Genomic DNA, 57,671 nt, shown 5'->3' with positions numbered 1-57,671 from the left:
CGAGCGAAAGGTACGATTGTCGATTTTGTCGTGAAGTACGTTAAGGGCATGGTGCCTAAGTACGATTTACCTGGTGCTATCTCAATGCGTCAGGCTCTACGTAAAGGTCGTCGTCTACAATACGTTAAACCGTTTATGTCTGGGGATGACATTGCATTCCTGCAATATACGGGGGGGACGACAGGTGTCGCGAAAGGTGCGATTCTGACTCACCGCAACATGATTGCGAACGTTCTACAGGCAAAAGGCGCGTACGGACCGGTTTTATCTCCGGGGCGTGAATTAGTCGTAACAGCGTTACCGCTGTATCACGTATTTGCTCTTACCGTAAACTGTCTGCTGTTTGTCGAAATGGGTGGTCGTAACTTACTTATTACCAACCCTAGAGATATTCCAGGGTTCGTGAAAGAGCTACAAAAGCATCCGTTTACTGCGATTACGGGCGTGAATACCTTATTTAATGCATTGGTCAATAATGAAGATTTCCACGAGTTGGATTTCAGTAATCTACGTTTAGCCGTTGGCGGCGGCATGGCAGTGCAGCGCTCAGTGGCAGAAAGATGGCAAAAGACCACGGGTTGCTATTTGCTCGAAGGTTACGGTCTAACCGAGTGTTCTCCGTTGGTGGCGGCATATCCGCATGATCTTGTTGAATACAATGGCTCTATTGGTCTGCCGGTACCATCAACAGAAGTTCGTATCGTGGACGAAGAAGGCAACGCTCTTGCGAATACTGAAACTGGTGAACTTCAAGTTCGTGGCCCTCAGGTTATGCAAGGTTACTGGCAACGACCTGAAGCAACGAAAGATACGATTAACGAAGACGGCTGGCTATCAACTGGCGACATCGTTAAGTTCGATGACGAAGGCTTCCTGCATATCGTTGACCGTAAGAAAGACATGATCTTAGTATCAGGCTTTAATGTTTACCCGAACGAAATCGAAGACGTTGTAGCACTACACGGCAAAGTACTTGAAGTTGCTGCTATTGGCCAGCCGCATGAAGTGTCTGGTGAATTAGTGAAGATTTATGTCGTGAAACGTGATCCGAGCTTGACCAAAGACGAGGTGATCGCGCATTGTCGAGAACACTTAACTGGCTATAAAGTACCGAAGTTGGTTGAGTTCCGCGAAGACTTACCTAAAACCAATGTCGGTAAGATCTTGCGTCGTGTTTTACGCGAAGAGAATGACGCTGAACTTGCGAAGAAAAGCGCATAAGCCGATTTCGTCGAGTCGAGAGATTTAAAAAATGATAGAATGCCAGCGTTTTGCTGGCATTTTTTATAGCGAGAAGTATGTGAACTATCAAATTATTACTAAAAACAAAGACCTAGAAGAGGTTTGCACTCATGCCCGAGAGGCAGACGTAGTGATGCTGGATACCGAATTCGTTCGTATTCGCACTTTCTACCCGCAGTTAGGTCTGATTCAGCTTTTCGATGGTAATCGCCTCTCGCTGATTGATCCGACTGAATTAACGGATATGACGCCGTTTGTAGCGCTATTAAAAGATACTTCTGTGCTAAAAGTGCTACACGCATGTGGTGAAGATTTAGAAGTTTTCCAAAACGCTTTTGGTTGTACACCATTCCCTATGGTGGATACGCAGCTGATGGCCGCTTTTCTCGGTCACGGCCTATCGACAGGCTTCGCATCGCTGGTGGAAGAATATTTAGGCGTAGAGCTCGACAAAAGTGAATCACGTACCGACTGGATGGCTCGTCCACTGACACAAAAGCAATTAGATTATGCTGCCGCAGATGTTCATTACTTGTTACCGTTATACGAAAAGCTGTTCGATAAGGTGACGCAAGCAGGTTGGTGGGAAGCTGTACAGCAAGAAAGTGATTTACTCGTTTCGAAACGTATTCGCGTAACCAATGAAGAGAATGCCTACCTTGATATTAAGGGCGCTTGGCAATTAAAACCTTCTGAGCTGGCGATTTTAAAGCCATTGGCGACGTGGCGTTATCGTGAAGCAATCAAACGAGATTTAGCGCTGAACTTTATCTTCAAAGAAGGTGATCTATTAACGGTCGCTCGTCTTGGCTTAACGAACTTTAAGAAGATGGAAGCAGAAGATATTGATATCCGAGCGATTAACCGCCATGGCGCGAAGATTGCCGCGATTGTTAAACAAGCGAAGCAAACACCTTCTGAAGAGTATCCTGCGAAAATTGAGCGTTTAATGGACTATCCGGGTTACAAGCAGGTCTTCAAAAATATGAAAGACTTGGTGAAATCGGCTTCGCAGAAGTCAGGTTTAGCCACGGAGTTCCTTGCCTCTAAAAAGCAGATCAATCAGTTGATCAGTTGGGTTTGGAAAAAAGATCGTGACCCAGAAGTATTGCCTGATTTGATGCAAGGGTGGCGTTTGGATTTACTCGGCGACAAGATGAACAAAGCATTAAAGTAATGAAAGATGAAAAAGGTTGGCCTCTATGCCAACCTTTTTCGTTCTAATTAGAGCATTCGTCTGGTGAGAGAAACTGATTACTTTTCTTCGTCTGGTAGCTTCACATTCAGCTCAAGAACTGAGATATCGTCGTCTTTGTGCTCAAATGTTAAGTCAACCATATTTGGATCAATTGCCACGTACTTGCTGATCACCTTCAAGATGTCTTCTTTTAATTGAGGCAAGTAAGACGGCGCAGGATCATTTTGGCTGCGGCGCTCTGCGACAATGATTTGCAAACGCTCTTTAGCTAGATTCGCAGAAGTTTTCTTCTGTGGACGGAAAAATTCTAATAATGACATGTCTAGCCTCCAAAGAGTCGTTTAAAGAGTCCTTTCTTCTCCTCAGTAAGGAAACGAAATTCAACCTGATTGCCTAATAAGCGATCAACGGTGTCAGAATAAGCCATACCCGCATCGGTGTTATCGTCAAAAGTGACTGGCACACCTTTGTTTGACGCGTTAAGCACGGCTTGGCTTTCTGGAATCACGCCCAGTAGTGGAATATGTAAGATCTCCTCTACGTCTTCAACGCTTAGCATTTCGCCTTGAGTGACGCGAGATGGGTTGTAGCGAGTCAGTAGCAGGTGCTGTTTTACTGGCTCTAGCCCTTGTTCTGCACGCAGTGACTTAGAATCTAAAATACCGAGAATGCGGTCAGAGTCACGCACAGAAGAGACTTCTGGGTTCGTTGTGACAATGGCTTCATCGGCATAGTACAAGGCCATTAACGCGCCTTGCTCGATACCTGCTGGTGAATCACAAATAATGAAATCAAAGCCCATTTCATCAAGTTCGCCGAATACGCGCTGAACACCATCTTTTGTCAGTGCGTCTTTATCACGAGTTTGAGAAGCAGGAAGAATAAATAGGTTGTCCGTGCGCTTATCTTTGATCAGCGCTTGGTTTAATGTCGCTTCACCGTTAATGACGTTTACAAAGTCATACACGACGCGGCGCTCACAGCCCATGATTAGATCGAGGTTACGCAAACCGATGTCAAAATCGATCACCGCGGTCTTTTTTCCCTTAAGAGCTAGACCAGAGGCGATGGCTGCGCTTGAAGTGGTTTTACCAACGCCACCTTTACCAGACGTTACTACAATAATGCGTGCCATTTTTTTTCCTTTTTAGATTAAATCGCGAGAACTTCTAAATGTAATGATTCATCGGCTTTACTGATCATTACTTTCTTTTGCCAGTACTCGCTTTCAATTTGATCGCTTAACCAGTAGTCACCTGCAATGGATACCAGTTCTGCTTGTAAATCGTGGCAAATAATACGCGCTTCCTGCTGACCACTTGCTCCTGCAATCGCACGACCTCGAAGTGTGCCATGGATATGAATAGAGCCGTCAGCAATGACTTCAGCACCTGCACTTACGTGCGCTAGCACCACCAAATCACCATCTTTTGCGTAGATCTGTTGTCCTGAGCGGACAGGCGTACGAACTACTTTCGTTGGTGCCATTTTGGCAGGTGCTTGGCTTGGCGATTTGCTCGCCGACATAATGGCGAAGCCAGCTTCGGAAGCAAGGTTTTGTACACGCTTGTCTTTACAGCCCGTTACACCGACCGGAATAAAACCAGCATCTGAGATGCCTTGTTTAAGCTTAGGGAAATCAATGTCGCCTTGTACTTTTGCTATATTGATTACCAAAGGCGCGGATGCAAAAAAAGAAGGTGCTTGAGAAACTTTTTCTTGCAAAAATTCGACAGTCTTTGCGATCTCATTGTCAGAAAGGTGTAAAACTGACAATGTAAAACTGCTACCTTTAAGGTCTGGTGAATGGGTCATCGTGGACTTCTTGCCTTTATTGAAAGAGCGTTGCCTTAAACTAGGTATGTCATGTTATATTTCATCCTTTGACGCAGCAAGTTCTCTCGTGGGCAAATAGGTGAATTAATCTCAAATTTGCTATTAAGTTTGCGAGAATTTGACGTTTACAACCTAATCCGCACTCAACGCGGCTAAATCAGCATAAAAGGCGTGTCATGCTTTGTTCTATTTATAAAAGCTCGAAAAAAGAAGGTACTTATCTCTATATTCCGAAAAAGGATGATTTTTCACAGGTTCCTGACACCTTAATGCAGATGTTCGGTAAGCCTATCGCTGTCATGACGATTAAACTTGATGGCCGTAAATTGGCACAAGTTGATATCGAAAAAGTGAAGGCTTCATTACAAAATGATGGCTTCTTTCTTCAGGTTCCACCGCCGCCGGAGAACCTATTAGAAAAGTACAAAGAACAAAAAGCCCAGCAGAAAGGCGAATAACGTCATCGTTTTTCATCTGGGATTTCTGCCTTGCTCAAGGAGGGCAATATGAAAAAAATACTGGCTACCATGCTTAGCGTTGGTATGTGTACCTCGGCTTTTGCAAGTAGCGAGGGTTTTGATGAATACTTGAATAAGCTGCGTGCTGAAGCTCGTGATAAAGGTATCTCAGAGCAGGTCATTAGTGCTGCTTTTGCTAATGTTGAGTACAAGCCCCGAGCAGTAAAAGCGGACCGAAACCAACCAGAAAAGAAACTGACATTGGATGAGTACATTCCTCGCGCGGTGCCTGAATGGAAGGTGAAGCAAGCCAGACAACTCTACAAAGAGCATTACACCGAGCTAAAGCGTATAGGCGATGAGTACGGTGTCCACCCGCGCTTTATTGTGGCACTTTGGGGAGTTGAAAGTAACTTTGGTAAGTTTACCGGCAACTTTAAAGTGATTGATGCACTATCCACAATGGCATTTGAAGGCCGTCGTGAAGAGTTTTTCCGTAAAGAGACTATGTCGGCACTTCAGATCCTCGATCAAGGCCATATTGAGCTAGAGAACTTTAAAGGCTCATGGGCTGGTGCGATGGGTCAATGCCAGTTTATGCCAAGCTCTTTCCTTCGTTTTGCTGCTGACGGCAACGGTGATGGTAAAAAAGACATATGGCAATCTGAAGCGGACGTGTTTGCATCAACCGCTAACTATTTGAGCAAGTCTGGTTGGGATGATAAATATACTTGGGGTCGCCAAGTTAAGGTTCCTAAAAATATTGATCGCAGCCTGGAAGGGCGCACGGCTGAAAAAGGCAAATACCTTCAAGAGTGGAGCCAATTAGGTATCACAAAATATGACGGTAGCCCGTTGCCAAAACTGGATGAAGACATCAAAGCATGGTTGATCATGCCGGACGACGAGAATGGTCGTACGTATCTGGTTTACAATAACTACAACGTATTGATGAAGTGGAACCGCTCTTACTACTTCGCACTTGCTGTGAGCCACTTGGCTGACCGCATTAAATACTGATCTGCCACAAACAATTCGGCATCCAGTCTTCAATACAAGGGCTCTTCGGAGCCCTTTGTTTTTTCTATAACCAAATCGAGGTAAAGCGTGTTATCTGAACGTGCCGCACAAATGGTGATTTTCTCCGCTCTTCTTAAACATAAAAGCTTCACAGCTGCTGCAAAGAGCTTAGGCGTGTCGGTGTCTCATGTGAGTAAACAGTTGAGTCAGTTAGAAGCGTCTCTTGGTATCAAGCTTGTTCAACGCACTACGCGAAGCTTTACGCCGACTGAGGCAGGGAAAACCTTTTTTCATCACTGCGAGCAAGTGGTACAAGCGGTGAGCAGCGCCACATTAGAGATGGAAACCCAGCGGGATGAAGTAGCAGGTTTGGTACGTCTTGGGTTGTCGCAATCATTTGGTACCTTACACATTATTCCAGCGATTCAAGAGTTACGCGAACTGTATCCTCAACTTCAAGTGGAAGTACATCTGTTTGACTATAAGGTCGATATGTTAGCCGAAGGGCTCGATTTATGGGTAACCAACAACGAGCATTTGCCTGAAGGTTACATTGCGCAGCGTTTGACGGATTGCCAGTTTGTTGTTGCGGCATCACCAGATTACTTATTGAAACATGACACGCCAACAGAACCGGATGACCTATCTGCTCACAACTGCCTCATATACAGAAGCTGGGAGCGTGACTATACGGGGTGGGCGTTTACCAAAGATCAGCAAGAATTGAACGTAAAAGTCTCGGGTAACTATTCAGTGGATCTGGCAGAAGCCGTTCGGGATGCGGCTATTGCAGGTTGGGGTATTGCCTACCTTGCCACTTACTTGCTGGGTGATGAGTTCAGAACGGGTAAGTTAATACAGCTGTTACCTGACTGGAAAGCCAGCCAGTCGATGCCGTTTTATGCGGTATACCCAAGCCGCCAGCATATGCCAAAAAAAATATCCGCAGTGATTAACTTTATCAAACAGAAGATCGGCAACCCTTGTCATTGGGACCAACGTTTGGCGCCTTACATCTCTATTCCTAAATAACAGGATCAATGACGTTGTAGAACGACACATAAGGTGATTCACTTCACAAAAATTTTTCCTGAACCAGAAACATATTTTCCATATGGAAATAATTAAAATAAGCAAACGTTTATCTTCAATAAATTCAATTGGTTATTTTGTTGGTCAGTTATTGGTCGCTTAAACTTTTCACACTGTTAACATCCTCAACTTGCAGCATTTTGAGTCCGCTATACAATCCGGTGCCTTCCATATCCCCCTTCTGTCGGATTCATTTTATGAACTCAATTATTGGTATCGTAGCCATACTATTCCTAGCATGGCTACTTTCTACAAATAGAAAAAATATAAAGCTGAGAACGGTGTCGTTTGCGTTTGCTTTGCAGGTACTGTTTGCGTTGTTGGTTTTATATGTACCAGCAGGACGAGATGCGCTGAATTCAGTGAGCAGTGTTGTGTCGAATTTGATCAACTATGGTCAAGAGGGCATTGCGTTTTTATTCGGTAATTTGGCGACAGGGGGCTTCACCTTTGCGATCAATGTTCTGGGTATCATCGTTTTCTTCTCCTCTCTTATCTCAGGTCTTTATCACATTGGTGTGATGCCAAAAATCATTAACTTTATCGGTGGTGGTATTCAAAAGCTGCTGGGTATCGGTCGTGCTGAGTCTTTGTCTGCTACGGCGAATATCTTTGTTGGCACCATTGAAGCACCATTAATGGTAAAGCCTTACCTAAAACACATGACTGACTCGCAGTTCTTTGCAGTTATGACAGGTGGTTTAGCGTCAGTTGCTGGCGGAACGTTGGTTGGTTATGCATCACTGGGTGTCGACCTCAACTATCTTATTGCTGCTGCATTTATGTCGGCACCTGCCGGCTTGTTGATGGCAAAAATTTTAATGCCAGAAGATACGGATAAAGCAGCAGATATCGACATTAGCCAAGTTGAAATTCCACGTGCAACCAACGTAGTAGAGGCATTAGCCGATGGTGCCATGGCGGGTGTACGCATTGCTGTATCGGTCGGTGGTACGTTACTGGCGTTTATTAGTGTCATTGCAATGCTAAACGGTATGTTAGGTTGGATAGGTGATCTGATTGGGACACCATTAAGTTTTGAGCTCATCCTAGGTTTTGTGTTTGCGCCAGTCGCTTGGTTGTTGGGTATACCATGGCAAGAAGCAACCACAGCAGGCTCGCTGATTGGTAACAAGATCGTGGTGAATGAGTTCGTCGCTTTCATCCAGCTTGCAGAAGTGAAGTCTCAACTTAGTGAACACTCACAAGCAATCGTGACGTTTGCTTTGTGTGGCTTTGCAAATATCTCAAGCATGGCGATGCTGATTGGTGGGTTGGGCTCTTTGGTACCAGAAAAGCGTGCATTTGTTTCTAAGCATGGTTTCCGTGCGATTATCGCTGGTGTCATGGCGAACTTAATGAGCGCTTCTATTGCGGGCGTGATTTTAAGTCTGTAATTGAAATAGATATCAACAATTAGCAAAAAGGCTCCTTGCGGAGCCTTTTTCGTATCTGAAGTTTTACGTTATTTGTCTGTGTGGAACTGTTCGCAAGCGAGCATCGTGTTCTCAATTAAACTTGCGACGGTCATTGGGCCAACGCCACCAGGAACAGGAGTAATAAAGCTCGCACTTTCACGTGCTTTGTCGTATTCCACGTCACCAACTAGTTTGCCTGAATCAAGACGGTTAATACCGACATCGACCACCACTGCGCCTTTTTTAATCCACTCACCAGGGATGAAGTTAGGCTTACCAACCGCAACCACGACAACGTCAGCTTGACGCACATGACTCTCTAGGTCTTTGGTAAAACGGTGACATGTTGTTGTTGTGCAGCCCGCTAGCAGCAGCTCAAGTGTCATTGGACGACCAACAATGTTTGATGCACCAACCACAACCGCATGTTTACCACGTAGCTCAATGTTGTAACGGTCGAGTAGGGTAATTATGCCCTTTGGCGTGCAAGAGCGAAGCTTTGGAATACGCTGCGCAAGACGACCAACGTTGTAAGGATGGAAGCCATCCACGTCCTTCTCTGGGTGAATGCGCTCTAAAACATGTGTTGTGTCTATGCCCGCAGGAAGGGGTAATTGCACTAGAATGCCGTCAATTTCATCATCGTTGTTTAATTCATCAATCAGCGCTAGTAACTCTTCTTCTGAGCTAGACGCAGGAAGGTCAAAAGACTTAGAAACAAACCCAACTTCTTCACATGCGCGGCGTTTGCTACCGACATAAACCTGAGAAGCAGGATCTTCACCAACTAGAACCACTGCTAAACCAGGAGCACGTAGCCCAGCTTCAACACGTGCTTTAACACGTGCAGCCACTTCGGATCGAACAGTTTGGGAAATGAGAGTTCCGTCTATATTTTGAGCAGTCATGACTTTCCTTATAAATTAAGAAGGCAGATTATCTGCGGCGCATTGTCGCAGAATTTCTTATTAACATCCATACGCAAACGTTTGCTTTGTGGTGTTTTTGAACATTAAGCGTTTTAATGGACTTTTTTTAGGCATTCAGATCAGAATGTTATGAAAACCCGTTGATTTACCCGTTTGAACTCGTATAATCCTGTCCCTGTAGCGCGCCCTTAGCTCAGCTGGATAGAGCACGTCCCTTCTAAGGATGTGGTCATTGGTTCGAATCCAATAGGGCGTGCCATTTATTCAAAAGCCCCGATAACTCTTTGAGTTGTCGGGGCTTTGTCGTTTTTAGGTTTTTGGCTGTAATTGCCACTCTATCTACAACTTTTGAATGGCATTCTAGCCATTGCAATTTCTAGCAATTAATATGGACGCATATTAATTACCTTTCGTTAACCTTTATGCCTGCCACTTCTAACTTTTATGACCGACACGCCGACTCTTTCGCGAAGCAATACACATCGATCCAGTTTGAGGATGTCCACGCGAGTTGGAGAGTCTTCTGGCCCCAGGCTGGAGATCGTGTGTTAGATGTTGGCGCGGGCTCTGGTCGAGACGCGAAATGGATGGCTGAGCATGGGTGTGAAGTTGTTGCGATTGAGCCTGCTCAAGCACTTCTAAGGCTTGGTAAGTCTTACTGTGGCGATTCCGTTACTTGGCTTGAAGATGCATTACCTAAGCTTGAGAAAACCATTAATCTTGGCTTTCGCTTCGATTTAATTCTTGTCAGTGCGGTATGGATGCATCTTGCGCCTACGCACCGTGAACGTGCATTTCGCAAACTTGCAAATTTGTTAGCGCCTAATGGTCGATTGGTGATTAGCCTTCGTCACGGTGACTTTTCTGACGGTCGTAAAGCTTATCCCGTATCGGTTGAAGAGCTCGAAAAGTTTGCAAAGAATAGCGCTTTAATGGTGAGAAACGTATCTCTCGATGACGATCAGTTAAAGCGAACGGGTGTATCTTGGCAAACTGTAGTGATGTCTTTGCCTGATGATGGTTCCGGTGATCTGAATAAGGTTCGCCACATTATCGTCAATGATTCCAAATCGGCTACCTATAAGCTCGCACTACTACGTACTTTACTACGTATTGCAGACGCTCATTCTGGTGCAGTGGTTGATCGCAGCGAAGGTAAAGTTGCAATCCCATTAGGATTAGTTGGCTTATATTGGATTCGTCAATTTAAGCGTTTAATCGATAAAGAGAACATCCAGCAAAGCTCGAACTCGTCTAAAGGGCTAGGTTTTATAAAGCCCGATGGCTGGGGCAGACTTTCCCATTTAAGTCCTGATGATCTTGCTATAGGCACGACATTTTTTGGTGAAGATGCAGTGGCGCTTGATAAAGCGATAAAAGACAGCTTAAAAACCATAAAAGATGGTCCCGTCACTTTTACCTATCAAGGTGATAAATCAAACCCTTACTTTGAAATGATTCGTTCAGCTAAGAAGCCAAAACGTTCAATTGTTGTGGATAGCGAGTTCCTCGAAGGTTATGGGCTGTTTGTGTTGGATGAAAGCCTTTGGGATTGTTTTCGATTGTATAACTCTTGGATTGAGCCGCTGGTGGTCAACCAATGGATTATGGAAATGCAACGATTTCGGTCTAATCAAGAGCGGGGTATTCCACTGCAAACGTATCATGATTGTTTGGTCTGGATTGATAAAGACCATGATACGCGAGTCGTGCGAAAGAGAATTGAACAGTTGAAGCTCAGCCATTGCGACATTGTCAGTGTATGGAGTGGAAGCAAATTACGAAATGAGTATCACGTTGATCACTGTTTGCCATTTGCTTATTGGCCCAACAATGATAAGTGGAACTTACTACCAACATCTAAGGTTGAAAACCTAAACAAGCGTGATCGTATTCCTGCTAGCTATCGATTAAACGCATCCAAGCCGCGAATTTTGGATTGGTGGCAGTTAGCTTGGGGAGAGACGGATAATTTGAGTCGGACGTTTTTTACCGAGGCTTCATTGTCGCTACCTAATGTGCCTGCATCTTGTCAAGATTTTGAGCATGTCTTTGAAGCGATGGGATTACAAATTCGTGGTGTTAAAAGTCGCCTTTGTATCGCGGAATGGTAATGTCTTGTTTGCCGTTACAGCGTGATATATGAACCTGATAGGCAACCAACAAAAAAGCGCTGGTTAACCAGCGCTTTTGCATTTACTAAGGGCATTACATCTTTTTAAAGATGATGGAGGTGTTGATGCCGCCAAAGGCGAAGTTGTTACTCATCAAATATTTCACGTCCAGCTCTCGACCTTGTCCGGCGATGTAGTCTAAATCACCACATTGCTCGTCGAGGTTTTCTAGGTTGAGCGTTGGGTTAAACCAACCTGTGTGCATCATTTCTAAACCTAGCCACGCTTCAATCGCGCCACAGGCGCCTAGTGTGTGGCCAAAGTAGCTCTTGAGTGAACTGATTGGCACTTTGCCCAGAGCATTCGCTGTTGCGTTGCTTTCCGCAATATCGCCGCGGTCGGTGGCAGTGCCGTGAGCAGATACATAGTCGATCTTCTCAGAAGGAATGCCCGCGTTTTGCAAAGCCATTTCCATACAGATTTGCATGGTTTCCATCTGTGGTTGAGTGACGTGTGCGGCATCGCAGTTGCTGGCAAAACCGATGATTTCTGCATAGATTTTCGCGCCACGAGCGACGGCGTGTTCGTACTCTTCCAGAACCAGTGTTCCCGCACCTTCACCAATCACCAAACCATCGCGATCGGAGTCATAAGGTCTTGGTGTGCTTTTCGGGTCTTCATTCTTCAGACTGGTGGCAAAAAGGGTATCGAAGACAGCGGATTCCGTTGGGCACAATTCTTCAGCGCCACCAGCAACCATTACCGTTTGGTAGCCATGTTTGATCGCTTCGTAGGCGTAGCCGATTGCTTGGCTGCCAGAGGTACATGCACTGCTGGTTGGGATCACTCGGCCTTTCAAACCGAAAAATAGACCAACGTTCACTGCTGTGGTATGCGGCATCATCTGCACGTAAGTCGTTGCGGTGATCGCTTTGGTGGTTTTCTCATTCAGCATGACACCAAATGCACCGATTGCATCAGTACTGCCTGTTGATGAGCCGTATGCGATACCCGTTTGACCATTGGTGAGTACGTCGTTACCAATCAAACCTGCTTGGCTCAGTGCGTTTTCTGTTGCGACGGTCGCCAATTTGGAAACACGCCCCATGCCGCGTACTTGCTTGCGCTTGTAGTGCTTTGGCAGTTCAAAGTCTAAAATTGGTGCCGCGAGCTTGGTGTTCAAACCATCATACTGTTCGTAAGAAGGCATGTATTGCGTCGCGTTCTGGCAGTCACGCAGTTTTGGCTCGACAGATTGCCAATCGTTACCAAACGCAGTCACGCCCGACATTCCGGTTACAACGACTCGACGGTTCATACTAGGCCTCCGTTTACCGAAATGACTTGGCGAGTTACATAACCTGCGATGTCAGACATGAGGTAACTGACTAAACCAGCGACTTCTTCTGGTTCTCCCATGCGGCGTAAAGGAATTTGCGGCATCGCGTGTTCTTTTACGTGTTCGTCTACCATGCCTGTGTCGATAAGTCCCGGTGCAACGCAGTTAACGGTGATTTTGCGTTTTGCCAGTTCAAGTGCGAGTGATTTTGTCGCACCAATTACGCCCGCTTTTGCTGCGCTGTAGTTGGTTTGACCACGGTTACCCATTAGGCCAGAGACTGATGCAAGGGTAACAATTCGACCACCTTTACGCTTTTGCACCATTGGCATAACACAAGGGTGAAGAACGTTGTAGAAGCTATCTAGGTTGGTATGAATCACACCATCCCATTCTTCTTCAGTCATCGCAGGGAAAGCGGTATCTTTTGTGATGCCAGCGTTGTTCACGACGCCATAGTAAGCGCCGTGTTCGGCGATATCGGCCTCTAGTTTCTCTCGGCAATCTGCGCGGTCACTGATGTCGAATTGGATAAGACGACCGTTACCACCATGCTGTTCGATGGTGTCTAGGGTATCTTGCGCGCCTTGTTGATCACCCATGTAATGGACAATGATTTGGAAACCATCTTTGGCTAATTGAACGGCAATGGCTTTACCGATGCCTTTGCTGGCACCTGTAACGAGGACTTGTCGGGTCATTGTTGACTCCTGATTTTCATTTCTTGTAATTTTTCTTCTGATGGAACGTAAACGTTCAATTGGCAAGTCGCTACAACAGTTCCTTGTAGCTCAATACGGGCAGAAAATACCGCCATACCGTTATCTTCCATGACTTTTTCGGCATACACATCGAGCATTTGTCCGCGAGAAAACGCATCGTATTCAGACGTGTATCGACGGCTACCAAGCAAAAAGCCAATCGGTGGCGCTTGTTCTTTCATTAATGCGTGGTAACCAGACCACGCCGCGACAGATTGCGCCATAAACTCAATGCCAACGTAAGCTGGCACGGTGTGTGATACCAAGTCGAAGAACGGGTTGTGTTCTGCGATATCAACCTGGCAGTGAATCGTATCTTGTTGAACATCCAAAGCACGATCAACCAAAATCATTGGTTTGTCGTGTGGCAAAAGTTGTTCGATGGGAGGAAGTTTAGTCATGAGCGTAACCAAAAATAAGACTAATATTGTTGCCACCAAAAGCAAAAGAGTTGCTGAGAATCGCTTTGTTACCCAGTTTGGTTGGCGTCTCAACTAACGATATATGGATATCGTCTGCTTTGGTTTCGCAGTGTTGTATTGGCAAATCAAGGTTGTACTTGAGAATATGCCAAGCGATCGCGGCTTCCGTTGCACTTGCTGCGCCTAATGTGTGTCCGGTAAGTGGCTTTGTCGAGCTTACGGGAACGGAGTCTCCAAAGCAGCGATGAATGGCTTTGCTTTCCATCGCATCGTTTAACGGCGTTGCTGTGCCATGCGCGTTGATGTAACCAATGTCTTGCACTGTAAGTCCTGCATTGGCCAACGCTTTTCTCATCGCTTCTTCTGCGCCTAACCCTTCTGGATGTGGTGCGGAAATATGGTGTGCGTCTGAGCTGTCGCCAGCTCCGAGAAGAGCAACGGGCGCAGGTGTTTTGCTTAGCAACATTAATGCTGCGGCTTCACCGATATTGATGCCGTTGCGATGTTGGTCAAACGGCTTACAAAGGGTATCGGATAGAGCTTCTAAACCGTTAAAGCCGTTTAGTGTGAGGCGACAAATGGTATCCACACCACCCACAATAACCGCATCAACAATGCCAGAGCGAATCAGGCGTTGTGCGGTTAAAAAGACACGGCCACTAGAAGAACAGGCGGTTGAAACTGAGTAATGTGGGCCGCTCAAATCAAAGTAGGCGGCAATAAAATCGCTGCAGTTGCCAAGCTCTTGTTTGGTGTAATGGTAGTCGACAGGAAAATTACCCTTTGCCAGCTTTTCACCAAATGCGATTTCGCCATCTGAAATGCCAGATGTGCTGGTGCCGATCACGACTGCGATACGGTCACGACCATATTTAGCCATGGCGTCACGCACGTCGCCTTCGATTTGCAGCAAAGCCGAAAGTGCGAGGCGGTTGTTTCTCGTATCAAACTGGCTGAGTGCGGTCGGTAATTGCGGTAACGTCTGTGCAATTCGACCGATTACTGTTTGGCGGCCTGAATTTAAAATATCTTGGTCAACCACCATGTTGGATGGCTTCGCTCCCGATAAACACTGGTGGATGAGCGCGTCATCTTGTCCCATGGCAGAGTGAAAGCCACAGGCCTGAATATACAAAGGTTGAGAAGAGCGAATAGGCATATTGTTATTCTAAATTGTTCTTAGTTAATCTGATGTTGCAGTGTTTGAATAGAAATTGAAAACTGATGTTTGAGGTGATGAAAATCAATCTTACCCTCTAACTTGTTAGAAGAGCTGTATTGAATCTCAATGATCTTTTCACCGTCGCTATCAAAGATGGCGCGAGAATTATTTTTATCAATAATTCGCCACCTTACCTCATTTAACGATCCTTCCCAAGCGGAACTCGGCCAGAGCGTGATCATCAGGTTAAATAATACCTGTTCTGGCTGCGGTAGCGAACCTTGTAAACCATTGAGCACTTCGGTTTGAATTTGTTCTCCATCGTAAGACAGTGAGAGTACTCTTGTCCCCCAGGATGAGAAGCCTGCCAGCACCACTTCGTTGTTGGTCACTTGCAGTTGTACCGGAAGTTGCTCAGATGTGGTTTTACCATCTATTGCCCAAGAAGCCGTAATTAACTGACTGGCAGACAACTGATAGCCCAAGCTTGCGGGAGTGGGTAAGCTAACTTGGGTGTGCTCGGCAATGTCGACCTGAGGCGTCGATTGGTGAGGGACCAAGCTGCATGCACTTAAAAACAGGCTCAGTGCGAATAACGTCGCGCAGCGAAAGGCGTGATTGAAAATCATGACGTCGTTTCCTCTGTTTTAATTGCAATCGGAGAGAGCAGCCAAGCGACAAAAATACCACTTAACACCGTAATGCCGAAACTGTGAATCGCGTGAGTTTGGCTGAGTGACAGCAACCCAAATGACAACACAGTGGTCATTGCCGAAAGGGTGATCGCTAATAGTGTGCTCACACTGCGGGCTTTCTCGGCAAAGAACAGAGTGTAATCGATCCCGATACCAAGAATGAGCACCAAGCCAAGCAAGTTGAACAGGTTTAATGTTGTTCCCATCGCGACAGCAGTTGCAAGACCGCAGGCGCAAGCAATCAATGATGGCAGTAAAACTCGCCAACTGTGTTGCAGACCGTACCGCTTGATTAATACCAGAAAGATCACAGCACTGGCGGCTGCCAATAGCTCCATGATTTTGATTCGGTATTCACCAAATAGGGCGGATATTTCTTCAGCTTTGTTTAGGTAAACAACATCAGACTGTGATTTGGCAAATGCCTTAACAACAGCGGAGTCTTGCAATTGGTTTAACACCACAACCGTTGCCGATTTTTCATTAATTTTACCCAAATGAAGAAAACGTACAGGCGCTGATACCGGGTTTTGCAAGTACTGTTCAACCGTAACAGGGATAAAGTCGGCGTCCATTTTGGGCTTTTTACTTAAGCCCAACCCGGAAGTAAGTGGGCTGGATTGTGTCGCGTAAAGATCGCGAATCAATTGATAGTCTTGTTGCTGACGTTCCACTGAGCTCAAGTAGCGGCTCAGGCTCTGGTAGCTTTCGATGGTGCTTTCCGCTTTCCACGCTTCTAAAGTTGGTGTCAAAGACTCCAGCTTTTTCATTAGGCTTTCGTCATCGTCGGCGGTAACGACCAACATTTGCTGCGAAGATTGCATGCCACTGAGCGTCGTAATCAAGGTTTCTTGCTGCTTGAGATCTTTCGGCATCGTTTGCAGCAGACGAATGTCGTCATCGTAGTTCAATTGCAGCAAGAAAAAGCCACTCGCAACCACACATAACATCGGTAATCCGACTTTAATTCGAGGTTGATTCCAAAGCGTTAACCATTTCGCCAACAGTGATTGTCCTGGTAAGTTCGAAATGGATCGCGATGGGTTACGAGCCAGTATCGGATACCAAGCCACCACAGTGATGTAAGCAGCAATCAGACCAAGGGATGAAAACAGCGCAAGCTGCTGCAAACCTGGAAACGGTGCCACTAACATGCCCAAATAGCCGATCAAACTGGTGATTAAGCCAAGTGTGATAGCTATGAAAATATGCTTTAATCCTTGCTCGCTATCCCATTCATTTCCCGCCGCAAGACGTTCGGTTAGGTAGTGGAATGCGTAGTCGATAGACACGCCGATTAAACTTGCGCCAAACACTAAACTGAACAGATGGACTTTTCCAAAAATCCACGTCGTAACGGACAAAGCAACGAGCAAACCAATGGTGATGGAAAGCAGTGCCAGAGACAGTGGCATCACACTACGAAAGACCAACACGAGCAATGCAATGATACCGAGCAGAGAGAACACACCGATGGTACTGATCTCCGATTTGGCACTTTGCGTACCAAAGTCGGCGTAAAATAGAACGCCAGTATGTGCCACTTTAGCGCCATATTTCTGCGCGACGCTCTGTTCTAGCGCTTGAATGTCAGGGACGGCAAGCTGCCCAGTTAGGCTATAAGGCGAGTCTTTTAGCTCAGCAGTAATAAGCAAGTATTGAGCACCGTCTTTTTCGACGGACAGATAGCCGTTATCCAATCGGAAAGAGGACGATTGCTGGGTAACTTGGCTTAAATAATCACGAAATAGCAAGAAAGGATCATTTTGTAACTCTTGCCCAGTCACTCCAGAAAACGGGTTGTACAGAGACTGAATCACATGCTGCACTTGCTGTTCTGGATTTTTGCTTAAACGCTCTCGTTGTTCAGGCGTCAGCAATTGGAAACGGTGCTTAAAGTAGTAACTCGCCCAAGCTTGCTGCTCTTGAGGTGAGATTTTTCCCACCACATCGCGAAAATGATTACTTTGTCGTAACCCCTTATCAAATTCAGTGGCCGCTGCAAAAAGGGCATTTTTGTCCGGCGCTGTGATCACGAAAATGACTTTGTCGCTCATACTTGCCGAGACCGACTCAAAGGCTTGCTCAGCCACTGGGTTTTGTTGGTTCTTCGGCAACAGTTTTAAAATGTTGGTCTCAATCGGAGATTCTGCGCTCCAAACCCATTGTTTGAGTAGCAACGCGCCCGCTAAAACAACGAGATTGAGCCAAACCAGAGCAAAGGTATGAGTGCCAAGACTGAGTTTAGAAACGGAATTGAGCGTCTTCGGCATCCGTGAGTTCCTGAGGTAGAGAGGTCTGGTTCGTAAACGTGATTTCGGTCTTATCGCCACGCAGCTCTTGTAGGGTTAGGCGATCAATGTGCGTTTTACCGGAAAGAGTGATGGATTGAAACACCGCATTTAATGGCGACTGTTTTGGCACTAAAACGAGCTGCCATTGATTGTTCTCAACTGAAAAATCGAGTGTGAATTGTTCTTGCAGTGCAGAAGTATCCCCGTGGAACACGGATAAAAACACATGGCTAAAGTAGAACGCCATTGGGTTTTCTTCAGCAGAAATCGTTTTCGGAGCTTGGTCGGCAAAAGTCTGACGAAGTTTGTTTTCCGTCAATACCAAATTGACTGCGAAAGGTTCAGTTTGTTGCCACAACAAGCCATGTGTTTTGCTCAGTGTGAACTGACCTTTAGAGGTTAAAGGTTGACTAAACATTTCCAGATGACGCTGCTGCGTAAAATATCCGCGTACGATTTCATGCTGAGACAGCTGCTGTTGAAGCGATGCCAAATCCGTTACGTTTGCTGTCGGTGTGGCCAGTGCTGGAACAGAAAATATCAACAAAAAAGAGAGTAACCACTTTTGCATTAGTTCAGGCTCCCATGGTTGTGCCATTGCTCTACTTTATCTAAAAAGACTGCTGGAGAAACAAAGCACATCTCTTGCTTTTCAATGGATACGGCGACTTGCGTTGTATGCGCTTTGCACATACGTTGATTCGTTTCGGCGTCGTAAATCACGTAATCCACACGCAAGCGGTTTTCCCATTCCGTGAGTTGCGCGGTAATGCGAATGGTGTGATTAAACGGAATCGCCTTGACGTATTTAACGCGCGTGTCGATGATCGGCCACATATACCCAGAGTCTTGCATATCGCGATAGCTGTATTGGATCTTCTCCATCAGCACACGACGCGCTTCTTCAAAATATCGAAAGAAGTTGCCGTGATAAATCACGCCCATCGGGTCAGCATCTTGGAATGAGGTGACCATAGTCACCTCCGCTTCTAATGGGTAGAAAACCTGCTCTTGCATTATACCTCCGCGTAGAGTGGCCAATGACGTTGCTGAATGCGTTCAATGAAATGGCGCAAATCTTGTTCCAATGGGCGATCTTCAATCACAAATTCAAACTCGCTCAGTACTGCGTCACGAATTACTCGCAAACTCTGACTCATGTGGTGTTCGTCCAATTCGTTATGACGACGACGAATCTCAACCGCTTGAACGCTTGCTAGGAGTGAAGCCGCAGCAACTTGCTCTGTTAACTCAAGTACGCGTAGGCAATCACGAGCCGCGATGGTACCCATGCTCACTTTGTCTTGGTTGTGACACTCGGTTGAGCGAGAAAAAACGCTCGCTGGCATGGTGTTTTTCAACGCTTCGGCCGTCCAAGCTGAGATACCAATCTGAACCGCTTTAAAGCCGTGGTTGATCGGTTTACGCTCGCCTTCTGCACCGGTTAAGTTAAACGGCAGGCCGTTATTGAACTTGTAATCCATCAGTTGCGCCATCTGACGGTCCAGCAAATCAGCTAAGTTGGCAATGTTCACTTTCAACGTATCCATCGCCATTGCGATATGACCACCGTAGAAGTGACCGCCGTGCAGAACGCGCTCGTTGTCGCCATCGATGATTGGATTGTCGTTGGCACTATTTAGTTCATTCTCAATCAATTGACGTAGCCAAGGCAGTGAGTCTTGCACCATGCCAATCACGTGTGGCGCACAACGCAGCGAGTAACGATCTTGCAGTCGGTCGCTATTGCGTGGCGGACGTTCAGCATTGAGATCATCACGCAGCCAAGCCGCAACTTGCTGTTGACCAGGGTGAGGTTTTACCGCAAACAACGCTTCATCAAAGTGGAAGTCATTACCTTGCATACCCACAGAGACCATCGCGGTAATCTTGGTGCACAGCTGCGTTAGGTATTCTGCGCGTTTGTAGGCAAGACAGGCGAGGGCAGTCATCACGGATGTACCGTTCATTAACGCCAAACCTTCTTTTGGTTTTAGGCGAATTGGCTCAATGCCCAGCTCTGCAAACACTTCTTGTGTTGGTCGCACATCGCCTTTGTAAAGCACTTCACGCTCGCCAATTAAGGTCGCTGCTAGGTAAGACAGAGGCGTTAAATCGCCACTTGCGCCCACAGAGCCTTCTTGTGGAATACGCGGCGCAATATCGTGATTGATAAGCGTAACGATTTGGTTCAACAGACCGTGAGACACGCCAGATACGCCTTGCGACAATGAACATAAACGTGTCGCCAACACCGCACGAGCTTGCTCATGAGAAAGGATTTGACCTAAGCCACAGCCATGGAAGCGCGTAAGGTGCAACGGAAGTTCATCCACAAGAGCAGGTGGAATCGCCACAGTGCATGAATCGCCGTAACCCGTGGTCACGCCGTAAATAACGCCTTCTTCTTTCAGTAATCGTTCCAGAAACGCCACGCCACGATCAATTTTCGCGGTAAATTCTGGCGAGGTGTTCATGTGTGCCTTTGCACCTTGAGCAATGGCAACGACATCTTCGATGGTTAAAGATTGGGCACCAAAAGTGATGTTGTGATTATTGTTGTTTGTCATGTGGCTGATTACTTAAAGTCCAGAAGTTAAAAAAGTTGTACCACTGTAACGGCGCTTGCAGTGTGTGGTGTTCTAATCTTTGTGCGTACTGTTGAACAACGTGTTCTAGTGCCTGCTGACGTTCCTTGCGCGGTAGCGTGATTTGGTCACTAAAGTGTTCAAAGTACACATTAAAATGCGGAGTGTTTGCTTCATCGTCGCGTAGGCCGAAGAGTAGATAAACCGGCGCTTTTAATACCGAGGCCAGCATGAATGGGCCTTGCGGAAATGGCGCTGGTTTACCAAGAAAATCTGCCCAAACGACACGATTTTCTTTGCTGGTAGAAGTGCGATCGCCAACGATCACCACCCATTCGCCTTGCTCGATTTTTTGTTGAAGCAGAATCGCGGTGTCTGGTCCCATTGAGCTGACTTGAATCAAATTCAGTTCCGAGTTTGGGTTTACCGCCTTCATTACCGCATTAAATTGTTCAGCGTGTTGGGTAAATACCAAGGCATTGATTTTGACATGAGAGTGTCGACGACCAAGCGCGCGGCAGAGTTCGATATTGCCAAGGTGCGAGCCTAATATGAGCACGCCTTGTTTTTTCTGCGCCATCTCTTCGAAATGATGTTGGCCGTGAATGGTTAGGTTGTCGACATTAAAGTCACCTTGCCATGCTGCCAGTTTGTCGAGCATGGTACGCCCAAAAGAAAGCAGATGATGATAGCTGTCCAACTGTTTTGGCAGTGCGATGTTCTGCTGCGCTGCGTAGCGCTGCAAGTTTTGCAGGTAAATCTCAGACGCTTCACGGGCAGATTTACCCGTGAAGTGGTAGTAGCGCATGACTAATTTTAAAATCAGGTCAAACGCTTTTCTGCCGAACAAGCGGTAAACCGCGAGCAAGGTTTTGATGCCTAAAATCGTGCCTTGTTCTTTTCGTTTCGACCAGTGGGCATTGCTGTCGTCTGTGTGACTGCGCTTTCTGGCGAGTAGCGAAGGAATGCGCGGCAACATGCCAAAAAATAGGCGAGTGTGCATCCAGCTTATCTTGATGTTGTCCCACAATGCGTCGAAGTGGGAAATGCCACCTTCAGGGTAGATCACGCGCGTTGGAACAAAATCAATGTCGACGCCTTCCCAATACATTCGCACTAGAATTTCGATATCAAAATCCATGCGTTTGCCGATGCTGTACTTGTTCAACACGGCGACCGTTTTCGCCACTGGGTAGGCGCGAAAACCGCACATGCTGTCTTTGATAGACAGTGACAAGGTTTCTATCCACACCCAAACGTGTGTAGCGTAGCGACCATACAAACGGGATTTGGGTACGCTCTCGTCGTATATCGGTTGGCCCGAAATCAGGTTATCTGGTTTTGTTTCGCTGGCGCTGAGCAATTTCGGCAATGCTTCTAGGTCGTGCTGACCATCTGCGTCGATTTGAATGGTGTGCGTAAAACCAAGTTGGTGAGCTTGATGTAGGCCTGCCATCACCGCGCCACCTTTGCCTTGGTTTTCACTCAAACTAATCAGTTTTATCAGCCCTTGCTCACTCAACGCTGAAAGTGCTTGTTTGGTGTCTTCATTGCTGCCGTCGTCCACGACAAGCACTGGCAAATCGAAAGAGGATAACGACGCAACCACGTCTGCAATTGTGCTGCCGTGGTTGTAGCAAGGAATTAAAAAGCAGGGACGGTAATCACTCACGTGACTCACCCAGTTTCATTTTGCCTGAAGAGTGAGTCACCAAGGTTTCACCGTTTTTCGATATGTACTTAAAGGCCAATTTCTCGCGCTCATTGTCCCAAGAGAGTGAGAGACAAACGTCGGCGTTTGGCAGAATCGGCTCTTGAAACTTGATGACTTCCATTCCTTTAAATACCTTGGGAGTGTTCAAATATTGAACGGCGTAGAACAACGCCCAGTCAATTTGAGTGACGCCGGGTAAAAGAGGAAAGTCACTGAAATGACCTTGGAAATCTAAGATGTCAGCATCCACACGCAGCGAAAGCTCTGCGGTGTGGTCACTCACTTCAATATTCTGAATGGTTGGTTTTCTTTTATCCATGTTACTAGCTTTATTGGAATAGTTTTTCAATTTCAGCAACTTGGCGTTTGCCTTGGCTGTTCAATGGAATTTCGGCGACCACTCGGAATTTTCTCGGGATAGCGATCGGTTCTAGCCAATTGCGCAGTGCCTTGCGAAGCTCAAGCCAAAATTTGCCTTTACCAAGTTCATTAAGCACATCGCTGCCTTTATCGTTAAGTACGATGATCGAGACTAACGTGAGGCGACCAGATTCTTCCATTGGGATCACCACGCTTTCTTGAACCCACGGCAATTGCTCTAAACGTTTTTCCACTTCGACAAGGGAAATACGCTTTTCTTCGACTTTGACGATTCGATCAGTGCGTCCACGCAATTCAAAAGAAATACTATCATGGAAATAGCATTCATCCGCAGTTTGGTACCAAGTGTTTTCATCAATGTGTGGCGAGCGGAGCTTTAAACAATTTTCATGGTTAAGCTCGGCTTCAACACCAGGGAATAACGTCCAGGGAGTACTGGCTTCGTGCTGCTGACGGTAAGCAATGCCGCCGGTTTCTGTGCTGCCAAAAACTTCAATAGGAAGTGACCCAAACAACTGCTGGCTGTGCTGCGCCGCTTGGTTTGGCAAGGGGCCACCAGAAGAAAATACGCACCGAATCGCAACCGGATTGTGCTCTTCACTGAGTCGTTTTAGTAACGCAGGGCTGCTTACTAGCGTGGTGTCAGCATCAGCGTGATGGACAATTTGCTCTGGGAACTCTAGGTTGTGTGCTGAAAATGGACGTGCAGAGCACAAAGGCCACAATACGCGGAACAGCAAGCCGTAAATGTGTTGATGAGAAACGGTGCTTTCAACGCGTGTGTTGGCAACTGTGTCGCCCCACAGGTTATCTAGAATAGCAACTTCGATATCAAGCTGTTTCAGCGTTTTTGCAATGGCTTTTGGTGTGCCGCTTGAACCCGAAGTAAATAGCGTTACTGGTATTTCCGCCAGGTTTAATTCACGCCAAAAATAAGGTTGTTTGGCCTCTGGCTCGTTAATCACGGTGGTTTCTAGCAATGATTGAGCTTCGATCAAAAGCGAGCTCACGAGTTCTGGAGCCGAGACATCGGCATCATGCAGCAACAAATCGTAGTGCTCACTGAGCTCTTTGAGTGCTTCTGGTTGGTAATTACCAGGTAATACAATGGATTTTCCTGCATAACAACAAGCAAAAAAGCCAACGGCAAACAGGTAGCTGCTGCCAAAACACAACGCAATGTTTTGCGTTGGTTGGGTTTCTAACTGCTGAGCAAGTGTTGCGACGTGCTGCTGGAAATCACCCCACGTGATAACCGTGTCGCGATCGTAAGAGACAGGGGATTGCTCAGACCTCTCTGCGATGAACAAGGTCGCTAGGGAGGTAAAGCTCGAATACGTTGTATTCATACGATTAGTGTTCCTTTCGAACAAATTGACGCACGATCCATTCTCCAGCGAACAAGCCACCAGCAAGTAAGTAGCTGATAAGGCCGTTATAAAGCGTCCATATTTTTACTGGTAGGAAACAGGTATAGAGTGCAACGGCAGCGTTGAGCGTAAAAAAGGCGCACCAAACCACCGTCACTTTGCGAGTGTAAGCCACGCCACTAGCCGGAAGGTCGGGTTCTTGCAAGCGAGCAAGCCTCTCTATGATCGATTGCGGCTGTTTTAAGCTCAGTCCAAATACACACAGCATACATAAATTGACAACGACAGGGTAAAACTGAAGCCACCCGTGTTGTTTAAACACCATGCCAAGTGTAATTAGAACAATGCCAACAGCGCCCGTAGCGAGCGCCAAGAATTTAAACTCTTTTAGTGGGGTCTTATTTGCGACGAAAACACGCAAAAGTAACGCAGCAATTAACAAGCCCCCAACTAAGTTCAAGCCAAATTTATCTATACCGAAATAGACGGCGAAGGGGTAGGCAAGCAGTACAATTGCAGACAGACCAGTCAGCAATTGGCGCATTAACTTTCCTTCAATAACTCAGTAACAGCGTTAACCACATCGTCAACGGTTCTTACTGCACTAAACTCTGCTGGCTTGATTTTTTTGCCAGTGACATTCTGTAGGTGTACGACCAAATCAACGGCGTCAATGCTATCAAGATCGAGATCTTGGTATAAGTGCGCATCTGATTGAATGTCGGCTGCGTCAATTTCGAACAGCTCAACAAGCGCATCTTTAACTTGTTCAAATACTTGATCTTTATTTACATCAGTCATGAATATACCTACAACTTATTCATTAGTTTGAGAAGAAACGTATTTCGCTAGATTTGCTACAGACGCAAAGTGTTCGCGCGTATTTGAGTCGTCGGCATCAATAACGATGTTGTATTGTTTTTTTATTGCGAGTCCAAGCTCAAGCGCGTCGATAGAATCTAAGCCAAGTCCATCACCAAAAAGTGGTGCATCCGTTTCAATATCATCTACGGTTAAATCTTCAAGGTTTAAAGCATCAATAATAAGTTGCTTAATGTCGTTGTGTAACTGTTCCACTGGGACCTGCTTATTAATAAAAGTTTTCTGGAAAAATGTTTTCAGCTAGGTGCTGTTGTAAGCGTCGCGCCGCTATTGTCGGCGACGTAGTTTGCTTTATAAAGGGGGTAATCTCAACTTTATCCTTAACTTCAACCCTGAAAAAGGGCTTTGTTGCCGGTACTTGATACCATTTTTTCTCTTTTGTGAGGAAACTTGGTGTTACCGTAATATGGACCACCCTTAAATCTCGCTCTGTTCTTACCGCAATTTGTGCTGCACCGCGTTGTAATTTCGGCTCTACACCTGGTGTTGTTCTTGTTCCTTCAGGAAATATAAGCAACACGTTGCCTTTGTTAAATCGTTCATCACAGAGTGCTAATAAATCATCCGGTGCTTCATTGGGAATATATCCGGCTGCTTTTACGATGTGCTTCATAAAAGGATTCGACCATATTGCCGATTTTACTAAACAGTCGCAGCGATTTAATTGTGAAGCAATGAGAACGTAATCGATTAAACTAGGGTGGTTGGCAACAATTAAACAATTACGATCTTGTTGAAGAATATCGGCACCAATAATTTGATAATCGATTGCGCCACTTAGCTTCATCAATTTACAAAATGTGTTGAATGAATATCGAATCGCACCCTGAACTTTATATTCGCGTTCCGTTTGGTCTGAAACAAAAATACGAATGGTCGGAATAACAATGAAACTCAGTACTAAACCACCTAACCCAAATACTGAAAAACAAAAGCCTGTTGCTAGCACACGCCAATACTGATTTAAGCGAGTCATTTTTTGTGCCATTCCCAAGCTTGTTGCGGAGCGAAAATAGTCCACTGGCTTTTATCTAACAAGTATTGTTGCAAAAATACTAAACCTTGAGGAAGAGGATGACCGGAACGTTCTGCGTTTATGGAGCTTTGTATCGCGAACTTGTCTCCATGAGAAAGTATCAAGCCAAGTCCAAACCCTTTGTATTGTTGGTTTTCATATTCTAAGTAAGAGTCAGGCATAGGCTCATCAAAATCAACAAGCAGTACTTTTTTGTCAGGATTGTCGGACAAAAACAGCCATGCTTCTAATATTGCGCTTTGGAATGTGTTTTCTGCCGCAGCGATAGAAGTTAGGGGAATGGGTTGTTTAGTTGCGATAGTGGCAAGCCCTGCGGCGGTATTGTGCACCGATTGAGAAAAAGCCATCGGAGACGCCTCTTCTCCATTAATTATATCTTCAACTAGTGCGACGCTGCGATGCAGTTCACCATGACGGCTTGAAAATACAAGGTAATCAACTTGATGTTGATTAAGCATTTCGATTGCAGTTTGTACCGCCAGTTTACTGAGTGGGCTCATTCTTCTGCGCATCATCGCAGGAATATTTGCAACATTGATTTTGCCATCTTCTGGCCATTTTATCTCTGTTGCCCATTGTTTCCATTCATTGGATTCGGATAAACCGAATGAATTCGCTGTCCACGCATCAATATTGAACGAAATGTTGATCTTCGAGTTTGGCATATTGGGTTAAATTGTTTATTTTACAGCTCGATACAAATTGGGGTTGACCCAAATTCACAATAAAAAGGAAATTATCATGTCGCGTTTTAAGCTGTATGTCTCGTTATTATTAACTTTGCTTCTTGTTGGTTGTGGACGAGTACAACCTGTAATGAATGTGGAGGATACTCCAGTTGCTTATGATCTTCAAAATAAACAAGTAAAAATGGCCATAGTGCAATCAGCAACTAACCGAGGCTGGACGATCGAAGAAGTAAGCCCTGGTGTTCTTATTGCAAAAATCCACGTTCGTAAACACTCTGCAGAAGTAAAAATCCCATACAATAATAAATATTACTCAATTATTTATCTCAACTCAGTAAATCTCAAAGCAAGTGATGGCAAAATCCACCGCAATTACAATCGTTGGGTAAACAACTTGAATGTTGATATTCAGCGAGCTATTGCATTGTTGGGCAATCAATCTCAACAATAAAACTATTAATTGCAGTTAGGTTTTTCCGTGTTAAATCAAAATAATGACCCTTTTAATGCTTTTGAAGCGAAGACAGAAGCTCAGAAGTTATCTTTTGCACCAATCGTGTTCCAGACCGCCAAAACGCTTCGAGATTTAGGTATTTTAGCCGCTTTAGACAGCGCTGGCGCTCAAGGCATGAGTGCCACAGATATTGCCGAGAAAACGGGAGTATCAGAATATGGTGTTAAAGTACTGTTGGATATGGCGATTAGTGCGCATATTGTTTTATGGGAACGACCTAACTATTCGCTTGCAAACCTTGGTTTTTACCTTCTTCATGATGGTATGACGAATGCAAACATGGATTTTACGGCAGATGTTTGTTACGCCGCGATGATGCATTTGACGGAAGCAATTCAAGAAGGTAAACCGTCTGGTTTGAAAGAGTTGGGCAATTGGGAGACCATCTATCAAGGTCTATCGACGTTACCAGAACAAGCCAAACAGAGCTGGTTTAAGTTCGATCATTTCTATTCGGATCGCTCGTTCCCACTTCTGCTTAAAGAGGTATTTGCAAGCAAGCCAAAGCATCTTGTGGATATTGGCGGAAATACGGGAAAATGGGCGATTCAGTGTTGTAAACATGACCCTGACGTTCAAGTGACGATTGTTGATTTACCGCAGCAATTAGAAGTAGCGATGAAGAATGTTTCAGAAAACCAGTTCGTCGAGCGTGTACGTCCATACCCTGCAAACATGCTTGATAAAGCACAAACATTGCCTGAGCATGCTGACGTATGGTGGATGAGCCAGTTCTTGGATTGCTTTTCCCCAATTGAGATCCTCAATATCCTTAAAAAAGTTAAAGCCCAGTTAACGAAGGGAGATACTATTTACGTATTGGAGCTGTTTTGGGATGCTCAAAAATACGCGGGAGCTTCCTATAGCCTTAATGCCACTTCTCTTTATTTTACCTGTTTAGCTAACGGTAATAGTCGCTTTTATCGCAGTGATGATTTCTTAGAAATTGTCGAAGCGGCAGGTTTATCTGTCGTTGAAAGAACCGACAATATTGGCCTTGGTCATACCTTATTAAAACTACAAGCAAACTAAATTCAGAATGAAAACAGAGCTCAAGCAAGTTGTTGTCGTAGGAGCGGGGCCATCAGGTTCAACCGTTTCTGCCTTATTAAAATCGCGTGGCATAGATGTTGTTGTCTTAGAAAAAGCGACTTTTCCACGTTTTTCCATAGGAGAAAGCCTACTCCCTGCATGTATGGAAGTTGTTGAACAAGCAGGAATGACCAATGCAGTAAAGCAGTTTGGCTTCCAGTATAAAGATGGTGCTGCATTTCGTCGTAATGGTGTATACACCCAGTTCGACTTTACAAACAAATACACGCCAGGACCGGGCACGACGTTTCAGGTTCAACGTGCCAACTTTGATAAAGTATTGGCAGATAGCGCTGAAGAGCAAGGCGTAGAGATTCGCTATCAGCATGAACTGCTCAACCTAGCGTTTGAAGGGAAAAAGTCTCGATTAGAAGTGCTCGACTCAAATAAGAAGGCTTATCAAATCGAAGCAGATTTTGTGCTGGATGCAAGTGGCTTTGGGCGTGTTTTGCCACGCTTGTTGGAGCTAGAAGAACCTTCTTGTCTTCCGCCTAGAAAAGCGATCTTTACCCATATCGAAGATCATATCTCTCCCCAAGAGCCGGAATACGATCGCAACAAAATTTTAATTTCAGTTCATCCTGAAAATCACGACGTATGGTACTGGCTAATCCCATTCTCTAATGGTACTTGTTCGTTTGGTGTGGTGGGTGAGCCAGAATTTTTCGAACAATACCCAGAAGATAAGATTGCAGCGTTGCAGCAGTTAGCCAATGAAGAGCCGGGTTTGGCTTCTTTGTTGCGAAATGCGAATTACCCGAATCCAGCAGGCGAGTTGGGTGGCTATTCTGCTAACGTCAAACGTTTAGCGACAGAGCACTACGCGTTGCTTGGTAATGCAGGTGAGTTTCTTGATCCTGTATTTTCATCGGGTGTCACTATCGCCATGAAATCGGCCGAGTTTGCAGCGGACTGCGTGGTTCGTCAGCTGAATGGTGAAAAGGTTGATTGGCAAGAAGAGTACTCGCAACGCTTAATGGTGGGAGTGAACACATTCCGCACTTATGTGGAAGGCTGGTACAACGGCACGTTGCAAGATGTGATTTTCTATCAAAACCCGAACCCACGTATTAAACAGATGATTAGTGCGATTTTGGCTGGATATGCTTGGGATACGAATAATCCTTACGTAAAACAAAGTGAGCAGCGTTTGTCGACGCTTGCAGAACTGGTTCGGGAAGCTGAACTGTAAGAATATACATTCGCTTATCCGAGAATCAGTAAACCTAGGTCTTACCAAAAAATTGGTAAGACCTTTTTAATGCCTCTTTACTTTTACTTCTAGCGTGTTGGAGACACATTGACCACTTACATCGGTGTGTATCGAATTTGAGAATTTTTATGGTGACATTGATCACATCTAGAATTCCTGTTGCTGATATTTATATTAAATTTGTAGGAAATGGATTACATTCTGGGAGTGTTCCCTACATCTGGCTTCGTTGTGAAAACGGTTTATAAGCAACTGTATAAGTTAGTAAAGTTCCAAAAACTACACCAAAAAAAAGACAAGTTTCTTACCAAATCAATTCGCTTGGTGAGTTCGAGCCATCGACTACGCCAAACGCTTCCTCTACTTTCTAAAATTGTCGAAGAACATGACGCATCAACGGCCTCTTCGATTGCAGATCCCGAGAACGCGGTAGCGTGGGGAGGTAAAGTTTCTCCAGAGTTCAAATCTAAAGTCATCCGTATTAGTAAAGAGCTAAAGATCAATCCTAATCATCTTATGGCGTGCATGGCATTTGAAACTGCTGAAACTTTCAGTCCAAGCATCAAAAATGGTTCCGGAAGCGGGGCTACAGGGTTAATTCAATTTATGCCCTCTACCGCAGAGTCATTAGGAGTGAACACAAAGACTCTTGCGAGAATGAGCGCGCTTGAACAACTTGACTATGTGAAAGCGTACTATTGGCCCTATCGAAATAAAATTAATAGCTTAGAAGATGCTTACATGGCCATTCTCTACCCTGCTGCGATTGGTAAACCGCCGTCTTTCGTTTTGTTCAGACAAGGCTCAATTGCCTATCGACAGAATGCAGGTATCGACCGCCACAAAACGGGGAAAATCACGCTTAATGATGTTTCCTACAAAGTGAGGAAAAAATTAGAAAAAGGTTTGCAGCCCAATTTCCTGGGCTAAGATTGTGTCATGTTCCTAGTTTTTCGCGCATGAATCCTTCTGTTACTTCACGGGGATTCTGATACACTACGCGCCCATTTCCTCTGTTGAGACCTTTCTATGCCATTTTCTAAGCTTGGTTTAAGCGCATCGATTGCTGATGCAGTAAAAGCGCTAGGTTATGAAAAACCCACTTCTATCCAACAAAAAGCCATTCCAATCGTATTGCGTGGCCGCAATTTAATTGCAGCAGCGCAAACGGGCACAGGTAAAACGGCCAGTTTTGTTCTGCCAATCTTAGAAAAGCTTAGTCGAGGCGAAACGCAACGTAAAAAACGCGCTCGTGCGATTATCCTAACGCCAACACGCGAACTTGCGCTTCAGGTTCATCAAAGTATTGAAGCTTATGGTAAAAACTTACCATTACGCTCAATGGCGATGTTTGGTGGTGTGGATTATGCACCACAAAAACAAGCCTTGATCGAGGGTGTCGATATTGTGGTAAGCACGCCTGGGCGCTTGATTGATCTGTACGGTCAACGCGCGATTCACTTTGATGAAGTGGAAATGCTAGTGCTTGATGAAGCCGACAAAATGTTGGATATGGGATTCATCGATGCGATCGACAAAATCGTCGACTGTATGCCAGAACATGTGCAAAGTTTGCTGTTCTCAGCGACGTTATCTAACCCTGTTCGTGACTTGGCGAAAAATGCGATTATTGATCCTGAAGAGATCACGATTGCAAAGCACAGTGCCTCAAAATCAAATATTAAACAGTGGATCACGACCGTCGATAAAGACATGAAGTCGTCGCTGTTAAGTCACTTGCTTAAAGAAAATGACTGGTCGCAAGTACTGGTATTTATTGAAACTAAACACGGCGCGGCCAAACTGGTAAGCCAACTTGAGAAACGTGGCATTGTGGCAGAAGCATTCCACAGTGGCCGTAATCAGCGTGTTCGCCAGGAATTAATAGAAAAGTTTAAAGCGGGTGAAATCCAGTACTTAGTCGCAACCGGCGTTGCTGCGCGCGGTATTGATATTGATAATCTGCCAGTTGTCATCAACTACGATTTGCCTTACCCAGCGGATGAGTATGTACATCGTATTGGTCGTACAGGTCGTGCTGGCGCGAAAGGTGAGGCGATATCACTGGTTTCAAAAGACGACTTTAAGAACCTCTGCATGATTGAAAGCCGTTTAGGGCACTTGCTAGAGCGAGTGGAAATTGAAGGTTTTGCGCCAAGAAAGCCAGTACCAATTTCAATTTTAAATTACGTGCCTAAGAATAAACGTAAACCGCACGATAAGCGCGAATCAAAATAGCCAGTTTATCCCATGATCTAAAAGCCGCATTCTTGCGGCTTTTTGCGTTTTTAGGCATCCAATTATGTAGCCATCGCGACGGTTTCTATTCGATAATGAGGAAAAAAGTTAATCAGTGTCATACGCTTAATACGTAAAGTGAATCAAGGTGCGTTAAGCTTTTGTCAATTATCTGTCCGCAGGTTTGCACAAGGTAAGGAATGGGCGCAAACTTTTTTGCTTGCTAATGAATGCATTAGATGGGGCACAAATGAAAACAGGTGATAAGCAATTCGCCGTTATTGGTCTTGGCCGATTTGGTTTGGCAGTGTGTAAAGAGTTACAAGATTCAGGCGCTCAAGTTTTAGCCGTTGACATCAACGAAGACAGAGTTAAAGAAGCCGCCAGTTTTGTTAGTCAGGCGGTTGTGGCTAACTGTACTCACGAAGAGACGGTTGCTGAGCTCAAACTTGATGATTACGACATGGTGATGATTGCCATCGGAGCGGATGTTAATGCCAGTATTCTTGCGACATTGATTGCTAAAGAGGCGGGAGTAAAGTCAGTATGGGTTAAAGCAAACGACCGCTTCCAAGCTCGTGTTCTGCAAAAAATTGGCGCAGACCACATTATCATGCCTGAGCGTGACATGGGGATACGTGTCGCGCGTAAAATGCTCGATAAACGGGTTCTTGAGTTCCACCCATTAGGCAGTGGCTTAGCTATGACGGAGTTTGTGATTGGCTCTCGTTGGATGGGTAAGACACTAAGTGATTTGGCTCTGTGCAAAGTCGATGGCGTGCAAGTGCTAGGGTTCAAACGGGGCCCAGAAATTACCAAGGCACCTGACCTTAATACCACACTAGAAATTGGTGACCTAATTATTGTGGTCGGCCCTCAAGATGCGCTCGCAAATAAATTAAAATCGCTATGACGTATTTTCATCAGAAAGGTGTTTTTTACGCACCAGATGGTAAACAAGAGAAAGCGAAAGGCAACGAACCGCGAATTATATTGCTCAGTTTTCTCGGTGTTTTACTGCCTTCTGCGGTATTGCTAACCTTGCCAGTTTTTTCTGTTACGGGCCTTTCGATAACGGATGCTTTGTTTACCGCAACGTCCGCTATTAGTGTGACAGGGCTTGGTGTTGTCGATACTGGGCAACACTTTACGCTTGCGGGTAAAATCTTGCTGATGTTTTTAATGCAAATCGGTGGGTTGGGGCAGATGACGTTGTCGGCGGTCTTACTCTATATGTTCGGCGTGCGTTTGAGTTTGCGTCAACAAGCGCTGGCGAAAGAAGCATTAGGGCAAGATCGGCAAGTCAATCTAAACCGACTAGTAAAGCGGATTGTTGTTTTCGCGCTTGTTGCAGAAACGGTCGGGTTTATTTTTCTCTCTATCCGCTGGGTCCCTGAAATGGGCTGGCAGACTGGTATGTTTTACGCCTTGTTTCATGCAATTTCTGCATTTAACAACGCTGGGTTCGCGCTGTTTTCTGACAGTATGATGAGCTTTGTGAATGATCCGTTGGTTATCTTTACACTGGCGGGGCTATTCATTTTTGGTGGGCTTGGTTTTACTGTTGTGGGTGACATCTGGCTAAACTGGCGCAAAGGTTTCCACTTTTTGCATCTTCACACCAAAATCATGCTGATTGCGACACCGATATTGCTCTTAGTCGGAACGATGATGTTTTGGTTACTTGAGCGAAGCAACCCAAACACAATGGCGTCTTTACCTGCAACAGGGCAATGGTTGGCGGCATTCTTTCAATCTGCGAGCGCTCGAACGGCAGGGTTTAATAGTGTTGACTTGGCGTTGTTTACCCAGCCAGCCTTACTGGTCATGATTGTTCTGATGTTAATTGGAGCGGGTTCCACCTCAACGGGGGGCGGTATTAAAGTTTCCACATTTGCTGTTGCGTTTATGGCTACGTGGACCTTTTTACGCCAAAAGAAACATGTGGTTATGTTTAAGCGAACCATAAATTGGCAAACTGTGACTAAGTCATTGGCAATTATCGTTGTGAGCGGAGCCATCCTGACAAGCGCAATGTTTTTATTGATGCTTACCGAGAAGGCCAGCTTTGATAAGGTCATGTTTGAAACCATTTCTGCATTTGCCACAGTGGGGCTCACCGCCGGTTTAACTGCGGAACTTTCTGAACCTGGTAAATACATTATGATCGTGGTGATGATCATTGGTCGTATTGGGCCGCTCACGCTTGCCTACATGTTGGCACGTCCTGAACCTACCTTGGTCAAATACCCAGAAGACGCCGTTCTTACAGGTTAATATAGCGTTAAACAATGGCCGCGCGACCATTACGAGCATTGATTAATAGCAGTGCTCGTACATTTATAGAATATGTGGAATGTTGCCCAGTTTTACCTACAAATTCGTAGAAGTTCATTTCTTATTCCTTTCGTTTCGATACTATTCATTCACTCAGTTTATATTCTCAGAGGCTACGCTCATAACAGCGTTTTGGAATCCGACGCCTTTGTAGTGTGACACCAAAATACGTCGTGTTATCTGAGCGAATTGATACCAGCCTTCGTCAATAGTCACTCAGTCTTACTCTATGCCCATAGGGTTACTTTGTGTTTGTTGTGCTTGGTATTAATGAACGAATCGAAAAGATGGAGTCGTACTTTGAAATTCAACACACTCGCCATGGCTATGCTAACTGCGCTTCTTGCAGGGAAGAGCATGGCAACTACTCCGCCATCGCCGGTTTGGCATACTATTGCGTTGAGCGATGGTAGCTCCAGTGAGGCAATTCTACGTGGAACGGCAGATTTCCACTGGTTTGAAGATAAGCAGGGCAATGCCTTACTTCAGGAAGACGGCGTTTGGTTTTTCGCGCAGATTCAGCGCGAGTCAGACACGCCAATATTGATCTCGACAGGTGTGGTGAAAACGCAGTCGAGTGAGCCACCTGAGTCGGCGAAGTTTCGCCCGGATTTACAAGTTAAACCGCAATTATCTTCTCTAAAAACCATTGAGCCGATGGCACGAAAAAACCTACTGCGTTCGGCGCAAGGTTACCAGGCGATGAGCAGTTCAACGGTGAAGCAGCAGCCCCTATTGGTTGTGCAAGTTTCGTTTGATGACCAAGCAATGGTGCATGATTTTGAGCAACGCGTATTTAATACCAATGGTCAAAGCGTTGTGGATTACTTTGATAAAAACTCTCAAGGTAAATTCAAAGTTGTTCCTGCACTTGAGAGTTACGGCACCGCCAATGACGGTGTGATAGATGTGACTGTGGCACAAAGCCACCCTAACTGTCACTCTAGTTCGACTGATAAGACATGCACCGCCAAGTTGAATGCGGTTTTCACCGAGGCTTATCAAAAACTGGATCCATACTTTAATCTTTCGGCCTACGACAGCAATCAAAATGGTACCGTAGAACCGTCAGAACTCTCTGTCATGTTTATTTTTGCGGGGGGTGATCGTTCAACAGGGGTTCTCAACCGTCCTGCGATTTGGCCGCACAAATTCTCTCACAATGATGTCACATTAGATGGTAAAAAGATCACAGACTATTGTGTGTTCGCTGACTATCAAGTTGATCATCAAGCGACGTTGGGCGTGATCGTACACGAGCTTGGTCACTTAATGCTTGGCTTACCGGATTTGTACGCAAGGAACAGTGATGCCTCGATTGGCTCTTGGGGCGTGATGGGTGGCGGTTCATGGGCGCAGAAACCGGGAGATTCATACGCTGGTGACACTCCGGTGAACATGAGTGCATGGAGCAAACACGCTGCTGGTTTTGTTGTACCAACGGTAACTCATGAAAGTCCAGCGCCTATTTCTGTGAACAACGACGATGTCAAGCTGGTGTATCTCGACCCGTACTTGAAAGAGTTTGGTCCACGTATTTACTTGGAAAATCGCACCTTTAGCGGTTACGACCGAGCATTGGCGGCTGAAGGTATCCTAGCGACGTCGGTCAATGTCCAGAACCGCTTTAATGATGTTGGCGCGATGCAGGTTCAAATCATGCAGGCTGATGGTCTGAATGAGTTAGAAAATGATGGTAGGAGTGACGCTGACGATTTATACCCTAATGGTGGCGATGTCATTTCAGATACATCGACCCCGGGTCTGAGAGCGATCACAGGGTTTGATACTGGGGTTCGTATTTCCAACATTGCCAGCAACACCAACGGCGGTAGTTTTTCTCTTGAGCATACAAACGAACCAAATAAATCAGCATGGCTGAACTCTCTTCACCAAGGGTATGTGTACGCGAGTGGGAGTAACACTCTGGCGGTGTCACTGGACTTGAATAGTGATACAGAGCTTGATGGCCTTCAACTTTACGCGCAAAGAGATAGCGCTCAAAGTGACATGACTTATCGAGTTTGGCGATTCCCATTTTCTGGAAACATTGGCTATCGATTAATATTGAATCAAAACAACGCTGAGCTTTTACAGCAAGGTAACTTCCAAAAGTCATCTCGAATTTTATTCCCTCAATCAAGCCAATTGAGTGCGGGTCAGCATTTATTGGTCGTTGAATTGGAAGGCGGTCAATTTGATGCAAACTTTGATTTCGGCCGCTTGCTAAAAACTGAAAAAGCCTCCCTACCTGTAATGTGGACTGGTGATTACAGTGAGATTGGCACGTTTGGTCTAGAAAAAGCCGGGTTCTCTTATATTCCGTTTGCAGCATTATTAAATGTGGATGCGAGCAACTTGGTTGAAGCGAAATCTGATTCGTTACAAACCAATAAAAATACGCCAATCAAACTGAACCTGATGGACAATGATTTCATGGCGGTAGGGTATCAGTTCAATGTGGACATTGTGCAGAAGCCTGAGCACGGCACCATCTCTGGTAACCAGTACCAACCTGAAGCTAACTTCGTTGGTCTGGACACTTTCCAATATCGTTTGTTGTCGGTTGATGGTGCGTACTCATCTTCAATTGTGAATGTGCAGGTGGAAGTGCTTGGCAGCAACGAAGCGCCAGTGGCCGTGATAGATGTTGATAATAAAGACATGACGGTTGGGCAGCGAGTCACGTTGTCTGCGTTAAATAGTACGGATGCTGATGGTGATGTGTTGAGTTATAAATGGGAGCAGTTGGCTGGCACTTCAGTTTCTCTTGGCAATGCAATCAGTGTTAGCACAAGCTTTACGGTGCCTCAAGGTGCAAAAGCGGGTGAGGTTCTGACATTCCGTTTAACCGTGACTGACCCTAGTAATGAAACGTCCAGTGCTACCGTCGATTTAACCATGAAAAACGCAGCGCCAGTTACGCTTGCAGATACGGCGACCGTTGCCGTTGGTGAAAGTATTCTGATTGATGCAGCGAGCAATGATTCGGATGTGAACGGCGATAAACTGGTTGTAGAAAGCGTACAGAACGTAACGGGTGTGGGAAGTGCGAGTGTAGAGAATGGCAAAATCCGTTTTCAAGCACCGGATAGCCCTACTGACGGCATCAAGCTGCAATATACGGTTTCAGATGGTCATGGTGCCACTGCTACGGGGGAAGTTATCGTGACGGTTGTTGCTTCTTTGAAGACAACGACATTCAAGAACTCTGAAGGTAGCGGCAGTGTTTCTTATTGGGCTTTGATGTTACTTGCAACATTAGGCTGGCGACGTCGCGTCTAAAACGGTATTGAATTGCGGTATAAGCCATTCATATTGAGTGGCTTATTTTTTATCTGATCTATTTTGGTTTCGTTCTCATTGTCTTATGAGATGTGTTTCTCATTATTTTTAAAGCGATTTTTCTACTCTGCGGTTACCCTAGGGGCCGATTTTTATGAACTAAGGATGTTATATGTCTACCGAGGCCTTTTCTGTTTCGGAAATATGCCGAGAAGCGGCAGTGATGGTCAGAAGGAATCTACTCGCAATTGTTATTGCTTGTATTCCGTTGATTATCGTGCACTCAATTTTTGCTTTTATGTATCCTGAAATGACGGGGCAAGATCAAGCGAACGTTCAAGAAGGCAATGTCGCAGGATTTTATTTCGTCACAATTATTTTGTACCCACTTGTTGCCGCTATGGCGGCTGTGCGTGTGCATCGAATTTATTTAGCCGGCGATTACATGCACTCTGCGTTGGATGTATTTCGTTTGTCAGCTCGAGAATTCCGTTTCATAGGCTGGTGGATACTGTTTGGACTGATGATGATGCTCGTCATTGGTATCCCGATCTTTGTGTTGTCGTTTATCTACATTGCAGAAAGTGGTGAAGCCGACTTTGTCGCTATGGCTATTATCACAACGATTGCAAGCATTCCCGGCTATTGGGTAATGGCGCGATGGTCATTTGTGTTGCCAGCGACTGCAATGGATCATCAACCGCGCAGTTTGCGTCGTTCGTGGAACCAGAGCAGAGCATATAACAAACAAGTATTCATTTTGATGGGACTAATTCCATTGGGTGCGGGCTTGCTCAGTCAGCTGATCTTTAGCCACTTTACGAATCTCTTTATGTTGAGCCTCGTCGGTGTGGCCTATGGTATTTTTGGCGCGTACCAGTTGGCATTGTTATCGTTGAGCTATAAAACGGTAGTGGATATCGAACGCGCTCGTTTTGATACGCCATCACAGCCACCAAAAACGGGTGAAGAATTTTCCGCTTAACCCTTTGATCGTTTTTACATGCTACCTCCGTTTAGGAGACGGTCTGCGGCAGGTTTATACCTTCCTGCCGCCTTCACGTTATTCACGCAAAATACCCATGCCCATTTCATGGCTGAATGACAGGGACATTCACACGTATACTCACAACAGTACTTCTTTTTGTTAAGGAACCCTACATGTCCATTTGGCAACGGGTCAATTTCACCCATCGCTTTAGTCAATTACCGTCAGCGTTCTATACGTTGGTCGAGCCACAACCCTTGGACAACACTCGCTGGGTCGCTTGGAATGGTGAGTTTGCACAGCAGTTTGGTTTACCAGCAGAGCAAAACGATGAGTTATTGGCGGTTTTTTCTGGGCTAAGTGAATTCGAACAATTTCGTCCTCTTGCGATGAAATATGCAGGCCATCAGTTTGGCGTTTACAACCCAGATTTGGGCGATGGACGTGGATTACTGTTGGCAGAAATTGAGCATCAGAATGGTACTTGGTTTGATCTTCACCTCAAAGGTGCAGGGCTAACGCCTTACTCGCGAATGGGGGATGGGCGAGCGGTATTACGCTCGACTATCCGTGAGTACCTGTGCAGTGAAGCCATGGCGGGCCTTGGGGTTCCCACGACACGTGCTCTCGGTATGATGGTCAGTGATACACCTGTTTATCGAGAAAAAACGGAATCGGGCGCTTTGTTACTTCGAATGGCTGAAACCCATGTTCGATTCGGTCACTTTGAGCATTTCTTTTACACCAACCAGTTAGCAGAGCAGAAGCTGTTGGCGGATAAGGTGATTGAGTGGCACTTTGCTGATTGTGCATCGGCGGAGAAACCATATGCCGCGATGTTTGACGCCATCGTGACTAAAACAGCCGAGATGCTCGCATATTGGCAAGCTTTTGGTTTTGCGCATGGTGTGATGAATACCGATAACATGTCAATTCTTGGGCAAACTTTTGATTATGGTCCGTTTGGCTTTCTTGATGATTATGAGCCGGGATACATTTGTAATCATTCAGACTACCAGGGTCGTTACGCATTTGATCAACAGCCTAGAATTGCGCTTTGGAACCTGTCAGCACTGGCGCATGCGTTATCGCCACTCGTTGAACGAGAAGATTTAGAATCGTCGTTGAGTCAATTTGAAGTTCATTTAAGCCAGCAGTTCAGCCGCCTCATGCGTGAGAAGTTGGGCTTAAAAACTAAGATAGCGGAAGACGGGCGTTTGTTTGAAGCTATGTTTGATCTTCTTCACCAGAATAAAACGGACTACACTCGCTTCTTCAGAACACTTTCAAACCTTGATAATGCGCCTTCCCAAGCCGTAATCGATTTATTTCTCGACCGAGAAGCTGCGCGAGCTTGGCTTGATCTGTACTTAGCTCGTTGTGAGCTAGAGGTTGATGAACTAGGGGGCCTGATTTCAACCGAACAGCGTTGCAAACAGATGCGTCAAGCCAATCCCAAATACATCTTGCGTAACTACTTGGCTCAGTTGGCGATTGATAAAGCGGAAGAAGGGGACTTTAGCGAATTACACCGATTGGCCGAACTGTTAAAACGCCCATTTGATGAGCAACCCGAGTTTGATGATTACGCGAAATTGCCACCGGAATGGGGGAAGAAAATGGAGATAAGCTGTTCTTCATAAGTGGGTCATTTTCCACCCATTTGTATCTTTTTCTTGGGTGGAATTCACTCGTTACACTTCGGGTTCATGTTAATGGACTGTGTTAATTTATTGAAATGCATATAAATTTTAACATGGTCCATTAATTGCTCTTTGTTGAACATCCGTACCCATCGCCTAACACCTAGTTACTCATGGACGGGATGGGATGTGATTCAACAAGGAGAATAATAATGTTTAAGCCTCTAACTCTACTATCTGTCTCTGCACTTGCTGTTACCAGTTTTAATGCTGCCGCAAATTGTGACCCGGGTGAAACGGTCATCAAGTTTAGCCATGTAACGAATGCGGACAAACACCCTAAAGGCATCGCGGCTTCGTTACTTGAAAAGCGCGTCAACGAAGAGATGAACGGTAAAGTCTGTATGCAGGTGTTTCCTAACTCAACACTTTATGATGATGATAAAGTGTTGGAAGCGCTACTGAATGGTGATGTTCAACTCGCTGCTCCTTCTCTTTCTAAGTTTGAGAAATTCACCAAGAAGTACCGCCTTTTCGATCTCCCTTTCTTGTTCGATGATGTCGACGCGGTTGACCGTTTCCAAAACTCGGAAGCGGGTGAAAAGCTGAAAAACTCAATGAAACGTCGTGGCCTACAAGGCATTGCGTTTTGGCATAACGGCATGAAGCAAATGTCAGCCAACAAGCCGCTCATTTCTCCAACTGATGCTGAAGGACTTAAGTTCCGTGTTCAAGCCTCTGATGTACTCGTTGCTCAGTTTGAGCAGCTAGGTGCTAACCCACAAAAAATGTCGTTCAAAGAAGTTTACGGCGGCTTGCAAACTAAGGTTATTGATGGTCAAGAAAATACTTGGTCAAACATTTACGGCAAAAAATTCTTCGAAGTTCAAGATGGCATTACGGAAACGAACCACGGAATTTTGGATTACTTAGTTGTGACGTCAAACGACTTCTGGGAAAACCTACCAGATGATCAGCGCGAGCAGTTAAATACCATTATTCAAGAGGTAACTGCGCAGCGTAATGCTGAGTCAACCAAAGTAAACCTTGCGAATAAGAACAATATCATCGAAGCCGGTGGTGTGGTTCGTACTCTAACGCCAGAACAGCGCCAAGAGTGGGTCACTGCACTTCAACCAGTATGGAAGAAGTTCGAAAAAGACATTGGTTCTGACCTAATCGAAGCCGCTTTGGCGTCTAACCAAAAATAATAACACCTAACACATTTAGCCCTCTCAAACTAAGGGGGCTCTTTCCCTCTACAGACGACGTGATGTAATTATGGAACAGACTTTTTTTGCCAAGGCTGGACGAATCACCGATGCCATTGAAGAGACTTTAATTGCTTTCTTCTTGGGTGCCATGACCTTGCTGACTTTTGCCAATGTCATCTTTCGTTATGTCTTTAACGACAATATTCTTTGGGCGCTTGAGCTCACCGTTTTCATGTTCGCATGGATGGTGTTGGTTGGCGCATCTTATGGTGTGAAAAAACACTTTCATATTGGTGTCGATGTCATTATTAACATCGTTCCGGAAGGTAAACGAAAAGCCCTGGCGCTTTTTGCAGCAATGTGTTGCTTAGCCTTCTCTATTTTGCTGTTAATTGGCGCTTGGAACTACTGGTATCCGTTCGCTACTGACCGAGCGTGGTATGAAACGGACGATATTCCGATGCCTGAAATGCTCCAGTTCATGGCCGACTGGTTAAATGAGGGAGAGCGTTATGAAAAGCTGCCACGTTTTATTCCTTACTTCGCTTTGCCACTTGGAATGGCGCTACTAACGTTTAGATTTGTTCAAGTCACGTGGCAAATCGCTACTGGTAAGCTCGATCGCTTGATTGCAGGACATGAAGCGGAGGAAGAGCTCGAATCTCTTAAAGCTGAGATGAGTGACGCTGAAGACGTAATGGCTCCAAAGGCCTCGCAAGACGCTAAAAACAAGGAGCAATAAGCCATGGATATCTTATTTCTATTTTTGATGGTAATTGGCTTTATGCTGGTTGGCGTGCCAATTGCTATTTCGCTGGGCCTTTCCAGTGTTCTTTTCCTTTTAATGCATTCGGATGCCTCTTTAGCGTCAGTTGCTCAAACGCTGTTTAATGCATTCGCGGGCCACTACACGCTATTGGCTATTCCATTCTTTATATTGGCTTCAAGCTTTATGTCGACGGGTGGCGTAGCAAAGCGGATCATTCGTTTCGCCATTGCCATTGTAGGCTGGTTCCGCGGCGGTTTGGCGATGGCTTCGGTTGTCGCGTGTATGATGTTTGCCGCGTTGTCAGGTTCCTCACCTGCAACGGTTGTTGCCATAGGTAGTATTGTTATCGCAGGTATGATCAAAAACGGTTACTCAAAAGAGTTTGCCTCTGGGGTAATTTGTAACGCAGGTACGCTAGGGATTTTGATCCCACCTTCGATTGTGATGGTGGTGTATGCAGCCGCAACGGATGTGTCAGTTGGACGTATGTTCCTTGGTGGTGTGATTCCCGGTTTGCTGGCGGGTGTCATGTTGATGATCGCGATTTACATTGCCGCGAGAATCAAGAACCTTCCAAAACAACCTTTTGTCGGTTGGAAAGAAACCTTTGATGCTGCCAAGGATGCAAGCTGGGGCTTGTTGTTGGTCGTCATCATTCTTGGTGGTATCTATGGCGGTATCTTTACGCCGACAGAAGCCGCTGCGGTTGCTGCTGTGTACTCATTCTTTATTGCTAACTTTGTATACAAAGACATGGGGCCATTTGCAGACAAGAAAAACACTAAACCTGCGCTCGTTAAAATCTTCCAAACCTTTGTTCATAAAGACACCAAACACACCCTGTATGAAGCGGGCAAACTCACCATCATGCTGCTGTTCATCATTGCTAATGCCTTAATTTTGAAGCATGTTTTAACGGAAGAACGCATCCCGCAAATGATCACAGAGTCGATGCTCTCGGCTGGTCTCGGACCCATCACTTTCTTGATTGTGGTGAACGTCTTGTTGTTGATTGGTGGTCAGTTCATGGAGCCATCAGGCTTGTTGATCATTGTTGCGCCGCTCGTGTTCCCAATTGCGATTGCATTAGGCATAGACCCAATTCATTTGGGCATAATGATGGTGGTGAATATGGAGATAGGAATGATAACGCCGCCCGTGGGTCTTAACTTATTTGTGACCGCTGGTGTTGCCAAAATGTCGATGATGAACGTAGTGAAGGCAGCATTACCCTGGGTTGGAGTGATGTTCTTATTCCTAATTATCGTCACATATGTACCATGGGTATCGACTTGGTTGCCTACTACCTTGATGGGGCCGGAGATCATTACCAAGTAATGGAAGCCAGAAAGTAGAAAGAGGTGTGAGAATTCACACCTCTTCATCTATTGATTTGTAACAAGTTTTACGCGGGTCTGAATTAATTCGACGTTCATAGTGTCGCCACCTCTTTTTATTTTTACGACGCTCTTCACCGAGTCTTCTCTCTTCTTGATAGCAACCGTCTACGATCACGGTATCTGTAACAATCGGTATTCTCACTTTTTCGTTCATATCTGTAACAACCATGATAAACCTGTTGTTAAAAATTATGATTCAAGTTGAATATAATGCCAGTTATCTGAACGTGTTTTATTTGTAAAGGTCTTTATTTATTTGGTAGCGCTGCATCTTGTCGTAAAGGGTTTTTCTTGGCACATTCAATTGGCACATTGTCTGTTTAATACTACCGTTGTTTTCTAATAAAGCGCCTTCAATGGCTGCTCTCTCAAACTCCGCCACTTGCTCTGCAAGGCTTGAGGAAGACTTAGCAACTGGGTTCGATTCTCCCAACTGAATTAACTTACCCAATAGTACAAAACGTTCTGCAGCATTTCTGAGTTCTCGAACATTACCAGGCCAGTCATGGCTCATCAGTTGCGCTAGATCTTGGGGTGACAAACTAGGTGAGCTTTTGCCATAACGTGAAGCTGCTACCAACAGAAAGTGGTGAAAGAGGGCGGGAATGTCTTCTTTTCGTTCGCGTAGTGGCGGGAGATCCAAGGTCACGACATTGAGCCGATAATAGAGGTCCTGACGGAAAGTACCTTCTTCAGCTGCGTGTTTTAAATCGACCTTTGTTGCGGCAATCACTCGAATATCTAAAGGCAATAATTCATTTGAACCGACACGCTCAATCACGCGCTCTTGTAATCCCCTCAATAAACGAATTTGGGCTTGGATAGGCATCGACTCGATCTCATCCAAGAAAAGTGTGCCGCCTTGTGCAAACTCAAATTTACCGATACGACGGCTTTCGGCGCCAGTGAATGCGCCTTTTTCATGGCCGTAGAGTTCACTCTCAATTAAGTTCTCTGGAACCGCTCCACAATTTACGGCGACAAAGTTTTGGTTCCGGCGAGAGCTTTGCTCATGTAAAGAACGAGCGATTAACTCTTTCCCTGTACCGGTTTCACCAAACAATAAAATATCGGCGTCGGTATCGGCGATTTGGGTGATGGTTTCTCGTAATATTTGGATGCTAGAGGTTTCACCAATAACTCGTGGGCCAAGGGTTTTACTGGCTTTAAGTGACAGGCGCAGTTTTTCATTTTCATTGGTTAGTTTGCGCTTCTCAATCGCCCGCTTAACCGTTTCAACCAAATGCTCTGGCGCAAAAGGTTTCTCAATAAAGTCGTAAGCGCCTTGATGAAGGGCTTGCACTGCCATGGAAATATCACCGTGTCCAGTGATCATGATGACGGGTAAGTTTGCATCGCGTTGAGTCAAAGTTGTTAGCATATCCATACCAGAAATGCCCGGTAAACAGATATCAGTGACCACGACGCCAGCTTCTTCTCCTTGCTGCATCGCTATTAAAGCCGATTCTGCATCCACAAAAAACTTGGCGTCGATATCCGCAAGTTCAAAGGTCTGTTCTATAGCGAGTCTGAGATCGGCCTCATCATCAATAAAAAGCACCTGACACATGATCTTATCCTTTTGATGGTTCAGTGTTGTAAGAAGTGATAGGTAAACACAATGAGAATCGAGCGCCGCCTTGTTCTCGATTATGGGCACATAATTTTCCATTCATACTGGCTAAGATTTGTTGCGAGATAGAGAGACCCAAGCCTAAACCGTTCAGTTTAGTGGTTAGAAACGGTTCACATAAATCAGAAAGTGAGAAAGAGCCAAGCCCTGGGCCATTATCATCAACATGAATCCAAACCAAATCAGTGTGCTCATCGTGTTCTACAGATAATTCTACCTGTTTGTCTTGTTGTTCTTTGAGTGCTTCTATCGCATTAGTCAGTAAATTGACCAACACTTGCTCCAGTTGAATAATATTGATCTGCACTTCAACATCATGCTTTGGCAAATTTGTTTCTAACGTGACGCGCCCTGATTTAAATGCGGGCTTCATCAGTTCTTTTACAGAGGCAATAACAGGGAACAATCGAGATTGAGCCAACTCGTCACCACTGGTTTTTTTGGCGAAAGAGCGAAGTTGCTGACTGATATTTGCCATACGGTCAGTGAGAGCAGAAATGCGAGTGAGATTATCTTCCACTCGCTCATATTTTTCTTTTTTTAGAAACAGCTTGCCGTTCTCCGCAAAGCTACGAATTGCCGCAAGTGGATTATTCAGTTCATGGCTGATACTGGCTGACATTTGTCCTAACACCGCGAGTTTCGCTGCTTGCACCAATTCATCTTGAGTAACGCGTAAAGTTTGCTCGGTATCGATACGCTGTGCGATCTCAGCTTGCAACTCGGCAGTCCGTGCCATGACTTGATATTCCAACTTTTGATTTGCTTCTTGTTGAATTCGTTCAATTTGCAAGTGACGCTGTTGACGGTGATAGATAAGCTGACCAATTAAAAACAAAACCATGAATGCTAGAGTGAGTACAAAGATGTAACCCATGGTGAACCAAACGATCGACTGTTTAGGAGACAGCACACGAATTGTCAGTTTGAGTTCGGGAAGGGGCAGCGAAGAGACCACCAAGGTTCCTTTATTGTATGGGTAACCCTGTTTAAGCTCAGAATGCACCTCGTCCAAACTACCCACTAATCCAAGCGTTTCAATTGGCGCATCAAGATATTGTTGGCTTGCCCAAACTTGCTTTTTCTCTTTTTTTGTCAGTGGTTGTAAGCTTTTGAGTAGCCATTCACTTCGGCTACTCATGAAAACAATTCCGTATGGGTCGCTGGCGACAAAAACACTGTTAGGTTGCTGCCAGTTGTCCTCTATCTTACTTAGGTCCATCTTCACCACGACGACACCAAGTACACCGCCAGCGTATACGATGGGATAAGAATAGTAGTAGCCACGTTTACCAGATGTTGAGCCCAGTGCGTAGTATTGGCTTCGTTTACCTACAATAGCTTGTTTGAAATAAGGTCGAAATGCAAAATTTCGACCGATAAAGGAGCGCTCTTTACGCCAGTTGCTGGCCGCGATCGTTGTACCCCATTGATCGATTAAGTACGTATCCGCTGCTTCAATCACGCCATTAACGGATTCTAAATACCGATTAGTGATTTCCAGTTGCGCACTGTTGTTGGGGTGCAGAAGCGCTTGATAAAGAGGATCATCTTTAGCGAGAAGATTTGGGATATGGGCGTACTTATCGAGTTTATTTTTTATATGGCCAGAAAACTGCTCCAGCTGTGATTGGTGTTTATCAAGTAGAGATTGATAACTGGTCTGCCAAACCCAATGGCCACCGATAATTGCGGACAGGAAATAGAAAGCAAAAAATGTCAGCAGAATCCGTTTTTTTTGCGACATCCTTACACTCCTTACAACTTCCTTTGGTCACGTAAGAAAATGTTAATAGTTTGTAGGAAGGATTAGGGATTTAGTTTTCAACTCTGTGGAGTAAAACAAGAGCAAGATCTCTTTTTAGGCTTTTCGATAAAAAAACCGGTCGATTCTCTTGAAAAAGTCGCTATTGTCCCCATTCTAGATATGCTGGCGATGCTTAGACGGTGTCTGAATCGCATTTTTGAAGAAAAAATGGGTCAGCATTCGAGAATTTAGCGCAGACAATGTCCACATAGTGGCTATTGGCTCGACAGGGTTGCGACAGATCGCTAGAATGTCGCGTCTAAAAATTCTGTCCTGAGGCTAATAGGAGATACCTTTGGTTATTTTATCGAAGATATCACTGATTAGTCCGGTACTGACAACCAGTATCGATACTCGATTTTAAATTAGGTGTTCGGACAGAACACTACACAAGGATGAAGCGTAAGCTCCTCTGAGTTTCGCTCATACGCTCGGAAAACCGAGCCACTTTAGAGGTTTATATATAATGCAAGTTACTGTTGAAACGCTAGAGGGCCTAGAGCGCCGTCTAAACATTACTGTTCCAGCTGCAAACATCGAAGACGCTGTAACAGCTGAACTACGCAACATCGCTAAAAACCGTCGTTTCGATGGTTTCCGTAAGGGTAAAGTGCCTCTAAAAATGGTTGCTAAGATGTACGGCAAAGCAGTACGTCAAGACGTTCTTGGTGAAGTAATGCAACGCCACTTCATCGAAGCTATCGTTAAAGAGAAAATCAACCCAGCTGGCGCTCCAACTTTCGCTCCTGTAGAGAACAAAGAAGGTTCAGACCTAGTTTTCACTGCAACTTTTGAAGTTTACCCAGAAGTTGAGCTTAAAGGCCTAGAGAGCATCACTGTTGAAAAACCACTAACAGAAGTTAAAGATGCAGACGTAGAAGAGATGATCGATACTCTACGTAAGCAACAAGCAACTTGGGTTGAAGTTGAAGAAGCAGCAGAAGATGGCAAACGCGTAAGCATCGACTTCGTTGGTTCTATCGACGGTGAAGAGTTCGAAGGTGGTAAAGCTGAGAACTTCCCTCTAGAAATGGGTGCTGGTCGCATGATCCCTGGTTTCGAAGACGGTATCGCAGGTAAAACTGCTGGTATGGAATTCGACATCGACGTGACTTTCCCAGAAGATTACCACGCTGAAAACCTAAAAGGTAAAGCAGCTAAGTTCGCAATCAAAGTGAACAAAGTTGAAGCTCGTGAACTACCAGAACTAAACGACGAGTTCGTTGCTAAGTTCGGTGTTGTTGAAGGTGGTGTTGAAGCACTTAAAGCTGAAGTTCGTAAGAACATGGAACGCGAACTTAAGCAAGCTGTTAAGAACCGCATCAAAGAGCAAGCGATTGACGGTCTAGTTGAGCAAAACGACATCAACGTACCATCAGCGCTTATCGAGCAAGAAATCCAAGTTCTACGTCAACAAGCTGCACAACGCTTCGGTGGTAACCCAGAAGCTGCTGCTCAGCTTCCACGTGAACTGTTCGAAGAACAAGCTAAACGTCGCGTAGTTGTTGGTCTTCTACTAGGTGAAGTAATCAAATCTGAAGAGCTAAAAGCGGACGACGAGAAAGTTAAAGCTCTAATCGAAGAAATGGCTACTGCATACGAAGATCCATCAGAAGTTATTGCTTACTACGAGCAAAACGAAGAAATGATGAACAACATGCGCAACGTAGCTCTAGAAGAGCAAGCAATCGACGCGATCATCGCTAAAGCACAGGTTTCTGAGAAAGAAGTAGGCTTCAACGAGCTACTTAACCAACAACAACCTGCTGCTTAATAAGCAATATCTTGCGTAGAAGGTTGACTTAACGTTAACTATTCTGCTAACAATGGTCCGTATGATAGTCATCATCCGGGCCATTTATTTTAGGGACATAAGAATATGAGCTACCAAGAAAAAAATGCAATGTCGCCAATTATGGACGCGCTAGTACCAATGGTGGTTGAACAAACTTCCCGAGGCGAACGCTCTTACGACATCTACTCACGTCTGCTTAAAGAGCGCGTGATTTTTTTAACGGGTCAAGTGGAAGACCACATGGCAAACCTTGTCGTGGCTCAGCTACTTTTCCTAGAATCTGAAAATCCAGATAAAGATATTTTCCTATACATCAACTCGCCAGGCGGCAGCGTAACAGCTGGTATGTCTATTTACGATACCATGCAGTTCATTAAGCCAAATGTCAGCACTGTGTGTATGGGTCAAGCATGTTCAATGGGTGCCTTCCTGCTTGCAGGTGGTGCGCCAGGTAAGCGTTACGTACTGCCTAACTCTCGTGTAATGATCCACCAACCATTGGGTGGTTTCCAGGGTCAAGCTTCTGATATCCAAATCCATGCTCAGGAAATCCTGACGATTAAACAGAAGCTAAACAAGTTGTTAGCAGAACATACAGGCCAACCTCTTGAAGTCATTGAGCGCGATACTGATCGTGATAACTTCATGTCATCAGAGCAGGCTGTGGAATACGGTATCGTGGATGCAGTGTTAAGCCACCGTGGCGAGTAATTTGCCAGCGCATTTTGGCAAAAATTGATATACACTCATTCATGAAGAGTAAAGGCTAAGAGGTTAGCGAATGACAGATAAAAGCAAAGAAAGTGGCAGCGGTAAATTGCTGTACTGTTCTTTCTGCGGCAAAAGTCAGCACGAAGTTCGCAAGCTAATCGCAGGTCCGTCAGTGTACATTTGCGACGAGTGTGTCGACTTATGTAACGATATTATTCGCGAAGAAATCAAGGATGTTCTCCCTAAGAAAGAATCTGAAGCGTTACCAACGCCAAAACAGATCCGTGAACACCTTGATGACTATGTGATCGGGCAAGATTACGCGAAAAAAGTGCTCGCAGTTGCGGTATATAACCACTACAAGCGTTTACGCAATGGTGATACAACGAGCGAGGGTGTGGAGCTTGGTAAGAGTAACATCCTTCTAATTGGTCCTACAGGTAGCGGTAAAACACTACTTGCGGAGACATTAGCTCGATTCTTGGATGTGCCATTTACAATGGCAGACGCGACGACACTAACCGAAGCCGGTTACGTAGGTGAAGACGTTGAAAACATCATCCAAAAGCTTCTGCAAAAATGTGATTACGATGTAGCTAAAGCGGAACGCGGCATCGTTTACATTGATGAAATTGATAAGATTTCACGCAAAGCTGAAAACCCATCTATTACGCGTGACGTATCTGGTGAAGGTGTTCAGCAGGCGCTACTAAAACTTATCGAAGGTACGGTTGCATCGGTTCCACCTCAAGGTGGTCGTAAGCATCCTCAGCAAGAATTCCTACAAGTGGACACATCTAAGATCCTGTTCATTTGTGGTGGTGCTTTTGCTGGCTTAGACAAGGTGATTGAGCAGCGTGTTGCAACAGGTACAGGTATTGGCTTTGGTGCTGAAGTTCGTTCGAAGAATGAATCGAAGACGGTAGGTGAGCTATTTACTCAAGTTGAACCTGAAGACTTAGTGAAGTACGGCCTCATTCCAGAATTCATTGGTCGTCTACCTGTAACAACAACACTGACTGAGCTTGATGAAGAAGCGTTGATTCAGATCCTATGTGAACCGAAGAACGCACTGACCAAGCAATATGCAGCATTGTTTGAGCTAGAAAACGCCGAACTTGAATTCCGTGAAGATGCGCTGCGCGCTATCGCGAAAAAAGCAATGGAGCGTAAAACAGGTGCTCGTGGCTTACGCTCGATTCTTGAAGGCGTGCTACTTGAAACCATGTACGAATTACCATCTGCAACAGACGTTAGTAAAGTCGTGATTGATGAGTCCGTCATTAATGGCGAGTCAGAGCCACTGCTTATTTACAGTAACGCAGACAATCAGGCAGCTGGAGCAGAGTAAATTCAGCCATAATGAAAAAGGAGGTAAGTAATTACCTCCTTTTTTTATTTCTCTTATTGAATCCAAACAATTAGCCCCCATATACTGCCTTAAGTAATACGTTAAACGTGAAAGCGGAAGAGAGAATTATATGAACTTGGAACGTTCCGAGCGTATCGAGATCCCGGTACTACCTCTACGTGACGTAGTGGTCTACCCACACATGGTTATTCCATTGTTTGTTGGTCGTGAGAAATCGATTAGCTGTCTAGAAACGGCGATGGAAACCAACAAACAAGTTCTTCTTGTGGCACAAAAGCAAGCGGATACTGACGAGCCTACGGTTGACGACCTATTTGACGTAGGTACGGTAGCCACCATTCTCCAGCTCTTGAAGCTTCCGGATGGCACAGTAAAAGTATTGGTCGAAGGCCAGCAGCGAGCAAAAATCAATCACTTTAAAGAGAGTGACTTTTTCCTAGCGGAAGCTGAATTTGTTGTTACGCCAGAATTGGATGAGCGTGAGCAAGAAGTGATTGTTCGCAGCGCGATTAATCAGTTTGAAGGGTTCATTAAGCTAAACAAGAAGATTCCACCAGAAGTGCTAACGTCACTTAATGGTATCGACGAAGCTGCACGCTTAGCGGATACCATTGCGGCTCATATGCCGTTGAAGTTGGTGGATAAGCAGCAAGTGCTTGAAATTGTTGACGTCACTGAGCGTCTGGAATTCCTGATGGGCCAGATGGAATCAGAGATCGACTTGCTGCAAGTTGAAAAACGAATTCGTGGTCGCGTTAAAAAGCAAATGGAAAAATCTCAGCGTGAGTACTATCTGAATGAGCAAATGAAAGCGATTCAGAAAGAACTTGGTGAGATGGAAGACGCACCAGACGAGTTCGAAACGCTACAGAAGAAGATTGACGAATCAAAAATGCCTCAAGAGGCACGTGAAAAGACAGAGCAAGAGCTGCAAAAGCTTAAGATGATGTCTCCAATGTCTGCTGAAGCAACAGTGGTTCGTAGCTACATCGATTGGATGGTCAGCGTTCCTTGGGCTAAGCGCTCAAAAGTTAAGAAAAACTTAGCGAAAGCAGAAGAGGTTCTTAATGAAGATCACTACGGTCTAGAACGCGTCAAAGAACGTATCCTTGAATACCTGGCGGTTCAAAACCGTATCAACAAGCTAAAAGGTCCTATCCTTTGTCTTGTTGGTCCTCCTGGTGTCGGTAAAACATCTCTTGGTCGTTCAATTGCTTCAGCTACAGGCCGTAAGTATGTTCGTATGGCGTTGGGTGGTGTGCGTGATGAAGCGGAAATTCGTGGTCATCGTCGTACTTATATCGGCTCATTACCAGGTAAATTGATCCAGAAGATGTCGAAGGTTGGTGTGAAGAACCCGCTGTTCTTATTGGATGAAATCGACAAAATGTCTTCAGATATGCGTGGTGATCCGGCATCGGCTCTACTAGAGGTTCTGGATCCTGAGCAGAATAACTCGTTCAACGATCACTACCTAGAAGTGGATTACGATCTTTCTGACGTTATGTTTGTTGCGACATCGAACTCGATGAACATCCCGGGTCCGTTGTTAGACCGTATGGAAGTTATTCGTTTATCTGGTTACACCGAAGACGAGAAGCTGAACATTGCAAAACGTCACCTTGTTGATAAACAGGTGAAGCGTAATGGCTTGAAAGCGGATGAGATCGTCATTGAAGATTCTGCGATTATTGGCATCATTCGTTACTACACGCGTGAAGCGGGTGTCCGTAACTTAGAGCGTGAGATTTCTAAGATCTGCCGTAAAGCGGTGAAGAACATCTTGTTGGATAAGGACATCAAGTCAGTAACGGTAACGATGGACAACCTAAAAGAGTACCTAGGTGTTCAACGTTTCGATTACGGTAAAGCGGATGAAAGTAACCGAATTGGTCAAGTAACTGGCCTAGCTTGGACAGAGGTGGGTGGCGATCTGTTAACGATTGAAACTCAATCAATGCCAGGTAAAGGTAAGCTGACACAAACGGGTTCTCTTGGTGATGTGATGCAAGAGTCTATCCAAGCAGCAATGACAGTGGTTCGCTCTCGTGCAGAAAAGCTAGGTATCAATACTGACTTCTACGAGAAGAAAGATATTCACGTACACGTCCCGGAAGGCGCGACACCAAAAGATGGTCCAAGTGCGGGTACAGCAATGTGTACAGCATTGGTTTCTTCTCTGACAGGCAACCCTGTGAAAGCAGAAGTAGCGATGACGGGTGAAATCACACTGCGTGGTGAGGTTCTACCTATCGGCGGCTTAAAAGAGAAGTTACTTGCGGCACACCGTGGTGGTATTAAGACAGTGCTAATTCCAAAAGATAACGAGCGTGATTTGGAAGAGATTCCTGATAATGTTATCGCTGATCTGGAAGTTATCCCTGTACAGTGGATTGATGAAGTACTGAAAGTCGCACTAGAGCGAGACCCGACGGGCGTTGAGTTTGAGTCTCAAAAATAGTGATGTGTAGCAAAAATAAGTAAAAGTTTACGCTGATAAGCCCAAAAAGGCTTGTCAGCGTTTTTTTTGGGCGCTAAGTTAGTTTCGATAGCTGCCAGCCCTTGATGAATAAGGGGTGGAGCATATTTTCTTAACAATGGAACGAAAGTCATCACAAAAATAATCACAGATGACACAAAGGGGAAATTACAGTGAATAAAACTCAGTTAGTAGAACAAATCGCAGAAAATGCAGATATTTCTAAAGCGTCAGCGGGTCGTGCTCTAGATGCATTCATCGAAGCAGTAAGCGGAACTCTTCAATCTGGTGATCAAGTCGCTCTAGTTGGCTTTGGTACATTCAGCGTTCGTACTCGTGCTGCACGTACTGGTCGTAACCCAAAAACTGGTGAAGAAATCCAAATCGCAGAAGCAAAAGTACCAGCTTTCAAAGCTGGTAAAGCACTGAAAGACGCTTGTAACTAATCACGGCGTTATTTCTGTAACCGGCCATTTGCTTAACTTTTGCTCAAACAATAAGTTTCGAACAAAAATTTACAAACTTCGAGCCGAACTTTCTTAAATTATGCGCATCATACTGATGCGCATTTCTTTTTCTGATATTATTGCGCCATTATTTCTATTAGATAGAAGCAGTAGGCTTCAATTGTGGAGAGCAGTTAAATTATGATGGATCGACTACGCGAAGGCGTGAATAGCATCGCGGTCAAAATTATCCTTGGGCTTATCATCCTGTCTTTCGTATTTGCAGGAGTAGGTAGCTACATCGTTGGTGGTAGCAACAACTCTGCAGCGAAAGTCGGTAACACTGAGATTCCTCGTGGTGAGTTCGAGATGGCATACCAAAATGAGCGTAACCGTATGCAAGCTCAGTTGGGTGACTACTTCTCTCAAATGCTGGCTGACCCTGCATATGTTGAATCTTTCCGCAAATCCGTTTTAGATCGAATGATCAATGACGTGTTGCTTGACCAACAAGCTGAAGCTTTGGGTCTGCGAATCAGCGACACTCAAGTGCGTAGCATGATTCTAGACATGCCTCAGTTCCAATCTAATGGTCAGTTTGATCAAGAGATCTATCAAGCTTCTTTGCGTCGTGCAGGCTTTTCGCCAGACTCTTTTGCTGAGTACATGCGTCGTGAATTGGTTCGTGAGCAACTGCTGAATGCGCTACAAAACAGTGAATTTATTCTGCCGGGTGAAGTACAAGCAGAAGGCAAGCTGTTCACTCAAACTCGTGATATTCGCACGATTCAGATCGACTTAGCGGAGTTTGCGAAAAATATTGAATTGACCGACGAAGAAATTCAAGAGTACTACAAAGCAAACCCAGACAACTTTACACGTCCAGAGCAGGTTAAAGTCTCTTACATCGAACTGTCAGCTGAAGCGCTAAAGGAACAAGTTAATGTTTCTGATGCTGAGGTGAAAAAGTACTACGACGAGCACTTAAACAAATACTCTTCAGAAGAGCAACGCCGTGTCGCTCACATTCTTGTAGAAGGGGACGATGAAGCAAAAGCGCAAGCTATCCTAGATGAGCTAAACGCGGGTGCAGACTTTGCGACGCTTGCTCAAGATAAATCTGACGATTTTGGCAGCGCTGAAAACGGTGGTGACTTAGGTTGGATCGAGCGTGATGTGATGGACCCTGCTTTTGAAGAAGCGGCATTCGCACTGAAGAATCCTGGCGATACGTCGGGTCTAGTAAAGTCGGACTTTGGCTATCACATTATCAAGCTTGAAGAGCTGAAAGATTCTGTGGCGAAGCCATTTGAAGAAGTCGCTGCTGAAATCAAACAAGAGATGGTTGACCAACAAGCTATCGATCAATTCTACGAGTTGCAAAATGAGCTTGAGCGCGTAGCGTTTGAATACCCAGACTCATTGTATGATGCTTCTCAAGCGGTTAACCAAGAAGTGAAGACAACAGACTTTATTTCTCAGGTTGATGCACCTGAAGTGCTTCGTAGCCCTGCGGTAATGCAAGCTATCCTAAGCCCTGAAGTTAAAGAAGATGGCCTAAACTCTGAAGCTATCGAAGTTGCGCCTGAGCATATTATCGTTGTTCGTGTTGAAGATGCGCGTGACGAGACAGTTCTTCCACTAGAAGAAGTGAAAGATCAGGTTGTTGCAGAGCTATCTCGTGTTAAAGGTGAGCAAGAAGCGATGGAGCTTGGAACACAAGTCGTTGCGGCATTGAAAGAAGGTAAGACGAACGTGCTTGCTGAAAACAATCTTGCCTTTGGTGAACAAGAGACAGTAGATCGTCGTTCTCCGTTGGCAACAACGGTATTCGCGATGGCAAAACCAGTCGATGGTAAACCAGTATATGGTCAGTCTAAAGATCTTGAAGGTAACATCATTATCATCGAGCTTGATGCTGTAAACGCAGAGCTAGATAGTGAGTTAGAAGATCAAGTTGCGATGCAAATGCAGCGTGCATCTTCTCAGCAAGATTTATCATCTGTACTAGCCGTACTGCGTGCAAATACTGACATTGAGTACTTTGTTGTGAGCAACTAAGCACAATTAGTGTAATTTGTATGTTGAATAAAACGGACCGCACAAGCGGTCCGTTTTATTTTTGTCTTTATGAACTTCAATCATCAATAGGCATTACTTAAATTAGTGCGCGTTTAAGTGATAGCGGCCGTTGTGAATTCCGGGTCATATCAGTTTGTTAAATGCATAACCATATTGCTTTCCATTGCAAACTTGATAGTGACTCGCTCTCGACGACTGTTTTTAGCCTACTATTTTGGAGATTGTATGTTCAATATGAAATGGATTTTGACATTGTGCTTATTTGTTTTTGCACCTTTTAGCATGGCTGCGGATTCAGCCACTGACAAATATGAAGGAATTGAAATTACTGTAAATATCAACACGGCCACTGCTGAAGAAATTGCGACCATGTTGAAAGGTATAGGTGAGAAGAAAGCGCAGAGTATAGTGGACTACCGCGAGGAACATGGCCCTTTTAAAACGGCAGCAGATTTGAAGAGCGTAAAAGGCATAGGTGAAGCGACAGTTAAGAAAAACGAAGACCGCATTTTACTGTAGCTTGATGTATTGCAGATATTGAGTCTGAATTCAGAACAATATCTGTTTCCCTATTACTGCTTTCCCGAACCAGCCCCTCTTTCGTGGTTCGGGATTTTTTATCCGAATAAACGACGGCGAAGGCCTTTTTCCATTAAAGCCATTACTAACCCACCGAGTGCGCCAAACATATGAGCATCAATAGCAACGTTTGCACCGATAAGCTCAGCAGTACTGCTGGATGGGCCATAGACCTGCTCCCATGCTACTTTGGCGATTAGCCCTCCGACTAACAACACACTGCTTCTTCTGTTTTCAAAGACTTCTCTGAGCGCCCAAAATCCAAACAATCCGTGTAATACGCCGGATAAACCCACGTATACCGACATGTTGGTAAACAAATTCAGCGCACCAACACATGCACATAAGATTGAAAAAACGATAAGGAAGTTACGAGTGCTTGGGCGAAAAATAAAAGTAATGATCCACAATCCGGCGAGGTTCATTCCTAAGTGCGCAAAGTTGGTATGTGTGAGATTTCCTGTTACGATTCGCCACCATTCACCATGGCGTATATTGTAGCTGTGCCACTCGGTTAGGTTTGCCATTGGTTCAAATTGAAGTATCAAACAGATCACGCTGATAATACTCAGCAAGGTATAAAGGTTCACTCTATGTCTCGTTATTGTTCTCGTTGTGGAAAATCGCAAAAAGCGTGTATTTGCCAATGGATTGTACCGCTGGCAAGCGAGGTAGAACTTATCATTCTTCAGCACACGAGTGAAGAACATCGTCCGCTTGGTACTGCACGGATTCTCAATTTGAGTTTAGATAACTGTATTTGTTTGATAGGAGAGGACTTTTCTTGTGATGATGTCTTAAATCACTTATTAGCGGATGAGTCATATCAACATTTTGTTCTTTACCCATCAGAAGAGTCACGATGCATTTCTGAAATCACTCAAGCGAGTCATAGTGTATCTAAGAAAATACGTTTGATTTTGCTCGATGGTACGTGGAAAAAAGCGTACAAAATGTGGCAACTCTCAAGCAACTTACATCCACTCCCAACCGTGCAGTTGCCTAAGCAACTACAAGGGCACTACACCATTCGTAAGGCGCCCTCTGAGAATAGCTTATCGACAGTCGAGGCTGGTTATCATTCGCTTCGCTTGCTTGAACCCGAGCGCGACTTTACACCGCTTATGCATGCCTTTGAAAATATGATCGAATTCCAAATTGCCCAGATGCCTCCGGGCGTTTTTGAAAAGAATTACTTGAAAGGTTGAGTGTTACTAAAGAACGATGGAAGAGAAAAGTTGGCGGTGTAGCTTTTGCGCGTGACCATCGGTCATTGCAGAAATATAATCGGCGATGACCCTCATTTTATTGCTCTCGCTCTTCGCCTGACACCACAGATCTTTTGTATGAACGGGTAGTAATCGCTCTGGGTCTGCTGTTAACGCTTCAAAAATATCCATAATAATTTGCTGACCCTTATACTCAACGATCTGG

At 45.1% G+C, this 57,671-nt stretch carries 54 protein-coding genes, 1 tRNA gene and 1 pseudogene (2 of these 56 cut by a window edge); 30 read left to right on the top strand and 26 right to left on the bottom strand.

From position 1 onward, the window contains the following. A protein-coding gene (gene fadD, locus L3V37_RS12795) for a long-chain-fatty-acid--CoA ligase FadD (RefSeq protein ID WP_005382216.1) crosses the window boundary here: on the top strand, positions 1–1,221 show its 3' portion. 471 nt of this gene lie to the left of the window's left edge; only the last 1,221 of its 1,692 coding nucleotides appear in the window; the start codon falls outside the window, past its left edge; the stop codon is at positions 1,219–1,221. Between the two features lie 79 nt (positions 1,222–1,300). After that, positions 1,301–2,419: a ribonuclease D gene (gene rnd, locus L3V37_RS12790; protein ID WP_031777213.1), complete on the top strand. Its 1,119-nt coding sequence runs from the start codon at positions 1,301–1,303 to the stop codon at positions 2,417–2,419. A 77-nt stretch (positions 2,420–2,496) separates the two neighbouring features. On the opposite strand, the gene minE is transcribed toward rnd, so the two are convergent. From minE to minC, 3 genes are read right to left on the bottom strand one after another with little or no spacing between them, the layout of a single operon-like run. Next, positions 2,497–2,760, bottom strand: a complete 264-nt coding sequence (gene minE, locus L3V37_RS12785) for a cell division topological specificity factor MinE (protein WP_005388332.1) — start codon at positions 2,758–2,760, stop codon at positions 2,497–2,499. 2 nt (positions 2,761–2,762) lie between these two features. Next, positions 2,763–3,575 carry a septum site-determining protein MinD gene (minD, locus tag L3V37_RS12780; protein ID WP_005388331.1) on the bottom strand — a complete coding sequence of 271 codons (813 nt, stop codon included), beginning with the start codon at positions 3,573–3,575 and terminating at the stop codon, positions 2,763–2,765. 17 nt (positions 3,576–3,592) lie between these two features. Next, a complete protein-coding gene (minC, locus tag L3V37_RS12775) occupies positions 3,593–4,255 on the bottom strand; it encodes a septum site-determining protein MinC (protein ID WP_005382304.1) in 663 nt (220 codons plus the stop codon). Positions 4,256–4,452: 197 nt separating this feature from the next. On the opposite strand from minC, the gene L3V37_RS12770 reads away from it, so the two are divergent. From L3V37_RS12770 to L3V37_RS12755, 4 genes are all read left to right on the top strand, one after another. Further along, positions 4,453–4,734 (top strand): YcgL domain-containing protein, encoded by a 282-nt coding sequence (locus tag L3V37_RS12770; protein ID WP_005382303.1) that lies wholly within the window; start codon positions 4,453–4,455, stop codon positions 4,732–4,734. 48 nt (positions 4,735–4,782) lie between these two features. After that, the gene (locus tag L3V37_RS12765) at positions 4,783–5,754 is read left to right on the top strand and encodes a lytic transglycosylase domain-containing protein (protein WP_005388330.1); all 972 of its coding nucleotides are present in this window, start codon (positions 4,783–4,785) and stop codon (positions 5,752–5,754) included. 87 nt (positions 5,755–5,841) lie between these two features. Continuing rightward, entirely contained in the window at positions 5,842–6,786 is a 945-nt protein-coding gene (locus L3V37_RS12760) for a LysR family transcriptional regulator (RefSeq protein ID WP_017634801.1), read from the top strand. A 257-nt stretch (positions 6,787–7,043) separates the two neighbouring features. Next, complete coding sequence (locus L3V37_RS12755; protein ID WP_005382298.1) at positions 7,044–8,243, top strand: NupC/NupG family nucleoside CNT transporter; 1,200 nt, start codon at positions 7,044–7,046, stop codon at positions 8,241–8,243. A 68-nt stretch (positions 8,244–8,311) separates the two neighbouring features. Here L3V37_RS12755 and folD read toward each other — a convergent pair whose 3' ends face one another. After that, a complete protein-coding gene (gene folD / locus L3V37_RS12750; protein WP_005382297.1) occupies positions 8,312–9,172 on the bottom strand; it encodes a bifunctional methylenetetrahydrofolate dehydrogenase/methenyltetrahydrofolate cyclohydrolase FolD in 861 nt (286 codons plus the stop codon). Between the two features lie 203 nt (positions 9,173–9,375). Here folD and L3V37_RS12745 point away from each other — a divergent pair. Together L3V37_RS12745 and L3V37_RS12740 are read left to right on the top strand one after the other, a co-directional pair. Then, positions 9,376–9,452, top strand: a tRNA-Arg gene (locus L3V37_RS12745). Between the two features lie 163 nt (positions 9,453–9,615). After that, positions 9,616–11,307: a class I SAM-dependent methyltransferase gene (locus L3V37_RS12740; RefSeq protein WP_005382296.1), complete on the top strand. Its 1,692-nt coding sequence runs from the start codon at positions 9,616–9,618 to the stop codon at positions 11,305–11,307. Between the two features lie 94 nt (positions 11,308–11,401). Here the strand turns inward: L3V37_RS12740 and L3V37_RS12735 are convergent, their stop codons facing one another. The 17 genes from L3V37_RS12735 to L3V37_RS12655 are packed head-to-tail and all read right to left on the bottom strand — an operon-like array spanning position 11,402 to position 26,616. Further along, positions 11,402–12,625: a beta-ketoacyl-ACP synthase gene (locus tag L3V37_RS12735; RefSeq protein ID WP_167415075.1), complete on the bottom strand. Its 1,224-nt coding sequence runs from the start codon at positions 12,623–12,625 to the stop codon at positions 11,402–11,404. Further along, a complete protein-coding gene (fabG, locus tag L3V37_RS12730; protein ID WP_015296414.1) occupies positions 12,622–13,347 on the bottom strand; it encodes a 3-oxoacyl-ACP reductase FabG in 726 nt (241 codons plus the stop codon). The genes L3V37_RS12735 and fabG overlap by 4 nt, the downstream gene beginning before the upstream one ends. Then, positions 13,344–13,808, bottom strand: coding sequence for a hotdog family protein (locus L3V37_RS12725; protein WP_167415076.1), 465 nt, complete (start codon positions 13,806–13,808; stop codon positions 13,344–13,346). Before L3V37_RS12725 ends, fabG begins: the two co-directional genes overlap by 4 nt. Beyond that, positions 13,801–14,988 (bottom strand): beta-ketoacyl-[acyl-carrier-protein] synthase family protein, encoded by a 1,188-nt coding sequence (locus tag L3V37_RS12720; protein ID WP_167415077.1) that lies wholly within the window; start codon positions 14,986–14,988, stop codon positions 13,801–13,803. The genes L3V37_RS12725 and L3V37_RS12720 overlap by 8 nt, the downstream gene beginning before the upstream one ends. Before the next feature lie 20 nt (positions 14,989–15,008). Continuing rightward, positions 15,009–15,620 (bottom strand): DUF3261 domain-containing protein, encoded by a 612-nt coding sequence (locus tag L3V37_RS12715; protein ID WP_054575211.1) that lies wholly within the window; start codon positions 15,618–15,620, stop codon positions 15,009–15,011. Further along, complete coding sequence (locus tag L3V37_RS12710) at positions 15,617–17,959, bottom strand: MMPL family transporter (protein ID WP_206953999.1); 2,343 nt, start codon at positions 17,957–17,959, stop codon at positions 15,617–15,619. The genes L3V37_RS12715 and L3V37_RS12710 overlap by 4 nt, the downstream gene beginning before the upstream one ends. Then, positions 17,931–18,551 carry an outer membrane lipoprotein carrier protein LolA gene (locus L3V37_RS12705; RefSeq protein ID WP_237306446.1) on the bottom strand — a complete coding sequence of 207 codons (621 nt, stop codon included), beginning with the start codon at positions 18,549–18,551 and terminating at the stop codon, positions 17,931–17,933. The genes L3V37_RS12710 and L3V37_RS12705 overlap by 29 nt, the downstream gene beginning before the upstream one ends. Next, positions 18,551–18,997, bottom strand: a complete 447-nt coding sequence (locus tag L3V37_RS12700; RefSeq protein WP_140369347.1) for a thioesterase family protein — start codon at positions 18,995–18,997, stop codon at positions 18,551–18,553. The genes L3V37_RS12705 and L3V37_RS12700 overlap by 1 nt, the downstream gene beginning before the upstream one ends. Continuing rightward, positions 18,997–20,550 carry a histidine ammonia-lyase gene (gene hutH, locus L3V37_RS12695; RefSeq protein WP_167415079.1) on the bottom strand — a complete coding sequence of 518 codons (1,554 nt, stop codon included), beginning with the start codon at positions 20,548–20,550 and terminating at the stop codon, positions 18,997–18,999. The genes L3V37_RS12700 and hutH overlap by 1 nt, the downstream gene beginning before the upstream one ends. Continuing rightward, the gene (locus tag L3V37_RS12690; RefSeq protein WP_167415080.1) at positions 20,534–22,240 is read right to left on the bottom strand and encodes a glycosyltransferase; all 1,707 of its coding nucleotides are present in this window, start codon (positions 22,238–22,240) and stop codon (positions 20,534–20,536) included. Before L3V37_RS12690 ends, hutH begins: the two co-directional genes overlap by 17 nt. Next, positions 22,233–22,601: a 3-hydroxyacyl-ACP dehydratase gene (locus L3V37_RS12685; RefSeq protein ID WP_237306427.1), complete on the bottom strand. Its 369-nt coding sequence runs from the start codon at positions 22,599–22,601 to the stop codon at positions 22,233–22,235. Before L3V37_RS12685 ends, L3V37_RS12690 begins: the two co-directional genes overlap by 8 nt. A 10-nt stretch (positions 22,602–22,611) precedes the next feature. After that, positions 22,612–24,012, bottom strand: coding sequence for an AMP-binding protein (locus L3V37_RS12680; RefSeq protein WP_167415081.1), 1,401 nt, complete (start codon positions 24,010–24,012; stop codon positions 22,612–22,614). A gap of 4 nt (positions 24,013–24,016) precedes the next feature. Further along, entirely contained in the window at positions 24,017–24,577 is a 561-nt protein-coding gene (locus L3V37_RS12675) for a hypothetical protein (protein WP_005382280.1), read from the bottom strand. Then, positions 24,577–24,834 (bottom strand): acyl carrier protein, encoded by a 258-nt coding sequence (locus L3V37_RS12670; RefSeq protein WP_005382279.1) that lies wholly within the window; start codon positions 24,832–24,834, stop codon positions 24,577–24,579. The genes L3V37_RS12675 and L3V37_RS12670 overlap by 1 nt, the downstream gene beginning before the upstream one ends. Before the next feature lie 15 nt (positions 24,835–24,849). Further along, positions 24,850–25,110 (bottom strand): phosphopantetheine-binding protein, encoded by a 261-nt coding sequence (locus tag L3V37_RS12665; RefSeq protein WP_005382278.1) that lies wholly within the window; start codon positions 25,108–25,110, stop codon positions 24,850–24,852. A gap of 13 nt (positions 25,111–25,123) precedes the next feature. Beyond that, on the bottom strand, positions 25,124–25,891 hold the full coding sequence (locus L3V37_RS12660; RefSeq protein ID WP_005388305.1) for a 1-acyl-sn-glycerol-3-phosphate acyltransferase: 768 nt from the start codon (positions 25,889–25,891) through the stop codon (positions 25,124–25,126). Then, positions 25,888–26,616, bottom strand: coding sequence for a beta-ketoacyl synthase chain length factor (locus L3V37_RS12655; RefSeq protein WP_167415082.1), 729 nt, complete (start codon positions 26,614–26,616; stop codon positions 25,888–25,890). The genes L3V37_RS12660 and L3V37_RS12655 overlap by 4 nt, the downstream gene beginning before the upstream one ends. A 76-nt stretch (positions 26,617–26,692) precedes the next feature. On the opposite strand from L3V37_RS12655, the gene L3V37_RS12650 reads away from it, so the two are divergent. The 13 genes from L3V37_RS12650 (at position 26,693) to L3V37_RS12590 (ending at position 43,271) form a co-directional block, all read left to right on the top strand. Beyond that, a complete protein-coding gene (locus L3V37_RS12650; RefSeq protein WP_005382272.1) occupies positions 26,693–27,091 on the top strand; it encodes a hypothetical protein in 399 nt (132 codons plus the stop codon). Between the two features lie 27 nt (positions 27,092–27,118). Further along, on the top strand, positions 27,119–28,186 hold the full coding sequence (locus L3V37_RS12645) for a class I SAM-dependent methyltransferase (RefSeq protein ID WP_053307501.1): 1,068 nt from the start codon (positions 27,119–27,121) through the stop codon (positions 28,184–28,186). A gap of 7 nt (positions 28,187–28,193) precedes the next feature. Then, a complete protein-coding gene (locus tag L3V37_RS12640; protein ID WP_167415083.1) occupies positions 28,194–29,438 on the top strand; it encodes an NAD(P)/FAD-dependent oxidoreductase in 1,245 nt (414 codons plus the stop codon). A gap of 210 nt (positions 29,439–29,648) precedes the next feature. After that, entirely contained in the window at positions 29,649–30,389 is a 741-nt protein-coding gene (locus tag L3V37_RS12635) for a transglycosylase SLT domain-containing protein (RefSeq protein WP_174844514.1), read from the top strand. A 99-nt stretch (positions 30,390–30,488) separates the two neighbouring features. Continuing rightward, positions 30,489–31,697 carry a DEAD/DEAH box helicase gene (locus tag L3V37_RS12630; RefSeq protein WP_005382264.1) on the top strand — a complete coding sequence of 403 codons (1,209 nt, stop codon included), beginning with the start codon at positions 30,489–30,491 and terminating at the stop codon, positions 31,695–31,697. Between the two features lie 250 nt (positions 31,698–31,947). Continuing rightward, the gene (locus L3V37_RS12625) at positions 31,948–32,610 is read left to right on the top strand and encodes a TrkA family potassium uptake protein (RefSeq protein ID WP_005388291.1); all 663 of its coding nucleotides are present in this window, start codon (positions 31,948–31,950) and stop codon (positions 32,608–32,610) included. Continuing rightward, positions 32,607–33,974: a TrkH family potassium uptake protein gene (locus L3V37_RS12620; RefSeq protein ID WP_025766961.1), complete on the top strand. Its 1,368-nt coding sequence runs from the start codon at positions 32,607–32,609 to the stop codon at positions 33,972–33,974. The genes L3V37_RS12625 and L3V37_RS12620 overlap by 4 nt, the downstream gene beginning before the upstream one ends. A 360-nt stretch (positions 33,975–34,334) precedes the next feature. Further along, positions 34,335–37,319 (top strand): M6 family metalloprotease domain-containing protein, encoded by a 2,985-nt coding sequence (locus L3V37_RS12615; RefSeq protein WP_237306426.1) that lies wholly within the window; start codon positions 34,335–34,337, stop codon positions 37,317–37,319. A 172-nt stretch (positions 37,320–37,491) separates the two neighbouring features. Continuing rightward, positions 37,492–38,304 carry a sugar transporter gene (locus L3V37_RS12610; RefSeq protein WP_130546583.1) on the top strand — a complete coding sequence of 271 codons (813 nt, stop codon included), beginning with the start codon at positions 37,492–37,494 and terminating at the stop codon, positions 38,302–38,304. Between the two features lie 176 nt (positions 38,305–38,480). After that, positions 38,481–39,950 (top strand): protein adenylyltransferase SelO, encoded by a 1,470-nt coding sequence (locus L3V37_RS12605; RefSeq protein ID WP_237306425.1) that lies wholly within the window; start codon positions 38,481–38,483, stop codon positions 39,948–39,950. A 212-nt stretch (positions 39,951–40,162) separates the two neighbouring features. Next, positions 40,163–41,161, top strand: coding sequence for a TRAP transporter substrate-binding protein (locus L3V37_RS12600; RefSeq protein WP_130546585.1), 999 nt, complete (start codon positions 40,163–40,165; stop codon positions 41,159–41,161). Between the two features lie 70 nt (positions 41,162–41,231). Beyond that, positions 41,232–41,906: a TRAP transporter small permease gene (locus tag L3V37_RS12595; protein ID WP_005382256.1), complete on the top strand. Its 675-nt coding sequence runs from the start codon at positions 41,232–41,234 to the stop codon at positions 41,904–41,906. Positions 41,907–41,909: 3 nt separating this feature from the next. Next, positions 41,910–43,271 carry a TRAP transporter large permease gene (locus tag L3V37_RS12590; RefSeq protein WP_005382255.1) on the top strand — a complete coding sequence of 454 codons (1,362 nt, stop codon included), beginning with the start codon at positions 41,910–41,912 and terminating at the stop codon, positions 43,269–43,271. 33 nt (positions 43,272–43,304) lie between these two features. On the opposite strand, the gene L3V37_RS12585 is transcribed toward L3V37_RS12590, so the two are convergent. The 3 genes from L3V37_RS12585 to L3V37_RS12575 form a co-directional block, all read right to left on the bottom strand. Further along, the gene (locus tag L3V37_RS12585) at positions 43,305–43,487 is read right to left on the bottom strand and encodes a hypothetical protein (RefSeq protein WP_237306445.1); all 183 of its coding nucleotides are present in this window, start codon (positions 43,485–43,487) and stop codon (positions 43,305–43,307) included. A 78-nt stretch (positions 43,488–43,565) separates the two neighbouring features. Next, a complete protein-coding gene (locus L3V37_RS12580) occupies positions 43,566–44,903 on the bottom strand; it encodes a sigma-54 dependent transcriptional regulator (protein ID WP_237306424.1) in 1,338 nt (445 codons plus the stop codon). A gap of 4 nt (positions 44,904–44,907) precedes the next feature. Further along, positions 44,908–46,713, bottom strand: coding sequence for an ATP-binding protein (locus tag L3V37_RS12575; protein WP_053303267.1), 1,806 nt, complete (start codon positions 46,711–46,713; stop codon positions 44,908–44,910). Positions 46,714–46,752: 39 nt separating this feature from the next. On the opposite strand from L3V37_RS12575, the pseudogene L3V37_RS12570 reads away from it, so the two are divergent. The 8 genes and pseudogenes from L3V37_RS12570 to L3V37_RS12535 all read left to right on the top strand — a co-directional run bounded on the left by L3V37_RS12570 (position 46,753) and on the right by L3V37_RS12535 (position 56,177). Further along, positions 46,753–46,965 (top strand): annotated as a pseudogene (locus L3V37_RS12570) (hypothetical protein). 274 nt (positions 46,966–47,239) lie between these two features. After that, entirely contained in the window at positions 47,240–48,547 is a 1,308-nt protein-coding gene (tig, locus tag L3V37_RS12565) for a trigger factor (RefSeq protein ID WP_005382251.1), read from the top strand. 105 nt (positions 48,548–48,652) lie between these two features. Then, entirely contained in the window at positions 48,653–49,279 is a 627-nt protein-coding gene (gene clpP / locus L3V37_RS12560) for an ATP-dependent Clp endopeptidase proteolytic subunit ClpP (protein ID WP_005382347.1), read from the top strand. A 70-nt stretch (positions 49,280–49,349) separates the two neighbouring features. Then, on the top strand, positions 49,350–50,630 hold the full coding sequence (gene clpX / locus L3V37_RS12555) for an ATP-dependent protease ATP-binding subunit ClpX (RefSeq protein ID WP_005382345.1): 1,281 nt from the start codon (positions 49,350–49,352) through the stop codon (positions 50,628–50,630). A gap of 130 nt (positions 50,631–50,760) precedes the next feature. Continuing rightward, on the top strand, positions 50,761–53,112 hold the full coding sequence (gene lon, locus L3V37_RS12550) for an endopeptidase La (RefSeq protein WP_005382343.1): 2,352 nt from the start codon (positions 50,761–50,763) through the stop codon (positions 53,110–53,112). A 191-nt stretch (positions 53,113–53,303) separates the two neighbouring features. Further along, positions 53,304–53,576 carry an HU family DNA-binding protein gene (locus tag L3V37_RS12545; RefSeq protein WP_005382341.1) on the top strand — a complete coding sequence of 91 codons (273 nt, stop codon included), beginning with the start codon at positions 53,304–53,306 and terminating at the stop codon, positions 53,574–53,576. Between the two features lie 201 nt (positions 53,577–53,777). Continuing rightward, on the top strand, positions 53,778–55,637 hold the full coding sequence (gene ppiD / locus L3V37_RS12540; RefSeq protein ID WP_137281804.1) for a peptidylprolyl isomerase: 1,860 nt from the start codon (positions 53,778–53,780) through the stop codon (positions 55,635–55,637). A gap of 255 nt (positions 55,638–55,892) precedes the next feature. After that, positions 55,893–56,177, top strand: a complete 285-nt coding sequence (locus tag L3V37_RS12535; protein ID WP_031777211.1) for a helix-hairpin-helix domain-containing protein — start codon at positions 55,893–55,895, stop codon at positions 56,175–56,177. Between the two features lie 98 nt (positions 56,178–56,275). Here L3V37_RS12535 and rrtA read toward each other — a convergent pair whose 3' ends face one another. Continuing rightward, on the bottom strand, positions 56,276–56,827 hold the full coding sequence (rrtA, locus tag L3V37_RS12530) for a rhombosortase (RefSeq protein WP_053350465.1): 552 nt from the start codon (positions 56,825–56,827) through the stop codon (positions 56,276–56,278). Positions 56,828–56,830: 3 nt separating this feature from the next. Here rrtA and L3V37_RS12525 point away from each other — a divergent pair, with 3 nt between their 5' ends. Further along, positions 56,831–57,445, top strand: coding sequence for a tRNA-uridine aminocarboxypropyltransferase (locus tag L3V37_RS12525; RefSeq protein ID WP_053350466.1), 615 nt, complete (start codon positions 56,831–56,833; stop codon positions 57,443–57,445). A 6-nt stretch (positions 57,446–57,451) separates the two neighbouring features. Here L3V37_RS12525 and L3V37_RS12520 read toward each other — a convergent pair whose 3' ends face one another. Beyond that, on the bottom strand, positions 57,452–57,671 hold the 3' end of the coding sequence (locus tag L3V37_RS12520; RefSeq protein WP_005384292.1) for an anti-phage deoxyguanosine triphosphatase. Its footprint extends 1,103 nt past the window's final position; the window shows 220 of its 1,323 coding nt (coding positions 1,104–1,323); its start codon lies beyond the right edge, outside the window; its stop codon occupies positions 57,452–57,454.

The organism is Vibrio sp. D54, assembly GCF_021728075.1.
GTDB lineage: Bacteria > Pseudomonadota > Gammaproteobacteria > Enterobacterales > Vibrionaceae > Vibrio > Vibrio alginolyticus.
The sequence above is the reverse complement of the archived record's forward strand: the minus strand, read 5'-3'. Positions and strand labels throughout refer to the sequence as shown.

What these genes read in the sequence shown, in the direction of transcription:
- L3V37_RS12755 (WP_005382298.1), top strand. Translation starts at nt 7,044, where the DNA reads ATGAACTCAATTATTGGTATCGTAGCCATACTATTCCTAGCATGGCTA.
- L3V37_RS12735 (WP_167415075.1), bottom strand. Translation starts at nt 12,625, where the DNA reads ATGAACCGTCGAGTCGTTGTAACCGGAATGTCGGGCGTGACTGCGTTT.
- L3V37_RS12725 (WP_167415076.1), bottom strand. Translation starts at nt 13,808, where the DNA reads ATGACTAAACTTCCTCCCATCGAACAACTTTTGCCACACGACAAACCA.
- L3V37_RS12610 (WP_130546583.1), top strand. Translation starts at nt 37,492, where the DNA reads ATGTCTACCGAGGCCTTTTCTGTTTCGGAAATATGCCGAGAAGCGGCA.
- L3V37_RS12685 (WP_237306427.1), bottom strand. Translation starts at nt 22,601, where the DNA reads ATGGATAAAAGAAAACCAACCATTCAGAATATTGAAGTGAGTGACCAC.
- L3V37_RS12765 (WP_005388330.1), top strand. Translation starts at nt 4,783, where the DNA reads ATGAAAAAAATACTGGCTACCATGCTTAGCGTTGGTATGTGTACCTCG.
- hutH (WP_167415079.1), bottom strand. Translation starts at nt 20,550, where the DNA reads ATGACAAACAACAATAATCACAACATCACTTTTGGTGCCCAATCTTTA.
- clpP (WP_005382347.1), top strand. Translation starts at nt 48,653, where the DNA reads ATGAGCTACCAAGAAAAAAATGCAATGTCGCCAATTATGGACGCGCTA.
- L3V37_RS12720 (WP_167415077.1), bottom strand. Translation starts at nt 14,988, where the DNA reads ATGCCTATTCGCTCTTCTCAACCTTTGTATATTCAGGCCTGTGGCTTT.
- L3V37_RS12580 (WP_237306424.1), bottom strand. Translation starts at nt 44,903, where the DNA reads ATGTGTCAGGTGCTTTTTATTGATGATGAGGCCGATCTCAGACTCGCT.
- minC (WP_005382304.1), bottom strand. Translation starts at nt 4,255, where the DNA reads ATGACCCATTCACCAGACCTTAAAGGTAGCAGTTTTACATTGTCAGTT.
- L3V37_RS12625 (WP_005388291.1), top strand. Translation starts at nt 31,948, where the DNA reads ATGAAAACAGGTGATAAGCAATTCGCCGTTATTGGTCTTGGCCGATTT.
- tig (WP_005382251.1), top strand. Translation starts at nt 47,240, where the DNA reads ATGCAAGTTACTGTTGAAACGCTAGAGGGCCTAGAGCGCCGTCTAAAC.
- L3V37_RS12595 (WP_005382256.1), top strand. Translation starts at nt 41,232, where the DNA reads ATGGAACAGACTTTTTTTGCCAAGGCTGGACGAATCACCGATGCCATT.
- lon (WP_005382343.1), top strand. Translation starts at nt 50,761, where the DNA reads ATGAACTTGGAACGTTCCGAGCGTATCGAGATCCCGGTACTACCTCTA.
- L3V37_RS12575 (WP_053303267.1), bottom strand. Translation starts at nt 46,713, where the DNA reads ATGTCGCAAAAAAAACGGATTCTGCTGACATTTTTTGCTTTCTATTTC.
- L3V37_RS12675 (WP_005382280.1), bottom strand. Translation starts at nt 24,577, where the DNA reads ATGCGCCAATTGCTGACTGGTCTGTCTGCAATTGTACTGCTTGCCTAC.
- L3V37_RS12650 (WP_005382272.1), top strand. Translation starts at nt 26,693, where the DNA reads ATGTCGCGTTTTAAGCTGTATGTCTCGTTATTATTAACTTTGCTTCTT.
- L3V37_RS12660 (WP_005388305.1), bottom strand. Translation starts at nt 25,891, where the DNA reads ATGACTCGCTTAAATCAGTATTGGCGTGTGCTAGCAACAGGCTTTTGT.
- L3V37_RS12525 (WP_053350466.1), top strand. Translation starts at nt 56,831, where the DNA reads ATGTCTCGTTATTGTTCTCGTTGTGGAAAATCGCAAAAAGCGTGTATT.
- ppiD (WP_137281804.1), top strand. Translation starts at nt 53,778, where the DNA reads ATGATGGATCGACTACGCGAAGGCGTGAATAGCATCGCGGTCAAAATT.
- L3V37_RS12535 (WP_031777211.1), top strand. Translation starts at nt 55,893, where the DNA reads ATGAAATGGATTTTGACATTGTGCTTATTTGTTTTTGCACCTTTTAGC.
- L3V37_RS12770 (WP_005382303.1), top strand. Translation starts at nt 4,453, where the DNA reads ATGCTTTGTTCTATTTATAAAAGCTCGAAAAAAGAAGGTACTTATCTC.
- minE (WP_005388332.1), bottom strand. Translation starts at nt 2,760, where the DNA reads ATGTCATTATTAGAATTTTTCCGTCCACAGAAGAAAACTTCTGCGAAT.
- clpX (WP_005382345.1), top strand. Translation starts at nt 49,350, where the DNA reads ATGACAGATAAAAGCAAAGAAAGTGGCAGCGGTAAATTGCTGTACTGT.
- L3V37_RS12740 (WP_005382296.1), top strand. Translation starts at nt 9,616, where the DNA reads ATGCCTGCCACTTCTAACTTTTATGACCGACACGCCGACTCTTTCGCG.
- L3V37_RS12655 (WP_167415082.1), bottom strand. Translation starts at nt 26,616, where the DNA reads ATGCCAAACTCGAAGATCAACATTTCGTTCAATATTGATGCGTGGACA.
- L3V37_RS12590 (WP_005382255.1), top strand. Translation starts at nt 41,910, where the DNA reads ATGGATATCTTATTTCTATTTTTGATGGTAATTGGCTTTATGCTGGTT.
- L3V37_RS12640 (WP_167415083.1), top strand. Translation starts at nt 28,194, where the DNA reads ATGAAAACAGAGCTCAAGCAAGTTGTTGTCGTAGGAGCGGGGCCATCA.
- folD (WP_005382297.1), bottom strand. Translation starts at nt 9,172, where the DNA reads ATGACTGCTCAAAATATAGACGGAACTCTCATTTCCCAAACTGTTCGA.
- L3V37_RS12630 (WP_005382264.1), top strand. Translation starts at nt 30,489, where the DNA reads ATGCCATTTTCTAAGCTTGGTTTAAGCGCATCGATTGCTGATGCAGTA.
- L3V37_RS12715 (WP_054575211.1), bottom strand. Translation starts at nt 15,620, where the DNA reads ATGATTTTCAATCACGCCTTTCGCTGCGCGACGTTATTCGCACTGAGC.
- L3V37_RS12710 (WP_206953999.1), bottom strand. Translation starts at nt 17,959, where the DNA reads ATGCCGAAGACGCTCAATTCCGTTTCTAAACTCAGTCTTGGCACTCAT.
- L3V37_RS12600 (WP_130546585.1), top strand. Translation starts at nt 40,163, where the DNA reads ATGTTTAAGCCTCTAACTCTACTATCTGTCTCTGCACTTGCTGTTACC.
- L3V37_RS12670 (WP_005382279.1), bottom strand. Translation starts at nt 24,834, where the DNA reads ATGACTGATGTAAATAAAGATCAAGTATTTGAACAAGTTAAAGATGCG.
- L3V37_RS12680 (WP_167415081.1), bottom strand. Translation starts at nt 24,012, where the DNA reads ATGAATACAACGTATTCGAGCTTTACCTCCCTAGCGACCTTGTTCATC.
- L3V37_RS12605 (WP_237306425.1), top strand. Translation starts at nt 38,481, where the DNA reads ATGTCCATTTGGCAACGGGTCAATTTCACCCATCGCTTTAGTCAATTA.
- L3V37_RS12585 (WP_237306445.1), bottom strand. Translation starts at nt 43,487, where the DNA reads ATGAACGAAAAAGTGAGAATACCGATTGTTACAGATACCGTGATCGTA.
- L3V37_RS12700 (WP_140369347.1), bottom strand. Translation starts at nt 18,997, where the DNA reads ATGCAAGAGCAGGTTTTCTACCCATTAGAAGCGGAGGTGACTATGGTC.
- L3V37_RS12705 (WP_237306446.1), bottom strand. Translation starts at nt 18,551, where the DNA reads ATGCAAAAGTGGTTACTCTCTTTTTTGTTGATATTTTCTGTTCCAGCA.
- L3V37_RS12620 (WP_025766961.1), top strand. Translation starts at nt 32,607, where the DNA reads ATGACGTATTTTCATCAGAAAGGTGTTTTTTACGCACCAGATGGTAAA.
- fabG (WP_015296414.1), bottom strand. Translation starts at nt 13,347, where the DNA reads ATGACCCGACAAGTCCTCGTTACAGGTGCCAGCAAAGGCATCGGTAAA.
- minD (WP_005388331.1), bottom strand. Translation starts at nt 3,575, where the DNA reads ATGGCACGCATTATTGTAGTAACGTCTGGTAAAGGTGGCGTTGGTAAA.
- L3V37_RS12635 (WP_174844514.1), top strand. Translation starts at nt 29,649, where the DNA reads ATGGATTACATTCTGGGAGTGTTCCCTACATCTGGCTTCGTTGTGAAA.